Consider the following 57671-nt stretch of genomic DNA (forward strand, 5'->3'; position numbering starts at 1 on the left):
GTTGCCCAGTGCGGTCAGCGGGTCGGTGTGTGCCAGCTCGCGAAAGTGCGCCTCCCGCTCGACCAGGCGGCCCGCGTACTCCCGGACATCGCGAAGAGTGAGGTATTGCCGCGCCACCAGGGCGAAGCCCTCCACGCTGGCGGCCACGACGCCCGGCGCGGTGAAGCGACCGTCCTGGGCGAGGTGGTGTATCGCCGAGGCGGTCATCGCGATCATCGGGGCGATCCCGTACTCGCCGTCCCGACTGATCAGGTCGGCCTCGGCTCGCCCCGGCCGGTCGGCCCAGTGCGCGGCGAGCGCGACGGCCAGCAGACCGGCGGCGAGCACCGCCGCACCGGTCAGCGCCATGGTCGGCCCGGCCTGGCAGAGCCCGGCGCTGAGCCCCATCCCGCCGCAGGTGACCGCGCTGATGCCGAGGCCCAGCGCGGTCAGTCGCCGGCGTAGCGCAGCCCGGAAGATGACAGTCGCGGCGAGGCCGGCTCCGAGCGCGGCACTCACCGTGGCCACCAGGATCGCCGGGCAGGCCATCGGGGTGGCCATGCCGAGCAGACGGGTGGGCTCGGAGAAGAGCACCCAGCCGACGAACCACAGCGCCGCCGCCACGACCAACCCGTCCAGGGCGAGCCGGGCCCTGCCCGCCGCGGTGGCGGCCACACCCGGCAACCAGAGCAGGCCGGCGGCGAAGGCCAGCCCACTCACCGTCGTGCCGATCGCCACAGCTGTCGCCCAGCCCGTGCGCTGCCCCTGCTCGGCGGCCCAGTGGTGGTTGGCGCTGAGCGCGGCGACCACCCCGGCCAGCAGGCTGAGCAGGGCGACCCCGGCGGCCACCGCGAGCAGCACGTGTGCCGGCCGACGTGGGCCCACCCGCCGCCCGGCGGTCACGGTCAGCAGCACGGCGGCGGCAGCGGCGACGAGCCCGCTGAGCGCCGCGACAGCGACCATGCCCGGGGGGATATGCACGTCTCCAAGAGTGCCGGATCGGCGCGCGCCTTGGGGGGCTGGGTGTGCATCTGTTGGGACACGGCGCATACGAGGGAGGGTTGGCGCGGCGATGGTGTCATGCTGATGGGTATGCCTGAGCTGCGATCGAGGACTTCCACACACGGTCGGACGATGGCCGGCGCCCGGGCCCTCTGGCGGGCCACCGGGATGACCGACGACGATTTCGGCAAGCCGATCGTCGCCATCGCCAACAGTTTCACCCAGTTCGTGCCTGGTCACGTCCATCTCAAGGACATGGGTGGCCTGGTCGCCGACGCGGTCGCCGAGGCCGGCGGGGTGGGGCGGGAGTTCAACACCATCGCGGTCGACGACGGCATCGCGATGGGCCACGGCGGCATGCTCTACTCGCTGCCCAGCCGCGAGCTGATCGCCGACGCGGTGGAATACATGGTCAACGCGCACTGCGCCGACGCCCTGGTCTGCATCTCCAACTGTGACAAGATCACACCCGGCATGCTGCTGGCCGCGCTGCGGCTCAACATCCCGACCGTCTTCGTCTCCGGTGGCCCCATGGAGGCCGGCAAGACGATGGCGATCGAGGGCGTCGTGCACAGCAAGATCGACCTGATCGACGCGATGATCGCCTCCTCGAACGAGTCGGTCACCGACGAGCAGCTCGGTGAGATCGAGCGCTCCGCCTGCCCGACCTGCGGCTCGTGCTCCGGCATGTTCACCGCCAACTCGATGAACTGCCTCACCGAGGCGATCGGGCTGGCGCTGCCCGGCAACGGTTCGACGCTTGCCACCCACGCCGCGCGCCGGTCACTCTTCGTCGAGGCCGGCCGCACCGTCGTGGAGATCTCCAAGCGGTGGTACGACGGCGACGACGACTCGGTGCTGCCCCGCACAGTCGCCTCCAAGGCCGCCTTCGAGAACGCCGTCGCCCTGGACGTGGCGATGGGCGGCTCCACCAACACGGTGCTGCACCTGCTCGCCGCGGCCCGCGAGGCGGAGATGGACTTCGGCGTCACCGACATCGACGCCATCTCCCGGCGGGTGCCCTGCCTGGCCAAGGTCGCGCCAAACTCCCCCAATTACCACATGGAGGACGTGCACCGGGCCGGCGGCATTCCGGCGATCCTCGGCGAGCTGGACCGGGCCGGGCAGCTCAACCGGGACGTGCACGCCGTGCACTCCCCCTCGCTGGCCCAGTGGCTGTCCGACTGGGACGTCCGCGGCGGCTCGCCGACCCCGACGGCCGTCGAGCTGTTCCACGCCGCACCGGGCGGCGTGCGTACCGTCGAGCCGTTCTCCACCACCAACCGCTGGTCGTCGCTGGACACCGACGCGGCCGGCGGCTGCATCCGGGACCTGGAGCACGCCTACTCCGCCGACGGCGGGCTGGCCATCCTGCACGGCAACCTGGCACCGGACGGCAGCGTGGTGAAGACCGCCGGCGTGCCGGACGACTGCCTGACCTTCCGCGGCCCGGCGAAGGTCTACGAGTCGCAGGACGACGCGGTGACCGCGATCCTCGCCAAGCAGGTCGTGGCGGGGGACGTGGTGGTGATCCGCTACGAGGGGCCCAAGGGCGGTCCCGGCATGCAGGAGATGCTCTACCCCACCTCGTTCCTCAAGGGACGTGGGCTGGGCCGGTCCTGCGCGCTGCTCACCGACGGCCGCTTCTCCGGCGGCACCTCCGGCCTCTCCATCGGGCACGTCTCCCCCGAGGCGGCCTCCGGTGGGCTGATCGCCCTGGTCCGCGACGGCGACGAGGTCGTCATCGACATCCCGGGCCGGTCGATCGAGCTGAACGTGTCCGCCGAGGAACTGGAGGCGCGACGGGTGGCCGAGGAGAAGCGCGACAAGCCGTACACCCCGACCGACCGGCAGCGCCCGGTGTCGGCGGCGCTGCGCGCGTACGCCTCGATGGCCACCTCGGCCAGCGACGGCGCCTACCGCCGCGTCCCGGAGTAGACCGCAGGCCGCAGCCCGCACCCGCGATGTCAGATGGCTGATTGACCCCCAACCCCGGCAGACGGACCCTTATCGGAACGTTCCTGGCGGCCTTGGGGAGGACTTGTGACCATATTTGGCCGCAGCAACGCCGTCGGGCTGGTTCGCGAGGTCATGGCGTGTCCGCAGGACGGCCCTGCACCGCCGGTGCTGATGTTCGAGGGGAGACGAGGCAGCGGCAAGACCGCGCTGCTCACCGGGTTGGCCGGCCTACTCGACGGACGAGTGCCGTACGCCCACGTCGACCTGGCCGCTTCCGGTCGGACCGGCACCCCCGAGGTTCTGTACGCGCTCGCCTTTCACCTCGGCCGACCCTGCGCCCTGTACGGCACGCTGCGATTCCCTCGGCTGGCTGTCGGCAAGCTGGTCATGGAGGATTCCGCTCTGGACCTACAGGACCGGGACCGGGCTCGTAGGCAGATCAATGACCTGCTCCGCGCTCACCGGGGCATCGACAGCCTGGTCGCCACCCTGCGCGACGGCGCCGGCAATCTCCCGGCCGGGTTACCCGCCAGCGTCCAGGCCCCGCTGAGCCTGGTGCCCCGGATCCTGGCCTCGGTCATCAGTCGACTTGCCTCCTGGGGGTGGAGCAGCCCGCTGGTGCTGGGGCAGGCTCAGAAGTGGTACGGCAGGCAGGGCACCCACCGACGTCCGCCGGTCGAGACCCTCATCGAGCTGAACCAGTGGCACCGCCACCCCAAAATAGGCAACAACGCCAGGCAACGCGACGAGTTGCTCTGGGCCGCCTTCCGCGCCGACCTGACCGCCGGTCTCGGCCGCCGCCGGCACCGGGCGTGGATGCCACGCTGTGCGGTGCTGCTCGACAACGCCGACACCAGGCTCGGCCGGCACTTCCTCACCGAGTTGGTCCGGCTGCGCTCCAGCGGGGAGCACGACCTGCTGGCCGTGGTGGCCACCGCCCGGGACCCTTTCGTCGACCATCTCGCACCAACCGAGCAGCAGATCCTGCAACACGACAAGCCGCTCGTGCTGATCCGGCCGGGACTGAACGGCCGGCAGTGGCCGCGGTGGGTCCGATATCGACTGCCGCGACTGACCGATGACGACGTCACCCTGCAGGCCAGCACAGCGCACCCGAGCCTGGATCGCCGGCTGCCCATGCTCATTCAACAGTTCGCCCAGGGCAACCCGATGGTGGTCAGCCTGTTGCTGAACGCGGCAGCCGAGGTGACGTCCTGGCCGGCGGCCGGGAACGAGTTGGACGTGGTGCTGGCCCGGACGGAGCCACCGCCGCCCGAGGACACCGACCAGCAGCAATACACCATCGAGGAACGACTGACGCGTAATCTGCTCGGGCTCGACGACAGCTATCCGTTTCCCACCGACGATGTCGAGACCCTCACCACCTGCGCTGCCGCGCAGACCGGCAAGCAGGCTGTCACCCTCGCCATCACCAAGGGCCTGATGACCCCGGACGAGTACTCCGGAGAACTCAGCGTCCGAATCGCCGACCTCTGGCCAGAAAACGCCGACGCCGCCCCGCCGACGCCCCTGCGTCGGCTGCTGTTGCGTCGGCTCGCCGCTCGGCCACCGGAGGAGACCGACTGGGTACAGACGCACAGGTTACTCAGGACCCAGTGCGTGCAGCAGGATGACCGGACCGGCGAGCTTTACCACACACTGGCCCTCGGGGAGTTGGGCGTTGTGGCGACGCACTTCGCCAAGCGTGTCAACACCGAGCCAGCGGCGGACTGGCTGGCCACGATGCTGGCGGTAGTTCAGGCGCCAACGACCGTGACGCATCCCGTACCGCCAGCGGACGAGGCGAAGCAACTCGCGCGGGCGACCGGGGCCGAGCCGGACAGCCTGCTCGGTCGGGTGGCCCGGCTGATCGCTGGGCTGTGGCTGCTCGGCGATCCGTTCACCGGCCGCCACCGAACGGTTCTGCACGACAACCTCAAACGTGACTTCAGGGCGGTGGCCCTGCATTTCCACGATGACCGATCCCTGCTGGTCGCCGAGGCGACCCGGCACAAGGCATTGGCGGACCTATGGCGGTGAACAGCAGAGCCGGCCTCAGCCCGGTGGCCGAGATACCTCCCGACTACTTCGCTCCTCGCGTGCCCCGGCTCCGTAAGGTGCTGCGGTCGGTCGCAGTGGTGGTGACGGTCATCGCGGTGCTCACCGCAGGGGCGCTGGTGACACGGTTCGTCATCAACCGCTGCGGCGACCTGCGCTCCGGTCTCACCAAGATGGACGGCGAATGCATCGGTGTGCTCACCGACGCTTCCGCCTACACCTTCAAGGGCCTCGAGTCGATTCAGGTCACCATCGACCAGGAGAACGACCGGGTTCACAAAGCCTGGCTGGCCGACCCGGACGGCAACACTCAGTACGTCCGAGTTGCCCTTTTGTCCCCCCTGACCACGGCGACCAACAGTTTCATGAGCATCGATCAGATCCGGCACTCCGTCCAGGGCGCCTACCTGGCTCAGCACCGAGCCAACCACTCTGCGGCCTTCAAGGACGCCTCGTCTCCGCCGATCCAACTGGTGCTCGCCAGCCCGGGCAGCCGGCAGACGCACTGGGAACCGGTGGTCCGGCAACTGGAGAGGATGGCCGGCGACGACCATCCGCTGGTGGCCATCGTCGGCATGGGCACCAGCGTCGCTGCCACCCGGGACGCCGCCCTGCATCTCGCCAGATCGAGCAGTGGCCTGCCCATGGTGTCCGCGGTCGCCAGCACCGATGATTTCCGCGACATCGAGGGATTCGTCCGCACCACTCCAAGCAACACCGATTATGTCGCGGCGCTAGCTGGCTATCTCGGCGGGCATCCCAACCTCAACAACGGCATGCTGGTCTCCGACGCCTCGGCACCCGACCTCTACGTTCAGGACCTGCGTGATGCATACAACGCCCAACTCAAGAGCTACCTGAAGGCCGACGAGAAGAAGTTCTTCGGCCTTGCGGACAACAAGAACAAGACACAACTCTTCGCCAACATCTCGCAGAGCGTCTGCATCAGTCGATCGAACCTCATCCTCTATGCCGGTCGCGCCCTCGACCTCGACGACTTCATCAAGTCGCTGAAGGAGCGCGCGTGCAAAGATCTTGGAATCTCAATCATGGTCGGTGCCACCAGCCTGATCTTCCTGGAGAACCTCGGATCGGACCTTCTCACGAACAATAAGATCAAAATCGTGAACGCCGCGGCCGTACATCCCAAATGGTTCACCAGCAAGGTCGATGACCAAGGATTCCGTCCTGACGCGACGGCTTCCGGCGGCCAGACCTACGACGGCCTAAAGAAGTTCCTCGAAGACTTCGACGAAGAAGGGCTCGGCGGGCGACAGGAGCTCGCAGACGGGTACCTGGTCACTCACCACGACGCGATGGCCACGGCGGTCATGGCGATCCGGGTCGTGAACGGGCAACTGGAGAAGGGCAAGCTGCCGCAGGCGAGGGACGTACGCGGACAACTGCTCAACCTGAACACTGGCAGCGAAGTGCCCGGCGCCGGCGGCAACCTGCGTTTTACCCAGGACCGGAAGGCCGACCCCGTCGGTAAGTGGGTGCCGATCATCGAGATCCCGTCCGCCGAGACATCGCCCACCCCCCTGTTTGTCACGGGGTGACTTCTGGTCAGACCGAGCGAGGCCAAGACAGGGGCAGGACCGAGGGCCGCCGGCTCAGGACGGCGCCCACGGGCCGCTGATGAACTGACCGTTCTCGTTGAACGGGCTGACGTTGGGCACACACCCGCCCAGGTCGATCGTCTGGGTCATCATGACCGGGCCGGGCTTGCCGGGACCGCCGCACTTCATGTGCGCGAAGCCGAGGAAGTGGCCGAACTCGTGATTGATGACGCCGGCATGGTACTCCTCGATGGTGACCGGGTATCCCGGCGAACCCTGGAGCCAACGCCGCAGATTGATCATGATGGTCTTGCCGTACTTGCAGGAATAGACGCCCTCGGTGTCGACGCCGCTCGCACCGCACAGCCGGTCCACCGTCCCCGGTGTGGCGAGGCGGACATCCACGTCGACGCGGGACGTGCTGACCCGCTGGAAGGACCACGACGCCCGGCTCAGATTCACCGCGTCGTTGGTGACCGGGTGCTGTGCGGAGCTGGCCCACCCGTTCGGTGCCGCCAACACCTGCTCGATGCTCTCGGCGAACCGGTCCGGCTTCCAGGAGGGGATGTCACCCCAGGCGATCCCCTTCTCCACCGAGACGCTGTAGCGCACCCGCTTCTTGCCCTTGCCGATCACCCGACCGGTGCCGGAGGCGGTGGAGAAGGTGCCGGCAGCCCTGGTGGGAACCTCCGCATCGGTCGGGATCCTCGGAGTCGGGCTGGAGCTCGGCGTATCGCTGGGGCGCGGCTCACTCCAACCCGAGCGCGGGGTGTCGGCGCCCCCGGAAGCCGGCGCCGACGCCAGACCACAGGCGGCGGTCGCCATCACCACCGCCAACGAGATCGGCACGAGCAGCCGTCCGTTGATCCGCACGTTGCAACCTCCAGAAATCGATCACGGTCAGCTGAGCAACCGGAAGGCTACGTCACTGGAGGTAAGGAAAAGGTCAGGGTGATCGGCATCGATACCCGGCCACACCTCGGCAGAGCGGACACCATCACGCGGCCCGAGCCTACGCTTTGTGGTCAGGAGTTGACCCAATGATCGGACGCGATCGTGGGGCGCCAGCCGATGTCGTTGCCGCAGAGCAGCACCGGTCGAATGGCCAACGCAGCAGGTTTCAGCGGCCCAGACGCCCGGCGGTCGACCAGCAACCAAGCCCTATCGCAGGCCGCGCAGGTCGCGGGTCCGGGCGAGGAGGCGGACGCCGTCGTCGTCGTGGCGGTGCACCGCGCAGCCGGAACGCGTGAAGCGCACGGTGACCGCCTGGCCGGCGTGCCGGGAGGCGAGCTGCAGGAGGTCCGGCTCGGGGTCGGCGACGAGATCGGGCGGCCCCGACCACGGCACCGGGATCGGTGTCGCCGGGTCGGTCGGAGCGGCACCGGCGACCGCGTCGGTCAGGCACTCCCGGCACCAGGTGAGGGCGGCAGCCAGACTGGGCCGGTAGGGCAGGTCGTCGGGGAGGACGGCTGCGTCGCGCGGCTTCACCTCGACCGACCAACGCAGGCCGTCGGCCAGCAACGGGTCACCGGTGTTGTGCCGCAGGTCGCAGACGGCCACCACGAGCGCCAGGTCGAGGCCGAGGGCGAGCCGCAGCAGCTCGGCCAGTGGCGGCGCGTCCGGGGGTGCCGCCACCACGATCAGGCGACCGGCAGCCGTGCCCCGTCCGGCGCTGCGCGCGTACTCCCCCACCGGGTCGGCGCCGGCCCAGGGCAGGGTGACGTACCCGTCGCGCAGGTTCCGGTCGAGGTCGTGCCCGCCGTCGGCGTCGCGGAGGTCCTCGGGTCGCGCGCCGAGGACGGCAGCCCAGGAGCCGAGCCGGTACCGGTCGGGGAGCTGGACGACGGGCCGACCGTTGGGCTGGGTGGCAACCAGCGGGGCAACCTCTGGTGTGCCGGCCTGCCAGGTCAGGTGCACCACCCGGTGCCGCAGGTCGGTGACGGTGACCAGCACGACCTGATGCAGGCGCTGGTTGTCGCCGCAGGTGAAGCAGCGCAGGGCCGACGGGCGTAGGCCGGCACCACCGCAGTGCGGGCAGTCGTTGTCGGCGGGGCGACCGCCGAGCCGGCAGTCGCAGGCACGCAGCCGGTTGCCGGACCGGCAGTCCGGGCAGGGCCGCCACTCGACGGGTCCGCCCAGCCAGGACGGACCGGGCGGTTCGTAGCCGCGGCGCAACGGCACCCGAACCCGACGGAGCACCTGACCGGTGGGCTGCTCCGCGAGAGTCTCGACCGGATCGCCGGGGCGCAGGGTGGTGTGCCACCAGCGGCCGTCCCGCCAGAGGGCCTGCGCGCCGGGCAGCTCGTCGCCGCCGGCCGGGTCGACGCAGTCGGCGAGGACGCGGCGTTCAAGCTGGTCGACGTCCACGGTCGGGGCGACGGGTGGGCGCGGCGAATCGGGGCACAGCAGCCGGGCGGGGACGGCCAGACCGCGCTCGGCGAGGCCGGTGAGCGCGTCGCCGACGTCGGTGTGGGTCAGCGCTTCCGGCAGGTCCCGCCACCGGCTGGGCGAACCGGACGGCACCGGGGAGCCGGGCATCTCGTACCGGACGGCCCAACCGAACCCGATGCCCTGCCGGAGGGCCTCGACGACCAGGTCGAGCAGCAACAGGTCGGCCAGCGCGCAGAGCCGAGCCAGCCGTGCGACCGGATCGACGGTGGGCGCGGCGGCGGATCGGCCGAGCACCAGTCGCCAGGCGGCGTAATCAGCCCGCAGGATGGCGTGGGCCTCCAGTTCGTGCCGACGTGCTGCGGGTAGGTCGGGTCGCCACTGCCGGTCCAGCCACAGCGACGGCGCGTCGGCGTCGGTCACGACGGCGTCGACGTTGGCGGCGAGTTCGCGTACCCGGGGAGCAAGATCGACCACCCAGTGGCCCGCCGGGTCGCGGTGGGGGTCGAGGCCGCCGGGCACGACCTGGTGGGACGCGACCGCGCCGGTGTCCAGGTTGACCACGGTGACCACGAGCTGCGCCCGCCGCCGGCCGCGGCGGTCGCAGCGATAGCAGGGGTACGCGACGGTGCCCGCGCCCCGACACTGCTCGCAACCCCGGTACGCCTCCCGAGGCGGACCGGGGACGTCGGCGTCGGCGAGGAACCGGTCGCCGTAGGTGGTGCACCGGCACGGGTCCAGCGTGAAGGTCATCCCGTCACAGTCGGGGCAGGTGACGACGGGCACGCCGGTCACCGGGACCGCCGGGTCGTGCAGTCACCGTCGTGCTCGATGCGACGCACACACCGCCGACCGCCGTCGAGTGGCAGGTCACAGAAGACCCGACGATGTACGCCCTGAGCGTCCTCGGCGGACACCGTGGTCTCGCCCGAGTCCACGTCGGACAGGAAACTCAGGGAGCGGGCCAGGGTGCCGGCGAACTGCTGGGCAGCCGGCAGATCGGCGGCGGTGAACGGCAGGTGCGCCACCCAACGGGGGCTCACCGGCGGACCACTCGGTAGGAGGCCGGCCGGGATGGCTCGGCTCGAAAGTATCGAACAATCGCGCGCACGACAGTGCCCTCCTTGCTGACTACGGGTGGAGTGCCACCCAGAGCAGACCGGGCGCCGAAGGCCGGCGGTAGACAACAGGGGTTAACTACCTGCTGTTAAGCGATTTCTCTTGGTGATCGGGGGTTGTTCCGTCAGGCTGAACGCGTCCCGTCGACCGGCAGGAGAATCGTGGCGAATCACCTGCGGCGCGCTCGCGTAGCGAGGGGATGGTCCCAGGCCAGGCTGGTTCACGAGATCGAGCAGTACAGCCGCCAACGCCTGGTGACCGTCGCGTCCACCAACAGTCTTGGGGTCTACGTCTCTGATTGGGAGAACGGACGGCGGAAGATTTCCAGCAGCTACGCGGCCATCCTGCGGAGGCTCCTGGGAACGACCGACGACGAACTCTTCTCCGACGTGACGATCGTCAACGACGACCGGGGCGGCTACGCGCAACTGGTCGAGCACCTCGACGCCTCGGATGCCGTCGACCAATCCACGCTGCGCGCCCTGCGGCGCCAGACAGAGCTGCTTCGCACCATGGACCGGCAGCTCGGGGCGGCGCAACTCGTCGATCAGATGCAGAGCCACCTGGTCCGTCTCCAGGAAAACCTATCGTTCGCCGTGCTGCCTTCGGCCAGGCAACCGCTCGCCCGCGCGTTGGCCGAGGCGGCATCGCTCGCGGCTTGGCAGGCTCTTGATGTCGGAGCGGCAGACCGCGCGTGGCGCCACTACGAAATGGCGAAGAGCGCCGCGCGGGAGGCAGACGACCCGCTCCATCTCGCCCACGCCACAGGCGAACAGGCTTATGTCCTCGCTGATGCCGGCCGACCAGAGCTGGGTGCGCAACTCGTGCAGGAAGCACAGCGCGCCGGGGGCAAACGGTTGTCTCCTCGCCTGTCGGCCTGGTTGGCCGCGGCCGAAGCCGAGCTGTGGGCGCTCAGCCAACGCTCTGACGAATGCCAGCGCTCACTGGACCGCGCAAGCGGCCTCCTCTCGCGCCTCACGGGAGTTCGTGATCCGGACCTGCCGGGGATCTTCCTCGATGAAACTCACCTCCGCCGCTGGCGGGGACATTCGCTGGCACTGCTCGGTGACCATCGGTCAATCGACGAGTTGTCGACGGCGTTGACCGCGATGGACGATACCTTCGTACGAGCTGCGGCGGGCATCCGTTGCGATCTCGCTCAGGCACATCTTGTTCGAGGTGAGACCCGGGAAGCCCGCTTTCATCTGAGGGAAGCCAGCTCGCTGGTGAACCTCACTGGGTCCGTGCGGTACCGGCTCCGGGTAGACCGGATCAAAGGCCTGTCGGACGCGGGGAAATGTTAGCCAAGGCATGCAGGATGGCGACCAAGGTGCCGGAACCCGCCAGCTCTCCGCGCGCTATCAGGTTTGGCATGTCCCGCAGGGGCAGCCATTCCACCCGCCCGGCTTCCTCTGCGTCCGTGGGCGGACCGATGTAGGTCGCGCCGCCACCGACGAAGATCTCGTGGGGAGAGTCGATCATGCCGATCATGGGCTGAAACGTGACAATGTGGGTGAGGAAGGAGGGCCGCCAGCCCGTCTCCTCTTCCACCTCGCGCCCTGCCGCCGCTACTGCCTCCTCCCCCGGCTCCACGATACCGCCGGGCAGCTCCCACCTTGTCTCACCAGGGATAAACCGGTAGCGACGCAACATCAGAACGCGGTCGTGTTCATCGTGTACCGCGACGATCGCCACACGACCTAGCCGAACGACATGGTGAGCAAATGGATTGAGGCCCGGTGGCTCCACGTCGACCACATCGAGTCGGAGCCAAGGGTTCTCGTACATCGTCCGCTCGCCCAGGATCCGCCAAGGCTCGGGCTCGCCTGTCGTATTCTCCTGCACCTCGTGAAGCTACCGTCGCCCACAGCGCCGTGGGCAATCCCGCATCCCTCCGCGAGATCGATCTTGACCGTCCTTAGGTGGGACTGCGTACCGCCATCATCTCCGATAGTGTCCGTCCGACCACGCAAACGTGAACTCGTTGGCGCGATCGACAGACGGAGGGCGGCATGGCCAGCATCGAGGAAGTCAAGGCCGCGCTGATGCAGGCCGCCGAGCAGGGCAACGCCACGATCAGCCAGATCCGGGCCGCTGCCGAGAACACCGAACAGATGCTGACCCGGCTACGCGCCATCTCCGCGGGCACCGGGCACCCGACGATCGCCGAAGCCATCGCCCGGGGCGAGCAGAGCAAGCAGCGCCTGGCCGAAGCCATGGCCTTGGTGCAAGGCAGCTCTGAGGCAGCACGCCGCTACATCAGCGTCCTCGGCTGAGTCCCGACCACCACGATGAGCGTTGGTGAGGTCAAGGCGTCCCTTCGCGCCGCCATCGAAGCCGCCCGCCAGGGACGGCGGGTGTTCGACCAGGCCGCCTCCGACGCGGAGGCAGCGACCCACACGGCGAACGCTCTCCTGCACGGCGGCCAGCACGCCGACGTGACAGCAGCCCGTCAGGCCCTTGCCGCCGCCAGAGCAGAGGTCGAACCGACCCGCCGCCGCTTCGACAGCACCGCCGAACACGCAGCCGACTACCTGACCCGGCTCGGATGACCGGCAGCATCGCCGAGTTGGTCGCGCAACTCCTCGCCGTACGAGGAAAGCTCGACACGGCCGCCGTCACGGCACTGCGCGCCCGCACGGACGCCGAGCAGTCCCTGGCGCACCTGGCCGACGTACAGCGGGGTGGCGGTGACCAGCGGTTACGCGCGGCCATCACGGACGCCGAGGTGGCCCGCGACAAAGCCGGCCGCTACGCCCGCCTCCTGGCCGACGCCGCCCGACACATCGCCGGGTACGTCAACACCATCGCCCCCGGTGCCGCGACCTCCGGACCGGCTGAGGACGACGCATCGCCGTCCGGGGAGCGGCTGGTGGAGGAAGCGGAAGGTCGCAGCCGGAAAGCCGAGGCATTCCTCCGCCGGCACGTCAAGAAGGCGGACGATTCCGAGGACACCCTCAAGCAGACCGAGCAGTCGGTCACCACTGGCCTTCGCGAGCTACAGAAGAGCTTCAAGGGCTCGGGATCGAGTGGAAGCACGGCCTCCACCTCCGCCAGCCCTGGCACGCTGGCTGACCGCCCTCAGTTGGAGCACCCGGTCACATCAGTCATCATGGCTGCTGGCGCGGTCGTCGTGGGCCTTCGAGGTGTCTGGAACATGGCAAAGAAGCGCCGCGAGAGGAAGCGATCTGATGAGCAGCCCTGAAATGGTCGACTACATCCGGACGATGGTCAGAGGCGACCACGAGGCCAACGACCGGGTCGAAACCCGCCTCGACCAGCTTGGCTGGGACGGCTTCCCGACCCTCCTGGGTGCGGTCTTCTACTTTGCTGTCAACCGACGCTTCGATGAGCGGACGTCCCCCGGTGAGGTCATGCGGTTCGTGGCCGACATACGAGCGGCGGCTCCAGCCGGTGCACCAGAAATTGACGCCAATGCTGCCGAGACTCTGATCCGGGCCGCCGTGGATCCCGATGTCGAGACGGCCATCGATCCGCAGATGGCCGGCCGAATCCAGGGCCTCGTGATCCTAGCCATCTTGGGCGATGGCGCGGTTGCCGACGACGACTTGGACGCACTCCTCTCGGAGGCGGTAGCGCTGGCCAACCGAGTGTGAGACGCCGCTGAATGAGCGCAACCGAGGGGACGACAGAATTAGAGCGCTGATCCGGCTACCTGCCGGTTCCGCCGCCGGGGGCGAACCCGCGCTTTGATCACCCGCTCCACCTGCAAACGCGCCCGCAGTCAGCTAACGGACACAATCGCAGACAGAGACCAAACTGCTGACGCCGACATCTCCGACTGGCGAGGGGACCCGACCGGGCGGATCGGCCGGCATCCCTTTGGGCAACTCTTTCCGTGCGTACGCTCCAACGGTCACGCCGCTTTCCGACCCAGTTCGCGAGTAACTTCTCGTACCACCGCCTGCACGAGGAGTGACTTGCATGTCTGAGGAGACCTGGCTTGCTGCCCGGCTGATCCCCACATCCGGCATCAATGGATCGGACGAACAAGAACGTCGGGCCACCTCCGCCCTACTGGCGGTAATGAGCGCGGTGCGGGAGTTCGGGCGGGCCCTGACCCAGTCCCTCGGCGCACCGGCCGGATCGGTGCAGACCTTCATCGAGGTTCCGTTCAAGCTCGGCGACCAGCAGCTCTTTCCGGACGGCCTGATCCGCGTCACGCGAGGACAGCGGCAGTGGACCGCTCTGGTGGAGGTGAAGACCGGCAGCAACGCGTTGAAGACCGAGCAGTTGGAGGCGTACCTGGACATCGCCCGGGAGCAGGGCTTCGACGCCCTCATCACGATCTCCAACGAGATCGCCCCCGTCCCGGGTCAGCATCCGACCGCGATCGACCGCCGGAAGCTGCGCAAGGTGGCCCTGTACCACCTGCCCTGGACGGAGATCCTGACCCAGGCGGTGATTCAGAAGGAATACCGCGGCATCGCCGATCCGGACCAGGCATGGATCCTGGGTGAGCTGATCAGGTATCTGGAGCATCCTCGCTCAGGTGCGCTGGAGTTCAGCGACATGGGGCCGGCGTGGGTGCAGGTGCGCGAGGGAGTGTCAGCAGGAACGCTACGGGCAGCTGACAGCGGCGCGGCGGAGGTGGCCGGCCGCTTCGACGCCCTGATCCGCTACGCATGTCTGCGTCTCGGCAGGCAGTTGGGTACCGATGTCACCCCCGCGCTGAGCCGCCGCGATCTCACCGACCCGGCCGCACGTACCCAGGCGCTGGTCACCCAGCTCTCCAGCACTGGGACTCTGACCGGCAGCATCAGGATTCCCGGCGCAGTCGCCCCTCTCCACGTCACAGCCGATCTGCGGGCCGGGCAGATCCTCTGCCACATCGATGTCGACGCCCCTCGCGCCGGCAGGCCGACCACCAGGGTCAACTGGCTGATTCGCCAGCTGAGAGACGCGCCGGACACCATCCGGATCGAAGCGTTCGCCATGCACGCACGAGGCGGTGGACAAACCGATCTGCTGCGCCAGGTCCGCGCCGAGCCCACCACGTTGATCAGCGATCCCGCACGTGAACTGCGGGCATTCCGGGTCGCGCAGAGCACGGCGGCGGGAACCAAGCGCGGCAGCGGACGGGGCGCGTTCATCGATTCCGTATTGCACGCGATCGACGACTTCTACGAGCAGATCATCCAGAACCTGAAGCCGTGGATGCCCGCGCCGCCGCGCCTGCGTACGCCCGAAGACGTCGCGCCCGTGCAGCCCGTCGCGGCCAGCCTCGTCTCCACTGCCATCTCGTCCCAGGACAGCCCGGAGTTCGATACGTCGACGGGGAGGGACAGCAGCTCCGCAGTTGGCAGCCAGTTGGAGGAGTGATCCGAACCGGTGCGGCCGGGCCCGCGACCGGTTGGCCGGCACCGCTCAGTCGGCGGGTACGACCGTCGGGTGGCCCACCGCGGGGAGCGCGACCGCGCGGGCGTACCGGATGGCGGTGGGGGTATCCGGGAAGACCAGTTCCTCGCGGCGCAGGTCGTCGGCCACGCCGAGGGTGGTGAGCACCTGGTCGTGGGCGGGGGTGATGCCGGAGAGCAGAACGGTGATCCCGCGTCCGCGTAGCCGTCGGATCGCGTCGCCGAGGACGTGCGCGCCGGTGGCGTCCATCGTGGTCACGCGGGACATCCGCAGGATGACCACGCGAACGTCGGCGACCTCGGAGAGTTCGAGCAGGAAGGTGTGCGCCGCGGCGAAGAAGAGCGGCCCGTCCAGCCGGTACGCGACGATGTGTTCGGTGAGCAGCGCGTACTCCTCGGCGCTGTGTTCACCGGGGTCGAGGGGCACCTGTTCCAGTCGGGCGCTGCGGGCCACCGCGCGCAGGGCGAGCACCACGGCGACGCCGACGCCGACCGCCACGGCGGTGACTAGGTCCCAGATCACCGTGACGGCGAAGGTGAGTACCAGCACGACCGCGTCGCCCCGCGTGGAGCGGGCCAGCGCCCACAACGCACCGGCCTCCACCATGCGGACCGTGGTGGCCAGCAGTACGCCGGCCAGGGCGGCGAGCGGGATCCGGCCGACCAACGGGGCTGCGGCCAGCACGATGGCGGCGAGGGCGACGGCGTGGGTGAGGGCCGCCAGCTTCGAGGCCGCTCCGGCGCGGACGTTCACCGCGGTGCGGGCGATGGCGGCGGTCGCCGGAATGCCGCCGAAGAGCGGGACGGCGAGGTTGGCGAGCCCCTGACCGAAGAGTTCCCGATCCGGGTCGTGCCGCTCACCGACGGTCATGCCGTCGGCGACGGTGGCGGACAGCAGACTCTCCAGGGCTGCGAGCGCGGCGACCGCGAGCGCGCTGGGCAGCAGCACTCCGAGCGCGCCGAGGTCGAGGAAGCTGAGCGACGGGACGGGTAGGCCCTGCGGCAACGCGCCGATCCGGACCAGCTCGACCGGGAGCAGCTCGGCGAGGACAGTGGCGGCACCCACGCCGAACAGCGAGAACGGCAGGCCGGGCCGCCACCGGGCGCCCAACAGCATCAGCGTCGCGACGGCGACGGCCACCGCCAGCGCGGCCGGCTTCGGGTGTACGACGAAGCGGGCGACCGCGTCGGCGGCGACGCCCCAGACCTTCTCCCCGTGCGCGTCGGTGACGCCGAGCGCGGCGGGTACCTGTTGCAGGGCGATGACCACGGCGATGCCGGCGGTGAAACCCTCCAGTACCGGGGTGGGCAGGTAGCGGACGTACCGGCCCAGGCGGGCCACGGCGAGCGCGATCAGCACCAGGCCAGCCATCGCGCCGACCATGAGCACTCCGGTGGCTCCGAACTGCTGCACCACCGGCACCAGCACCACGGTCATCGCCCCGGTCGGCCCGGAGACCTGGAGGTTGGAGCCCCCGAATACGGCGGCGATCGCGCCGGCGATCACCGCGGTGATCAGCCCGGCCTGGGCGCCCAACCCGGAGGTGACGCCGAACGCCAGGGCCAGTGGCAGCGCCACCACCGCCACGGTGAGCCCGGCCAGCAGGTCGCGGCGCGGTGAGCGGTGGACGGCCACCCAGTCGGCCCGACCGGGCAGCAGCCCGAGGATCCGCTCACGGGCCGCCCGTATGGCGGCGCTCACCGGTCGCCGCTCGTGGCGCGCAACTCGTCGAGGAGGGCGCCCCGGTCGGTCAGGACAGCGCCGAGGATCCGTCGACCGGCGGCCAGCAGGTCGGCCACATCGGGGGTGCTGAGCGCGTACATGACGAGGGGACCGTCGCGGTGTGAGGTGACCATTCCGGCGCGGCGCAGCACGGCGAGCTGCTGGGAAAGGTTCGACGCTTCGACCTCGATCGCGGCGAGCAGGTCGCGGACCGGCTTCGGACCGTCCTGGAGCAGTTCGAGGACCCGGATGCGCACCGGATGCCCGAGGGTGCGGAAAAGCTCCGCCTTCGCCTGGTACAGCGGCACCGACATGAACGCCCTCCCGGTCGACACGAAGACTTTATCACTTGAAGAAGTCTTCAACCGGGTCGGCCGGGTGGAGCGCCGTGTGCGTGATGATCGTGCTCGAACGTGGAAGTAGTGGCCTCCTCGCCGAAAGGAGGCCACTACTTCATGGATCGAGCACGACCATGGGAGTTCAGCCCAGGTCGTTGACGCAGCGCAGCACCGGGCGGGCGACCAGGGCCGCAGCATCCAGCGGCCCGGTCGCGCTCACCGTGAAGGTCGTCGATTCGCCTGGCAGCAGGGTGAGCAGGGCCTTGTCGACGGACGCGGACGCGTCCAGTCGGTCCGGGAAGAGGATCAGGTCGCGCAGCACCGTGCGGGCCGTGACCCGGACCCGCTGACCACCGTCAAAAGGTTCGACAGTCGCGTCCCAGGCCGCCGCCGGCCAGTCGACGTCCCGGTCCTCGGCGAAGAACCACAGCGCCCGATCGGCGCCCGCCTCGGCCACGAGCAGCTCGCGCCGGGCCTCGTCCGGCCGGGCCAGGTCCGCCGGCAGAGCCAGCGTCACTACGGAGTACGCGGGCACCTCCAGCTCCATCGTCGTCTTCGCGCGGGGCTCACCGGCGAGGGTCAGTCGGGTGACCGTGGCCGGCGCGGTCCACGGCTCGCCGGTCTCGTTGACCGCGACCACGGCCAGGCCACCGTCGCGCGGCTGCACGGTGAGGAGCCGATCGGCGTACGCGTGGCGCAGCGCGTACCACAGGGGTTTGCGACGGCCGTCGCCGTCGACGGCGGACCAGGAGGTGACCGGCCAGCAGTCGTTGAGCTGCCAGACGATGGTGCCCGCGCAGATGCCCCGGTGGGAGCGGAAGTGTTCCACCCCGAGTTGGATGGCTCGGGCCTGGTTGAGCTGCGTCAGGTAGTGCCAGTCGTCGAAGTCGGCCGGTGCGGGCAGGTGGGCGTCCAGGCCCCGCTGCAACTTCACGTCACCGTTGGCGGCCTTCTGGTGGTGCGTCATGCCGGGTGAGTCGTGCGCGAGGGGTTCGTCGCTGAGCGCCCGGCGCAGGGTCGCGTACGCGGGTGGGGCCTGGTAGCCGAATTCGGCGACGAAGCGCGGCACGTACTCGCGGTACCTGGTGTAGTCGTCGGTGTTCCACACGTCCCAGATGTGGGTGGTGCCGTGCGCCGGGTCGTTGGGGTGGATCGTCTCGGTGCCCGACCAGGGGCTGCCCGGCCAGTACGGTCGGGTCGGGTCCAGTTCGGCGACGATCCGGGGCAGCACGTCGAGGTAGTAGCCGCGCCCCCAGGTGCGCCCGGCGAGGGCCGCCTGCCAGTCCCAGTCGTGCCAGCCCCAGATGTTCTCGTTGTTGCCGGTCCACAGCACCAGCGACGGGTACGGGGACAGGCGGGTCACCTGCTCGGCGGCCTCGGCGGCCACCTCGCTGGCGAACGGCTCCTCCTCCGGGTACGCGGCGCAGGCGAAGAGGAAGTCCTGCTGGACGAGCAGGCCGCGCTCGTCGGCGAGGTCGTAGAAGTCCGCCGACTCGTACCGGCCGCCGCCCCAGACGCGCAGCAGGTTGACGTTGGCCTCGGCGGCCTGGTCGAACCGCTCGGCCAGCCGCTCCCGGGTGATCCGGGTGGGGAACGTGTCGTCCGGGATCCAGTTGACCCCGCGGACGAAGACCGGGACGTCGTTGACCGACAGGGCGAACGGGGTGCCGTGCTCGTCGGGCGTGGTGTCCAGTCGCACCGAGCGGAAGCCGATCCGGTGCGACCAGGTGTCAAGTGTTTCGCCGGACGCGGCGTGCAGGGTCACCTCGATCGGGTGGCGCACCTGTGCGCCGTACCCCCGGGGCCACCAGAGCGCGGGCTCGCGGACGGTGAGGGTCAGCACGGCCGTGTGTTGCCCGGCCGGGACGACCACGTCGGCGCGGGCGCCGGCGACTGTCGCCCGGACGGTCAGCGGGACGTCCGCGACCCGCTCGACCTCGACGTGCAGTTCGACGCGGCCGTCCCGGCCGTCCATCGTGACAAGTGGACGGACAATGGCCAGTCGGGCGGTGGACCAGGCGTGCAGGCTGATCTCCTGCCAGATGCCGGCGGTGACCAGGGTCGGCCCCCAGTCCCAGCCGAAGTTGCAGGCCATCTTGCGGATGAACTGGAACGGCTCCGGGTAGGCGTTGGGCCGGTCGCCGAGCCGCTCCCGCTGCGACTCGGCGTAGCGGTACGCGGAGTCGAACGTGACGACCAGGTCGTTGTCGTCGTCGCGCAACAGCGACCCGACGTCGAACCGGTAGCCGCGGTGCATGTTCTCGGTGCGGCCGAGGGCGACACCGTTGACGGTGAGCGTGGCGACGGTGTCCAGGCCGGCGCAGACCAGGTCGACCCGGTCGTGGTCGCCGGCCGGGCGTCGGAAGCTCGTCCGGTAGTGCCAGTCGGTGCGCCCGATCCAGGCCAGGGCCAGTTCGTTGTCGTCGCGGTAGGGATCGTCGATCAGCCCGGCGTCGAGCAGGTCGGTGTGCACGCAACCGGGCACGGTCGCCGGCACGGCCCGCCCGGCGATGTCGGCGGGCACCTGCGCTCCGGGTGCCGCCCGCAGGGTCCAACCGTCGTAGAGTGCCTCTCGGCTCACGGTTTCACCGCACCTTCTGCATCGGAAGACGTGTACTGAACCGGATAAGCTGAGCCACCGTATGGTGCACGATCCGGACTGTCAACGGCCAGCGACCGAAGGAGCACGCCGGTGAAGCGGCCGACCATCGCCGATGTCGCCCGGCACGCCGGGGTGTCCAAGGGCGCCGTGTCGTACGCGCTGAACGGGCAGCCCGGGGTCTCCGACGCCACCCGGCAGCGCATCCTGGCCGTCGCCACGGAGATCGGGTTCAGCCGGAGCAGCGCCGCCCGCGCCCTCTCCGCCGCCACGGCCGGTGCGATCGGTCTGGCGCTGTGCCGACCGGCCCGGATCCTCGGCGTGGAGCCGTTCTTCATGGCGCTGATCAGTGGCGTCGAGGCCGAACTGTCCGCCCGCTCGTACGCGCTGACCCTCCAGGTGGTGGCCGACCACGACGCCGAGATCGCGGTCTACCGGCGCTGGTGGGGCGAGCGGCGGGTGGACGGGGTGCTCGTCTGCGACCTGCGCACCGACGACCGTCGTATTCCCGCACTCGAACAGCTCCAACTGCCCGCGGTGGTGATCGGCGGTCCCGGTGGCACCGGTGGGCTGGCCAGCCTCTGGTCCGACGACGCGGCGGCGTTGACCGAGACGGTGGAATACCTGGTCGCGCTCGGGCACCGGCGCGTCGCCCGGGTCGCCGGCCTGCCCGACCTGCGGCACACGGAGATCCGCACCGAGGCGTTCACGGCGGTCTGCCAGCGGCTCGGCCTGGTCGACGCGGTGACCGTCTGGTCCGACTACAGCGGCGAGGAGGGCGGGCGGGCCACCCGCCGGTTGCTCAGCTCGGCCCAGCGGCCCACCGCGGTCATCTACGACAACGACGTGATGGCCATCGCCGGGCTCTCCGTCGCACAGGAGATGGGGCTCAGCGTTCCCGCCGATCTGTCCATCGTGGCCTGGGACGACTCGCCGCTGTGCCGGCTGGTGCACCCACCGCTGACCGCGCTGGGTCGGGACATTCCGGCGTACGGCGCGCACGCCGCCCGGCAACTGCTCGCCGTCGTCGCCGGCCAGCCGGCCGGCCGGGTGCAGGACGAGACAGCCCGCCTCACACCACGCGGGAGCACCGCTCGGCCACGCGCGAGATGAACCGGTTCAGCGGGACGCGGTGGGAAACTCCTCGAAGTACGCCTCCACCCGCTCGGCCGTCGCTGGCCGGGCCAACGCGAAACCCTGCCCGTACCGGCAACCGCCCCGGCGCGCACCCTCGACCTGGGTCGACGACTCCAGCTCCTCGGCGACGATCTCCACACCCAGCCGCTCGCCGACGGTGACCACCACGTCGATCAGCGGTGGCTGCCCATCGGGCCGCGCGCCCACCAACTCCGGGCCCACCTTGAGCAGGTCGATCGGCAGGCGGCGAAGCTGCGCCAGCGAGGCGTGCTCGGCCCGGAAGTCGTCCAACGCGGTGCGGACGCCCAGCGACCGCAGCCCGGCCAGCCGGGCCACCACGGTCGGCAGGTCACCGGCCACCCGCGGCTCGCTCACCTCCACCACCAGCCGCTCCGGCGGCACCCCGTACGCGGCCAACACGGCCGCGGTCCGCTGCACGAAGTCGGGCGTCGTCAGCTCCCGGGTCGTGACGTTGACAGCCATCCACAGCTCCCGGACACCCACCGACCAGTCGGACAACTGCCGGCAGGCCCGGTCCAACACCCACCACTCCAACTCACCGACCAGGTCCAGATCCTCGGCGACCGGCAGCAACTCGGCCGGAAGCACCGTGCCGAGCACCGGGCTCCGCCAGCGCAGCAGCGCCTCCGCACCCACCGGTTGCCCGTCAGCCAGGTCGACCACCGGCTGGTAGACGAGATCCAACTCGCCACGGGCCACCGCACCGGGCAGCTCGCGCTCCAGGTCGAGCCGGCGCACCAGCTGCTCCTCCAGGAACGCGTCATACCACTCGACTCGGTCCCGGCCCAGCTGCACGGCCCGTCGGCGGGCCAGCTCGGCCTGGCGGAGCACGTCCGCCGGGCGGTCACCGCTCACCTCGGCCAGCCCGATGCTGGTCTGCACCCGCACCACCGAACCGGCCACCTCGAAGGGCGGGGCGAGCGCGGCCAGCAGCCGGGTGCCCAGCGCGTACGCCAGCATCGGGCCGGCGGGGGTGACCACGGCGAAGCCGGCAGCCGTGCAGCCGGTGACCAGGTCGTCGGGAGCGATGACCGCGCGGACCCGGTGCACCGCCTCGGCCAGCACGTCCTCCCGAGCTGTCGGACCGGCCCCGTCGGTGCTGTGCAGGTCGACCAACAGCAGGGCCCCGGACGGCGCCGGCACGTCGCCGATCGCGGCGAGGGCGTCCAGCAGGGCCGCCCGGTCGCCCGATGGGCCGCCTCCCACCGGAAGAGGCCGCCGGGTCAGCGCCGACCAGCCGGCGCCGTCCTCCGGCGACCAGGTCGAGCCGGGAGCGCTCGCGGTGACCCGGCCGTCGCCCGCGGCATCGGCGCGGTCGGGCCGGTGCTGCGCGGTCGGGAGGTCACCCAACCACTGTGGCTGGGCCGCGTGGCGGTGCCGCACGGGGCTGCCGGCGGGCCGGCGATGTGCGGCGCGTCGTGGCGAGGTGGGTGCGTCGCCCGCACGCAGCAACTCGCGCAGCACCAGCGGTGGCACCGCCGCCAGGGCCAGCAACACGCTCGTCCGGTCCGGCGCGTGGCCCGAGCCCAGGTGCAGGCCCGTCGCCAGCAGCAGCACCGCGGCGGGAAGCACCGACCGGGGCCAGGCCGAGGCGATCGGCTCCGGTGGCTCGCCGCCGCCGGTGTCCGCCGCGTCGGCCGCACCGACCGCGACGAGCAGCATTCCGAACACCAGCGGGGGTACGGCAAGCAGGGCCACCCGCCCGGTCGGCGCGGACGGCAGCGTGGCCAGCAGCACCAACCCGCCCAGGGTGAGCAGGACTCCACCCCGGCAGACCGCCGTCGCCGCGCGTCGGCGCGGCCCGGCGAACGCGTTGAGCGCGGCCATGCCCAGCCCACCGAGCGCCAACGCGGCCACCAGCCGGGCTGGAACCGGCAGGCCGTCGTGGGGCAGCAGGAGCCAACCGGCGAGGGCCAACCCGACGGCCGGGCCGGTCGACTCGACAAGCCACCGCAGCCGGAGCCCGGTGGTCGGCCGCGCCCGGCCGGGGAGCTGGCCCAGCCCGGCCACGGCCAGTGCCGCCACGACCAGTGCCCCGACCAGCACGGCAACTGTGTGACCGCCACCGGCGAGGGGAAGTGCGACGGCGGTGAGACCGGCCGTCACCACGGCCGCGTCGAGCAGCACGCCTGCCGCACGTGGTGACGGGTCGACGTGGTGCCGGGTGGCCAGCCGGGAGAGCCGCACCCCGGCGATCGTGGCACCGGCGCCGGCCGCCAACGCGATCACCACCGGAGTCGGGACCAGGTCGAGAGCACCGGCGGCGAGAAGCAGCGCCACCGCCGTGGACGTGGCGGTCTCCGGTGCCGAGCGGCGGAGGACGAGGACGCGGAACGGGTACGCGAGGAGCACGGCGGTCGCCTTCGTGAGGGGGCACGGGGCGGTACGACGGTGCGAGGCAACGGAAATCGCTGGTCCGCTACCCAACAGATGAGAACGATCGGTGGCCGAATTGGTTACGTGTCGGTCACCCAGAGGTGACAACGACCTGTGTCACTCTACGACGTGCCGCACCCCTGACACCGCCCGCCGCCAGTCGGATCGGCCGGGAATGGGATCATCGGAGGGTGAGTAAGCCCGACACGGTCCGCTTCCGGTACAACCAAGCCATCCTGGTCGCCGCGGTCATCGCCTTCGTCGGTGCCCTACCGCTGGCCGACGCCCGGGCCTACCTGCTGCCGGTGCTCCTGGTGCCACTCGCCGTCGGGGTGTGGGCCTGGCGGGCCGGCACCGATGCCGACGCACGTGAGCTGCGCGTACGGGCGTTGGTCGGGCAACGCCGCATCGGCTGGGACCGGGTCCTCGAGTTGACCACCGACCAGCGCGGCCGAGCCGTCGCCCGGCTCGACGACGGCCAGCAGATCACCCTCCCGGCCGTCCGCAGCGTGGACCTGCCCCGGCTGGTCTCGGCCACCGGTCAGACGCTGCCCCACGCCGGCTGAGGCGCCCGCGGCTGGGTGTCAGTAGCCGTCGACGACCGCGTTGATCAGCGGCTGCCCGGCGGCGAACCGGCGTACCTGATCACCGACCAGCGCGTACGCCCGCGGCAGCAGGCCGCGCACCGACCCGGCCACGTGCGGGGTGAGCAGCACGTTCGGCATCGCCCAGAGCGGCGAGTCGACGGGCAGCGGCTCCGGGTCGGTGACGTCCAGCGCGGCCGAGATCCGGCCGGTGCCCAGCTCGGCGACGAGCGCCTCGGTGTGTGCCACCGGCCCACGGGCGGCGTTGACCAGCAGCGCCCCGTCCGGCATCGCGGCCAGGAAGTCCTTGTCGATCAGGCCACGCGTCTGGTCGGTGAGCGGCACCAGCACCACCACCACGTCCGCCTCGGGCAGCAGCCGGGGCAGCTCCTCGACGGCGTGCACCCCCTGCTCGGGGCGGGCCGTCCTGGCGACCAGGGTGAAGCTCACCTCGAAGGGGGCGAGCCGGTCGCGCACCGCGGTGCCGATCGAACCGGCCCCGATGATGAGCACCCGCTTGCCGGACACCTCGTCGGTCGGGGTGTTCTCCGCGTACGCCCAGCGCCGCTCGGCCTGGGCACGGACGAACGCCGGGAACGCCCGCAGCTGGGCGAGGATCGCGGTGACCACCCACTCGGCGGTGGACGGGTCGTGCACGCCCCGCGCGTCGCAGAGGGTGACGCCCGGCGGCGTACGGCCGGCCCAGGCGTCCGCCCCGGCGGAGAGCAACTGCACCACGGCCAGGTCGGGCAGCTCACGCAGCAGTGCCGTCGCGTCGCCGCTGGTCAGGAACGGTGGCACCCAGACCCGGACGTCGGCCACCGACGAGGGCAGTCGGTCGACGTGCTCCAGGACCTCCACCGTCACGTCCGGGGGCAGCTGGCCCATCAGGTTGAGGCCGGCCTGGTTCGGGATCCATACCTTCACGTCAGCCGACGATAGTCCCCGTCGCGGCAGCGGAGGCGGGCGCGGGCGCGAACCGGCGTCCCGGGGGATGGCGCGCGGGGCCGGGGCGGGCGAGACTCAGCACACCGATGTTCGACCCGGGCCTGGACGAGGTATAACGAAGGGTCGGTGGGCCGGTCGGCCTCCGTCCCAGCAGACAGGTGCTCGATGACCGACGGCTCCTCCGCCACCCCCCGGCGTTCGATCGTCGTACCGGCGGCGCTCGGCGACCCGGCGCGGCTGCGCGCGCTCGCCGACACCGGGCTCGACGCCACCCCGGACGAGGCGTTCGACAGGTTCGCCCGGCTGGTCAGCGACCTGCTGGACGTGCCGGTCGCGCTGGTTTCCCTGGTCTCCGCCGACCGGCAGTTCTTTCCGGGGGCGTTCGGGTTGCCGGAGCCCTGGTCGGAGCGCCGGCAGACCCCGTTGAGCCACTCCTTCTGCCAGCACGTGGTGGACGTGGAGGTGCCGATGGTGTTGCCGGACGCCCGGCTCTACCCCCGCGTTCGGGACAATCTGGCCATCGACGATCTCGGCGTGGTCGCGTACGCCGGGATGCCGCTGACCGACCTCTCCGGCCGGGTGCTCGGCTCGCTCTGCGCCATCGACAGCAAGCCCCGCGCGTGGACCGCCGCGCAGCTGCGGACACTTGCCGACCTGGCCGCCGCCTGCTCGTCGGAGCTGCGACTGCGCATCGCGCTGGACGGCGCACAGGAGGCGCGGCGGCGGGTCGTGCAGGCGAACGAGCGGCTGGAGCTGCTGGCCGGGGTGAGCGAGACCCTGGCCGGCACGCTGGACGTGGGCACCGCGCTGCGCCGGCTCGCCGCCGCCATGGTGCCGCTGCTCGCCGACTGGTGCCTGCTCACCCTGATCGGCCCGACCGGGCTGCCCCGCGAGGTGGTCTCGGTGCACCGCGATCCGGCCCGGGCGGCCGACATCGACCGCTTCGGTGAGTTGCTGCGCACCGGGCTGGGCCCAGACTCGATCATCCGGACGGTGCTGCGCACCGGCCAGCCCCGGCTCGGCGGCGTCGCGTCCCTGGCCGACGTGGCGAGGGGCACCACCGACCCGGAGATGGCGTCGATCGCGGCCCGCCTGGGCATCGCGTCCTACCTGAGCGTGCCCGTGCGGGGCGTCGGCGGCACCGTGCTGGGCGCGATCACCCTGGTCAACGACCCCAACCGGCAGCAGTTCGACGACCGCGACCTGCTCACCGCTGTCGAGATCGGCCGCCGGGCCGGCCAGGCCGTCGGCAACAGCTCGATGTACGGCGAGCAGCGACACGTCGCCGAGGTTCTGCAACACAGCATGCTGCCGCGGCTGCCGGTGGTGACGGAGTTGGAGCTGGCGGCCCGCTACCAGCCGGCGGCCGACCGGGTGGAGGTGGGCGGTGACTGGTACGACGCCTTCATCCAGCCCGAGGGCGACCTGATCGCGGCGATCGGGGACGTGGCCGGGCACGACATCGAGGCGGCGGCCACCATGGGCCAGTTGCGCAACCTGGTGCGCGGCAACGCCTTCGGCCGGCCGGACACGGTCGGGGCGCTGATGAGCAACCTGGACGGCGCGATCCGCGGCCTCCGGCTGCCGATCGCCGCCACCGCGACGCTGGTCCGGATCTGTCCGCAGCAGGCCGGCGCCCACGAGGTGACCTGGTCCAACGCCGGGCACCCACCGGCCCTGGTGGTCCGGGCCGGTGGGACGGTCGAGGCCCTGGAGGCGACACCGGAGCCACTGCTCGGCCTGGCCCGGCCGTCCCCGCGGACCAGCCAGTCGACGAGCCTGGCCACCGGCGACACCCTGCTGCTGTACACCGACGGGCTGATCGAGCGGCGGGACCGATCCATCGACGAGGGGTTGGCCGAGCTGGTGGTCCGGCTGACCGACACCGACACGCTGCCCCTCGACAAGCTGTGCGACCTGCTGCTCGCCTCGATCCGCCACCGTGAGGACGACACCGCGCTGCTCGCCGTACGGGCACGGTGAGCGGTGCACCGGCCCGGGTCGCCGGCACCCGTCGGATCCGACGGGCCCGACCGGGCCGTCCGGCCGGCTACCCTGGGCCGGGTGAGAGCCCGTCCCTCGTACCCTCGCGTCCGTAGCCTCCGGGTGGCCCTCGCCGCGTCCTGCGCGGCACTGCTGTTCACGGCGGGTTGCAGCTTCGGCGAACCGGAGCCCGACCCGGCCGGCGAGCCGCCCAACCTGCCCACCCCGTCCGCGTCGGCGAGCCCCGGCGGCGCCGGCCAGCAGGCGGTGGCGACGGTCCTCGCGAAGGGTCTGCGGGTGCCGTGGGCCATCGCCTTCCTGCCGAACGGCGCGGCGCTCGTCACCGAACGGGACAACGGCCGGATCCTCCAGGTCGGCCCCGAGTCCGGGCCGGACGGGCTGCGGGTCCGCCCGGTGCAGACGATCGCCGACGTGGCGGCGGCCGGCGAGGGGGGCCTGCTCGGCATCGCCGTCTCCCCCGACTACGCGCGCGACCGGACGGTCTTCGTCTACTACACGGCCGAGCAGGACAACCGGGTGGCCCGGCTGCAGCTCGGCGGGCAGCCCACCCCGATCCTCACCGGCATCCCCAAGGCCAACGTGCACAACGGCGGCGGGTTGGGCTTCGGCCCGGACGGGCAGCTCTACGTCAGCACGGGTGACGCCGGTCAGCGTCCCCTCTCCCAGAACGTGAAGAGCCTCGGCGGCAAGATCCTCCGGATCACCCGGGACGGCAAGCCCGCCCCGGGCAACCCGTACCCCGGTTCGCCGGTCTGGTCCCAGGGCCACCGCAACGTCCAGGGCTTCGCCTGGGACGCCGCCAAGCGGATGTACGCCGTCGAGTTCGGCCAGAACACCTGGGACGAGATCAACCAGATCACCAAGGGCGGCAACTACGGCTGGCCGGAGGTCGAGGGGCGGGCCGGGGACCGGCGGTTCACCGACCCGATCACGCAGTGGGCGACCTCGGACGCGTCCTGCTCGGGCCTGGCCGCCACGGACCGGCTGCTGGTCACCGGTTGCCTGCGTGGCAAGCGCCTCTGGGTGATGGAGTTGACCGACACCGGCACGCTGCTCGGTCAGCCCAGCGAGCTGCTCACCAACCGGTACGGCCGACTGCGCGCGGTGGCCGCGGCACCGGACGGCTCACTGTGGGTGAGCACCTCCAACCATGACGGACGCGGCGACCCCGCCGGCGACGACGACCGCCTCCTGCGGGTGGTCTTCGCGGGTGGCGACGGCGGCCGCAGCTGACATTCGTCACCATCCGTTCAGGTTTACCAAGATCTTCCAACGGGCAGGTCAGAATTTCAGCATGGACGGGCAGCGCGACGAGCAGCACGACGACGCCGGTGACCGGGACGTCCCGGTGACCGACGGTGATCCGCCACGCCCGAAGCGCTCGCTTGTCGGCCCCGCCGGTCCGCTGCGCCGCATCGGGCTGGTGGTCGCCGTCGTCGCCGTGGCTTTCGCCGGGGCGGTGCTCGGGGTGCTGGCCGGCGGTCAGGTGGACACCGACATCGGGCCGTTCCGGGCCAACCTCAGCATCTCTCCCGCCCGCGGCGGCGGCACCACCGTCGACATCCCGCCGCTCGGCGCGCTGCTGCTCGACAGCCACGACGGGCCGACCCACCTCACCGTGCGGCTGGGCGCACTCGACCAGGGGCGCACCGAGGCGCTGATCGACGACCCGGCCAGCATCAGCCGGGCCAGTCAGAGCGCCGTGGAGGACGTCCGCTCGGGTGTGATGCGGCTCGGCCTGCGGGCCCTCGGCGCGTCGGTGCTGGTCACCCTGGTCCTGGCCGGGCTGGTCTTCCGCAACGTCCGGCGGACCGCCTGGGCGGGCGGGCTCGCGCTGCTGGTCACCGCCGGGAGCCTCGGCACGGCGGCGGCCACCGTACGTCCCCAGGCGATCGAGGAGCCACGCTACGAGGGTCTGCTGGTCAACGCACCAGCCATCGTCGGCGACGCCCGCCGGATCGCCAACGACTACACGAAGTACGCCGAGCAGTTGCAACGCCTGGTCGGCAACGTCAGCCAGCTCTACACCACCGTCTCGGCGCTTCCGCTGCTGGAGCCGACCCCGGGCACCACGCGGGTGCTGCACGTCTCCGACATGCACCTCAACCCGACCGGCTGGCAACTGATCCGGACGGTGGTGGAGCAGTTCGGCATCGACGCGGTGATCGACACCGGCGACATCACCGACTGGGGCAGCGAGCCGGAGGCGTCCTTCGTCGGCTCGATCGGCCTGCTCAAGAAGCCGTACGTCTTCATCCGGGGCAACCACGACTCCGGCAAGACCGCCGCCGCCGTCGCCCGCCAACCCAACGCGATCGTCCTGAACAACTCGACGACGACAGTCGCCGGGCTGACCATCGCGGGCATCGGCGACCCCCGCTTCACCCCGGACAAGAACACCTCACCCGCCGGCAGCGGCCTCACCCAGCAGGTCGCCGACCAGGTGATCGGCGTCGGCGACCAACTCGCCACAACGGTGCGTCAGTCACCCCGGCCGGTCAACATCGCGCTGGTGCACGACCCGGCGTCGGCCGGGCCGCTCGCCGGCACCTGCCCGCTGGTGCTGGCCGGGCACACCCACTCCCAGCAGGTCTCCAAGCTGCCGCAGGCCCCCGGGCAGCAGCCCACCACGTTGATGGTGGAGGGGTCCACCGGCGGCGCCGGGCTGCGCGGTCTGGAGGGTGAGAAGCCGACCCCGCTGTCGATGAGCGTGCTCTACTTCGACCAGCAGAAGATGCTCCAGGCGTACGACACCATCACCGTGGGCGGCACCGGCCAGGCCCAGGTCAACCTGGAACGGCACCTGGTGGAGAACCCGACCGCCGGCGCCCCCGCCTCGGTCACCCCGACCCCGACCGCCGGTGCCCCCGCCACACCCACGCCGACGCCGACCGGCTGAGCCGACACCGACACCGACCAGCGGGACGGGTCAGCGCAGGGCGACGGCGGCCAGGGCGGCGTTGACGATGCTGCCGGGCAGCAGGTCGTGCAACTCGTACAGCTCGGCGACGGTACCGGACTGGCCGAACTCGTCCACGCCGAGCGGCACCGCCGGCGCGCCGACCGCCGACCCGAGCCAGGCCATCGCGTGCGACGCGGCGTCGTGCACGGTCACCACCGGCACCCGGTCGGCGAACGCAGACCGCAGCGCGCCCGGCACACTGGGCACGGTGGCCGTCCGTACGCCCTGGCGCAGGGTGCGCTGCCAGGCCCGGTAGAGGCGGTCGAGGCTCGTCACGTCGACCACGTGCGCGGCGATGCCCTCGTCGGCCAACTCCGCGGCGGCGGCCAGCACCTCGGGCAGCACCGCGCCGGAGGCGGCGAGTTGCACCACCGGGGCGTCGGCCAGGTGCGGGTACGCCTGGTGCGCGTCGACCAGCCGGTACGCCCCGGCGACCACCTGCCGACGCAGCACCGCGTCGCCGAGCCGCGCCCGGGCCGCCTCGAACGGCCCCTGGTCCAGCGGGCGGGTGCTCAGTCGGAAGTAGTACGCGCCGTCCTCGGCGGGCGCGGCGGTCGCCGCCGGGGTCGACCCACCGGCGATCTGCCCCAGCGCGTCGCAGAGCAGCCAGTCCAGGCTGGCGCCGTACGCCGGCTCGACGAACGTCACCCCGGGCAACTCCAGGCCGACCGACGCGGTGATGGTGGACTGGTGGGCGCCACCCTCCGGGGCCAGGGTGATGCCGGACGGGGTGCCGGCCACCACGAACCGGGAACCGGAGTACGTGCCGTAGAGGAACGCGTCGAGGCCGCGCAGCACGAACGGGTCGTAGACCGTGCCCACCGGCAGCAGCGGCTGCCCGGACAGGTCCCAGGAGAGGCCGAGCTGGCCCAGCAGCAGGAACAGGTTCATCTCCGAGATGCCCAGCTCGATGTGCTGCCCGGCGGGGCTCTGGATCCAGCGCAGCATCCGGTCCTCGGTCCAGGAGCGCTGCTCGGTGGGTGCGAACACCCCGGTCTTGTTGATGAACCCGGCCAGGTTGGTGGAGGTGGCCACGTCCGGGGCGGTGGTGACCAGGTAGCGACCCACCTCCCGGTCCCGCGCCAGATCCACCAGCACCCGACCGAAGACCTCCTGCGTGGAGATCGGCTTGGTCGCGCGTACTCCCGTGCTCTCCGGGACGGTGACCCCCAGCGCGCGCTGGCGGGGCGCGCGGGACAGCGCCTCCCGGCGGGCGCCGGCCCGGATGCCGGCGGGCGACGCCGGGTCCAGGCGGTCCCACTCGGTCTCCGGGGTCAACCCCTGCGCGGCGCGCAGCGTGTCGACCTGCTCCGGGCTGAGCAACGCGGAATGGTTGCGCGGGTTGCCGGCGAGGGGCAGACCCCAACCCTTCACGGTGTACGCGAAGACGACGCTGGGCCGGTCGGTGACCGCGTCGCACTGGGCATACGCGTCGAGCATGGCGGACAGGTCGTGCCCGCCCAGGTCGGTGACGAGCGGGCCCAACTCCTCGTCGTCGACGTGGGCGATCAGCTCGTCGATGCCGGCCGGCGCGCCGTCGAGGAACTGCTTGCGCAGCAGCGGGCCGGTCAAACCGAACAGCGACTGGTACTGCTCGTTGGGCATCGCGTCGATCCAGTCGCGCAGCGCCTCGCCACCCGGCCGGGCGTACGCCTCGGCGAGCCGACGGCCGTACTTGACCTCCACGACGTGCCAACCGGCCGCCTCGAACTGCCCCCGCCACTGGTTGATCCGGATGCCGGGGACCACCCGGTCCAGCGACTGCCGGTTGAAGTCGACAAGCCACATGACGTTGCCCAGCCCGGTGGTCGCCGGGTCGGCCACCGCCTCCCAGATGTTGCCCTCGTCCAGCTCGGCGTCCCCGATCAGCGCCACGAACCGGGAGTGCGGGCGGGCCCCGAAGTGCGCGTCGACGTACCGCCGGGTGGCGGCGGCGAAGAGCGGCGCCGCCGCGCCCAGCCCGACCGAACCGGTGGAGAAGTCCACCTCGTCCGGGTCCTTGGTGCGCGACGGGTACGACTGGAGGCCGCCACGGGCGCGCAGCCGGGGCAGGTAGGAGCGGTCCAGGTTGCCGAGCAGGTACTGGATGGCGTGGAACACCGGGGACGCGTGCGGCTTCACGGCGACCCGGTCCTCGGCGTCCAGGTGCGCGAACCACAGCGCGGTCATCGCCGTGACCAGGGAGGCGCTGGACGCCTGGTGGCCACCGACCTTCACACCGTCGCCGGTGGCCCGGTCGTGGTTGGCGGCGTCCACGATCCGCGTGGCGAGCCAGAGCACCCGCCGCTGGATCTCGTCGAGGACATCGAGGTCGTGCTGGGTCACGGTGGCTCCATTCGGGCGTCGCCGTTGACGCCCTCGCGAGGGGTGCGGGGTGGTTGCGTGGTCGGCTGGGGAAGGCGGCAGGCCGCCGCGTCACCGCGGCGGCCTGTCTCGGGTGTGCCGGTCAGCCCTGGACGCCGAGGCGCTGCAGGATCAGCTCACGCAGGGTCTTCGCGTCGGCCTGGCCCCGGGTGGTCTTCATGACCGCGCCGACGAGCGCGCCGACCGCGGCGACCTTGCCGCTGCGGATCTTGTCGGCGATGCCGGGGTTCGCGGCGATCGCCTCGTCCACGGCGGCGGTCAGCGCGCCGGTGTCCGACACGACCTCCAGGCCCCGGCTGGTCATGATCTCGGTGGGCGAGCCCTCACCGTCGACCACGCCCTCCAGCACCGTACGGGCCATCTTGTCGTTGAGCTTGCCGGCGTCGACAAGCCCCTGCAGCTCGGCGACCTGTGCGGGGGTGGCACCGATCTCGGCCAGCTCCACGCCGCTCTCGTTGGCCCGGCGGGACAGCTCACCCAGCCACCACTTGCGGGCCGCGGCCGGGGTGGTGCCCGCCGCCACGGTGGCCTCGATCAGCTCGACCGCGCCGGCGTTCAGCACCGACTGCATGTCCAGGTCCGACAGGCCCCACTGCTCCTGGAGCCGACGCCGGTGCACCCGGGGCAGCTCCGGCAGCGCGGCCTTCAGCTCGGCGACCCAGGCCGGGTCCGGGGCGATCGGCACCAGGTCCGGTTCGGGGAAGTACCGGTAGTCGGTGGCCGTCTCCTTCGAGCGACCCGGGGTGGTGTCACCGGTGTCCTCGTGGAAGTGGCGCGTCTCCTGGGTGATCCGGCCCCCGGCGTCGAGCACCGACGCCTGGCGCAGCATCTCCGAGCGGACCGCCCGCTCCACCGACCGCAGCGAGTTGACGTTCTTGGTCTCGGTGCGGGTGCCCCACTCCGCGCCCGGCAGGTTGAGCGAGGTGTTCACGTCGCAGCGCAGCGAACCCTCCTCCATCCGCACGTCGGAGACGCCGAGGGTGCGGATCACGTCGCGCAGCTCGGCGACGTACGCCTTGGCCACGTCGGGGGCGAGCGCACCGGTGCCCGTGATCGGCTTGGTGACGATCTCGACGAGCGGGATGCCGGCCCGGTTGTAGTCGACGAGCGACTCGGTCGCGCCGTGGATGCGGCCGGTGGCACCACCGACGTGCAGCGTCTTGCCGGTGTCCTCCTCAAGGTGCACCCGCTCGATCTCGATCCGCACCGTCTCGCCGCCCACCTCGACGTCCAGGTAACCGTCGACGCAGATCGGCTCGTCGTACTGGCTGATCTGGAAGTTCTTCGGCATGTCCGGGTAGAAGTAGTTCTTCCGGGCGAACCGGCACCACTCGGCGATCGAGCAGTTCAGCGCCAGGCCGATCCGGATGATCGCCTCGATGGCCGCCTTGTTGGCCACCGGCAGCGAACCGGGCAGACCCAGGCACACCGGGCAGACCCGGGTGTTTGGCTCGCCACCGAAGTCGGTCGGGCAACCGCAGAACATCTTGGTGTTCGTGCCCAGCTCGACGTGGGTCTCCAGGCCGATCACCGGTTCGAAGCGCGCAACGACCTCGTCGTACGCGGGCAGTGTCGTCGTCATCTGGGCTCCTGCCTCACAGCGCCGGTGGGGTGAACGTGCCGATCGCGGACTCCAACGCGGCGGCGACCCGGTACATCCGGTCGTCGGCCAGCGTCGGGGCCATCACCTGCAGGCCGACGGGCAGCCCGTCGGACAGGCCACAGGGCACCGAGATGCCCGGCCCGCCGTACAGGTTGGTCGGAATGGTGAACAGGTCGGCCAGGTACATCTGGTACGGGTCGGCGGTGCGGGCACCGATCGGGAAGGCCGTGAACGGGGTGGTCGGCGAGATCAGCGCGTCGACCCGCTCGAACGCGGCGGTGAAGTCCCGGGTGATGAGCGTGCGGACCTTCTGCGCCTGCCCGTAGTACGCGTCGTAGTAACCCGACGACAGCGCGTACGTGCCGATCATGATGCGGCGCTTGACCTCCGGGCCGAAGCCGGCCTCCCGGGTCAACGACATGACCTCCTCCAGCGACCGGTTGCCGTCGTCGCCGACCCGCAGGCCGAACCGGACGCCGTCGAACCGGGCCAGGTTGGAGGAGCACTCGCTCGGGGCGATCAGGTAGTACGCCGGCAGCGCGTACGCGAACGTCGGGCAGGAGACCTCGACGACCTCGGCGCCCATCTTGGTCAGGGCGTCCACCGACTCGCGGAACGCGGCCATCACGCCCGGCTCGGCGCCCTCGCCGACGAACTCGCTGACGATGCCGAGCCGTACGCCGGTCAGGTCACCTGTCGCGCCGAGCCTCGCCGCCGCCACCACGTCCGGCACCGGCTGCGGGATGGAGGTGGAGTCCCGTGGGTCGTGCCCACCGATCACCTGGTGCAGCAGAGCGGCGTCGAGCACGTTGCGGGCGCACGGGCCGGGAGTGTCCAGCGACGAGGAGAAGGCGACAAGCCCGTAGCGGGAGGTGCCACCGTAGGTGGGCTTCGCGCCCACGGTGCCGGTGACCGCGCCGGGCTGGCGGATCGAGCCGCCGGTGTCCGAGCCGATCGCCAGCGGCGCCTCGTACGCGGCCAGCGCCGCGGCGCTGCCACCACCCGACCCACCCGGGATCCGGCTGAGGTCCCACGGGTTGTGCGTCGGGCCGTACGCCGAGTATTCGGTGGAGGAGCCCATCGCGAACTCGTCCATGTTGGTCTTGCCGAGCATCACCGTGCCGGCCTCGCGCAGCCGCTGCACGATCGTCGCGTCGTACGGCGGGCGCCAGCCCTCCAGGATCTTCGACCCCACGGTGGTCGGCACGCCCCGAGTGGCGAGCACGTCCTTCACCGCGACCGGCACACCCGCGAGCGGGCCCAACTCCTCGCCGGCGGCGCGGCGCTCGTCCACCGCGCGGGCCGCGGCGAGCGCGCCGTCGCTGTCGACGTGCAGGAAGGCGTGCACCCGGTCGTCGACCGCGGCGATCCGGTCCAGGTGTGCCTGGGTCACCTCGACGGCGGAGGTCTCGCCGCCGGCTACCAGCGCGGCGATCTCCGTCGCGGTCATTCTGATCAAATCGCTCATGCCGTCACTCCGCTTCGCTCCGCGACGCCATGAGGCACCACGGCGCTGCACTGCTGATTCGCTCGCTGGCGCTCGCTCATGAGGCCACGTCCTCGCTCAGGATCCGCGGAACGCGGAACCGCTGGTCCTCGGCATCCGGCGCGCCGGACAGCGCCTCCTGCGGGGTCAGGCACGGCGTGACCACGTCCTCGCGGAAGATGTTGGTCAACGGCACCGAGTGCGAGGTCGGCGGAATGTCCGCGGCGGCGACCTCGCCGACCTGGGCGACCGCCTGGAGGATCACGTCGAGCTGGCCGGCGAACGTGTCCAGCTCCTCCTCGGTGACGGCGAGCCGCGACAGGCGCGCCAGGTGCGCGACCTCCTCGCGGGAGATGGCGGCCATCCGTGCCCCCTTCTGATGTCCTGCTGGTCGGGCGGTGTGCCGGCCACGCGACGACTGGAGCGTGACGCGCGGTGACCGGAGCGAGTCTATTGTTCCGCTCCGGTGCCGCGTCCCCGGACTCCCCCTCCGCCGACCCCCGTGCCGCGTCAGCGGGCGGGGCGGCGCGTGACGTCGGCCTGCGGGTGCCCGCCGCTCGGGCGCACCGGCCGGTACCGGGCCAGCCAGGTGACCAGCTCCGCGGCGGGCATGGGCCGAGCGTAGAACCAGCCCTGCGCCGCGTCGCAACCGGCGGCGTGCAACATCCGCCAGGTCCGCTCGTCCTCGACGCCCTCGGCCACCACCCGCAGCCCCAGAGCGCCGGCCAACTCGATCATCGACCGGACGATCGCCGCGTCGTCGGCGTCGTCGGCCATGCCGAGTACGAACGACCGGTCCACCTTCACCTCCGACAACGGCAGCCTGCGCAGGTGCTGCAATGACGAGTAGCCGGTGCCGAAGTCGTCGAGCGCGATACCCACCCCGATCCGGTGCAGTTGGGAGATGGTCGCCAGCACCCGGCGCGGGTCGGCCATCAACGCACCTTCGGTGATCTCCACCTGTAGCCGCTCGGCGGGCACCCCGTAGCGGGCCAGCCGGTCGGCGATCTGGTCGGCGATCTCGCCGGTGTGCAGGTCGCGCACGCTCACGTTCAGCGCCGCGCGCAGGCTGATGCCGGCCGCCGACCACCTGGCGAGCTGCTCCACCACGTCGTCGACCACCCGACGGGTGAGCAGCCGCATCACGGCGCTCTGCTCGGCGACCCGGATGAGTTCCTCCGGGTCGACCATGCCCCGCCGCGGGTGTCGCCACCGCAGCAGGGCTTCGACACCGACCACCTCGCCGGTCGCGATGGCGATCTGCGGCTGGTAGTACATGGTGATTTCCCCGGCGTCGTCGGCCGGCCCACCGTCCGCGTGCGCCCACCCCGTCGGTTCGAGCGGTCGCCCTGGTGCGCCCGGCCCGATGTCCTGCCGCGGCCCGAGGCCACCGTTGCCGATCGCGGCGACCGCGCTTCCGTTCGGCGACCGCCTGTCGTTTCCGAACCCGGCGCGTCGCTCCCCGGCCAGGCCCGGCCGGTCGCCGCCGACCGTGGCGCGGGTGTTGCGACCCCGGATCGGGTCGGCACCGGTGGCGATCCGCTTGATCAGCTCGTCGGCGTGCGCCAACTCCGCGTCGCCGCGCCGACGCCGCCCCCACCGTCGACCGGGCGGCGGTGCCGTCACGACCGCCGGCGCCGGGTCCGCGTGTGGCGCGGCCCCGGTGGGCAGCGCCGCCCCGTCACCGCCGCGCACCTCGGCCGTGGCACTGAGGGGTACGCCGACCGCCCGCTCCGCGCCAACCTCATCCGGTACGGCGTGCCGGCCGTTCCCATCGCCCCGTTCGCCCTGGTCGGCCCGTTCGCCCTGCTCGGCCCGTTCACCCTGCTCGCCCTGGTCTGCCCACTCGGCCTGCCCGGCCCTCTCGCGCTCGTCGGCCCGCTCACTCCGGTCGGCCCGCTCGCCCTGCATGGCAGGGTCGGCGTCGGAGGGTTCGACGACCGGTGGGCCAGACTCCAGCACCCGGCGCAGATCGGCGAGGAGGCCCAGACGCTCGGCGGAGTTGTGGTCCGACTCGGGGGCGTAGACGGCCACCGTGTCGTTGCGGTGCTTGGCGTCGTACATGGCCACGTCGGCGTGGCGCATCAAGGTGGCGAAGTCCTCGCCATGCTCGGGGAAGAGGGCGATCCCGATCGACCCGCCCACGTCCAACGGAAGCCCGTCGAGCGGCACCGGCTCGGCCAACGCCTGGACCACCTGGTCGGCCAACTCCCGGGCCTGAGCGACGTCGGTCAACCCGGTCATCACGATGGCGAACTCGTCACCGCCGAGCCGGGCGATCATCTGAGGGCGGGGCCGCACGTCGGTGAGCCGCGCGCTCACCTCGACCAGCAGCCGGTCGCCCACCGCGTGGCCGAGGGCGTCGTTGACGTTCTTGAAGCGGTCCAGGTCGATCAGCAGCAGCGCCAACTGCCCGTCGGGTCCGCCACGGGCCGTCCGCTCGGCATGCAGGTGCACCTGCTCCGCCACCTCGGCCAACAGGGCCTTGCGGTTGGGCAGGCCGGTCAGCGGGTCGGCGGCGGCGAGGTGCTGCTGTTCGACGGTCAGCCGGGCCATCCGGTAGACGGCGAAGAGCGGCACCAGCACCAGCGGGATCAGCGCCGCGCTGACCCGCGCGGCCGCGACCAGCACCGGGGCGAGCAGCAGCAGTGAGCCGGTGGAGAGCAACTCGAAGCCGAGCCCCTGCCGCAGGGTGGGCCACCACCGGTCCCCGAAGCGCAGCCGCACCGCCCAGCTGACCAACACGTAGTTGACGACGAACCAGGCCAGCGTCGCGCCGCCGACGGCGGCCACGTCGGTCCAGTGCAACCGTCCGCCGGAGAAGATGGTGCCCGGACCGAGCAGGATCACCCCGTACGCGGCGGCGAGCGCGCACGCGTACTGACCGACGTTGAACGCCGTCCGCCACGCGGCGTGCCGCATCCGCCAGCCCGAGACGACGACACCCACCGCCTGCACCGCCACCGCCGGGCCGAGGCCCCAACCCAGCAGGATCGCGAAGGTGAAGCAGGTGGAGGGGAACACCGCCGAGGTCTGCCGGCGCCCCGGCGGGACGAACGGGCGGGCGTCGCAGAGCACGGCGAGCGCGGCCATCGTCCAGAACGCGACCGGCAGCCCGGAGACCTCACCGGGCAGCGTCGCGAGTGGAACGGCGGCGGTCAGCGTGGCCACCACCAGGATGCCGACGACGAAGGCAGCGAACGGTGCCACTCGCCCCGGGGGCAGCGAGTTGCGTGGATCGGCGACCTCCACCACACCTCCCGACCGACCGTCGACGTGCCAGTGCACGTCGTGACCCAATGAAACGCCCTCAGCCCCCGGTTTCCCGGTATGACAGTCACGAATCGGTCGTAGTCGTAATTAAGTTGGTATACGCGACCTCTCGCCGCACCGTGCCACGTGCGGAGTCAGTCGCCCGGTTGAGCGACCTCCCGTGCGGCATCCGGCCCCGCGTCGAGCAGGAGCTGGAACCCGGCCTCGTCGAGCACCGGCACCTTGAGGCTGACCGCCTTGTCGGCCTTGGACCCGGGGTTGTCCCCCACGACCACGAAGCTCGTCTTCTTGGAAACCGACCCGCTGACCTTGCCGCCCCGGGTCTCCACGGCCTCGACGGCCTGATCCCGCGAGAAACCGGCGAGTGTGCCGGTCACCACCACGGTCAACCCCTGCAACGGGCGCGGCCCCTCGTCGACCACGTCCTCCGCCATCCGTACGCCGGCCTCGGCCCACTTGCGGACGACCTCGCGGTGCCAGTCCACCGCGAACCACTCCCGAAGGCTCGCCGCGATGGTCGGCCCGACCCCGTCGACCGAGGACAGCTCCTCCTCCGTGGCCGCCTCGATGGCGTCCATCGAGCGGAAGTGCCGGGCGAGCGCCCGAGCCGCGGTGGGGCCGACGTGCCGGATGGAGAGCGCCACCAGCACCCGCCACAGCTCGCGCTGCCGGGCGACCACGAGATTGTCCAACAACTTGGCCGCGTTGCTGCCGAGGGTGCCGTCCTTGTTGACGAAGAACGGGGACCGGGCCAGCTGCTCGGCGTCGAGCTGGAAGAGGTCGCCCTCGTCGGTGATGATCTGCGCGTCCAGTAGTGCTCCCGCGCCCTTGTAGCCGAGCACCTCGATGTCGAACGCACCCCGGCCGGCCAGATGGAACACCCGCTCCCGCAGCTGCGCCGGGCAGCTGTGGGTGTTGGGGCAGCGGATGTCGACGTCGCTCTCCTTGGCGGGAGCGAGTGGCGTGCCGCAGGACGGGCAGGTGGTGGGCATCACGAACGCGCGCGCGTCGGCGGGACGCAGGTCGACAACCGGGCCGAGCACCTCGGGGATCACGTCCCCCGCCTTGCGCACCACCACCGTGTCGCCGATCAACACGCCCTTGCGTTCCACCTCGCTGGCGTTGTGCAGGGTGGCCTGGGCGACCGTCGAGCCCGCCACGTGCACCGGCTCCAGCACCGCGAACGGGGTGACCCGCCCGGTGCGCCCCACACCGACCTCGATGTCGAGCAGCTTGGTGGTGACCTCCTCCGGCGGGTATTTGAAGGCGATCGCCCAGCGCGGGGCACGGCTCGTCGAACCGAGCCGGCCCTGGATGGAGACCGGGTCGACCTTGACCACCACCCCGTCGATCTCGTGCTCGACGTCGTGCCGGTGCTCGGCGTAGTGCGCGATGTATGCCGCCACGCCGGCCAGATCCGGGACGACCCGCCACCGATCACTTGTCGGCAACCCCCACGACTTCAGCGCCGCGTACGACTCGGACTGGGCCGTGGGCTGGAACCCCCGGCGGGCGCCGATGCCGTGCACGACCAGGCGCAGCGGCCGGGAGGCGGTGACCCGCGGGTCCTTCTGCCGCAGGCTGCCGGCGGCGGCGTTGCGCGGGTTGGCGAACGGTGCCCGGCCCTGCTCGACCAGGCTGGCGTTGAGATCGGCGAAGGCGGCGATCGGGAAGTAGATCTCGCCCCGGACCTCCAGCAGCTCCGGGACGTCTGGGAACTCGGCGGAGGGGGCGAGCTCGCTGGGCACGTCCCGGATGCTGCGTACGTTGGCGGTGACGTCCTCACCGGTGCGACCGTCGCCCCGGGTGGCGGCCCGGACCAGCCTGCCCTTCTCGTAGGTCAGGTTGATGGCCAACCCGTCGACCTTCAGCTCACACAGGTAGGGCACCGGGCCGCCCGCGTCCCGTTCGACCCGCTCGGCCCAGGCCGCCAGCTCCTCGTCGGCGAAGGCGTTGTCGAGCGACAGCATCCGCTCGGCGTGGGTGACCGGGGTGAAGTCGGTGGAGAACGTGCCGCCCACCCGCTGGGTCGGCGAATCGGGCGTGCGCAGCCCCGGGAACTCCGCCTCCAGCGCCTCCAACTCGCGCAGCTGCCGATCGAACTCGGCGTCGGCGATGATCGGCGCGTCCAACACGTAGTAGCGGTATTGATGCTCGGTCAGCTCCCGGCTGAGCGTGGCGTGCCGCTCCCGGGCCTGCGGCGTCGGCTCAGCCCCGGCCGCCGCCTCCTGCTCCGGGCTGACCTGCTGACCGATCTGCTCCTCGGACACACCGCCACCTTCGGACACGCCTGCGACCTCCCTGATCACGCTACTCCGGCACGGTATCGGGCCGGTGGGACAATCCGTTGCCCGCCCGCGCAAGCAGCGACGTTCCTCTCCGCCGCGATCCGTGATCACGTGATGCTCAGTAGTTCTCGACGGGCCGATCCCACTACTCAGCATCAAATGATCAAGGGGTGTCCTCCGGGTGCCGCGGTGCATCGGGCACCCGCGGTGTGGTTGGCGGGCGGCACGGGCGACGGCGTGCGAGGATCGCCGGACAGCGCGGCCCGCGAGCCGCCAGGAGGCGGCGATACGTCCGCCGGTGGTCACCAGGCGGGAGTACCCGCCGGTAGGCAGGCGGCGGGGCACATCCGCCGGTACGCACGAGCGGGGCACATCCGCCGGTGGTCACGAGGCGGGAGTATCCGCCGGGAGGCGGGCGGCGGGGATGCGTCCGTCAATGGGCAGGAGGTTGGGCGATGCGCGAGGCACTGCTCTGGGCGGTGGCGATCCTGCTGGCCGTGGGTGCGGGCTGGGCCTGGAACAGCTGGCGGCACCGGGTTTCCACCCGCCCCTCGGGCACCCGACCGGATCGCCGTGCCACGGCCGGCACCGGTGGTCGTCGGCCCACCCCACCTCGACCGCGCGGCGCCGACCGACCGGGCGCCAAGCCCCGCTCACGGGACACCGACCGGCGAGAGGCCCCGGCACCGGGCGAGATCTGGTGGGCCGACGTGCCGTACGCCGACGGCAGTGGCTCGAAGGTACGGCCCTGCCTGGTGCTGCGGGCGGACTCCCGAGGAGCGGACGTCCTGAAGATCACCAGCCAGGACAAGAGTGACCGGGACGACCACGTGCGGATCCCCACCCGGGACTGGGACCCCGGCGCGGAGCACGACAGCTACCTCAGCCTGACCGAGCCGATCCGACTCAACTCGGCCGCCTTCGCCGACCACGCCGGCCGCTGCGACGCCGACCTGTGGCGCAAGGTCCGCAGCCTGCGTCACCTACCCACCCCCTGACCAGCCCGCTGCCCGGTCATCCAGACCGCCCTGGCCCGCGGACCACCCCGTCACCTGACCAAAGACGGCGTGATCGACTCGGCTTCCTGCAAAACGCGGCATCCGACACCACGGGACACCGCGACTTTCAGAAAACCGAGTGGATCACCCCCGCATGGCAGCGCCGGGCAGGGCCGAGGCCGGGCAGGGCCGAGGCCGGGCAGGGCCGAGGCCGGGCAGGGCCGAGGCCGGGCAGGGCCGAGGCCGGGCAGGGCCGAGGCCGGGCAGGGCAGGCAGGGGGTCAGTCCCAGGCGGCGCCCAGCGTGGCGAGTTGGTCCGCGTACTCGATGCGGTCCATCCACCCGGTCCGCCAGGCGGCCATGCCGGCGGCCGCGCCCACGAACGCGCCGGCCAGGGCGGCGATGGAGTCGGAGTCGCCGGCGGTGGTCGCGCCCCGGGCCAGTGCCGCCACCGGGTCGTCGGCGTGCCGAATGGCGCAGAGCAGTGCGGTGGCCAGCGCCTCCTCGGCAACCCAGCCCTCCCCGGTGGCCCGGCACGGGTCGCCGCCGTCGTCCGGCTGGCTCAGGGCGGTCGTCAGTCGGCCCAGCGCCGTCAGGCACTCGTCCCAGCCTCGGGCGATGTACGTCTCCGGTGAGGGCGTACCGGGACGCTGCCAGAGGTCGCCCAGCCACTGCTCCCGGTAGACCAGGCGCTGGGCGAGCGCCCGCTCGGTGAGCAGCGCGGGAAGCTCGGGCAGTGTGGCGCCCGCGCGCAGCGCGAAGACCGCGTACGCGGTCAGCTCGCTGGCGGCCAGCCCGGTCGGGTGGCCGTGGGTCATCCCGGCCTGTAGTTGGGCCAACCCGGCCAGCGTGTCCAGGTCGATGTCGAGCAGCCCGACCGGTGTGACCCGCATGTTGGCCCCACACCCCTTCGACCCGGCCACTGTCGCCTCCTGCCAGCGCGTGCCCTGGGTCAGCTCCGCGCAGGCCCGCAGGCAGGTCATGCCCGGGGCACGGTTGTTGTCCGGGCTGACCGCCCAGGCCAGGAAGCGCTGCCGCAGCAGCGGCTCCACCGCCTCCGGGGTGAGCGAGGGCGCATCGTGCAGCGCCCAGCCCACCGCGAGTGCCATCTGGGTGTCGTCGGTGACGAGTGCCGGCTCGCCGGTCAGCTCACGTGGGCCGGTCGGGCCGTACCGGTGCTCGATCTCGGCGACAGTCAGGAACTCGGTCGGCTTGCCGAGCGCGTCACCGTAGGCGAGGCCGAAGAGTGAACCGGAGGCGCGCAGCGCGGAGGTGGGGATCACGGCGGCCATGATGCCCGGCCGCCGCAACCCCCGTCGGGCTCAGTCCCAGCAGAGGCAGAACGGGTGGCCGACCGGGTCGGCGTAGACCCGGAAACCGTCGCCCCCGCCCGGCAGCCGCCGAGCCCCGAGCGCGAGGGCCGCCTTCTCCGCGCTCTCGATGTCGTCCACCGTCACATCCAGGTGGAACTGCTGTGGACGCTCCGGGTCCGGCCAGGCCGGTGGCCGCAGGTCGGGCGCCTGTTGGAAGGCCACACGCGGCTGGTGGCCGGGCGGACCGCCCAGCACCACCCAGTCGGACTCCGTCTCACCCTCGGCGATGGGCACGCCGAGCAGCTCGGCGTAGAACTCCGCCAACGCCCGGGGATCCGGGCAATCGATCACCACTGAACGCAGCTGTCCAATCATGACCGTCATCCTGCCCACCCGGTACGACAGGAAACCTCAATCCTCGGCGAGCCGCCGGCCGGCGTCCCGACAGGCCGCGAGCACCGCCCGCGCGTACTGCGGGGTGGCACCGGCGAGACCGCAGGCCGGGGTGAGCACCACCTGCTCGGCCAGCTGCCGACGAGGAAAGCCGAGGCGGTCCCAGACCTGACGTACCCGATCGGCGATCTGCGCGGAGGTCGGCGCGCCACCGGCCGACGGAGGCCGGGTCGGCGCGGCCCCGGCCAGCAACCCGAGGCCGGCGTCGATCGCCTCGCCCAGCGGGTCCAGTTTGGTGACCAGGTCGAGGTCGAGGGCGACCGCGACGGCTCCGGTGGAGCGGATCAGCTCCAGCGGTACGTCGGGGGCGCAGCAGTGCACGAGCGTCGGCACGCCCACCGCGTCGACGACCTCGCGCAGCAGTGCGGCGGCGTCCACCGACTCGACCGCCCGGTACGCGCCCAGGCCACTCTCGGTCGGCACCCGCCCGGCCAGCACGGTCGGCAGTGACGGCTCGTCCAGTTGGAGTAGCACCGACGCCCGGGGCAACCGCCGGGCCACCGCCGCGACGTGCGCGCGCAGCCCTTCGGCGAGGGACCCGGTCAGGTCACGGACCGCGCCGGGGTCACGCAGCAGGCGACCACCGATCGGCAGTTCCAGGGAGGCGGCCAGCGTCAACGGACCGGCGGCCTGCACCTTGATCGGGCCGTCGTACTCCTCGGCCTGCTCGGCGAGCTGGTCCAGGTCGCGTTCCATGAGGTCAGCGGCCCGGCGCAGGTCGCGGCCCGGGCGTGGGGCGACCCGCCACCGGCCGGCGTACACCTCGACGGGCAGCTCGACCAGCAGCCCGGCGGACCGGCCGATCATGTCGGCGCCGGGGCCACGGGCCGGCAACTCGGGCAGGTGGGGCAGCTCGGGAAGCTCACCGAGGACCACCCGCTGTGCCTCGCCGATGTCGGTGCCGGGCAGCGAACCAATTCCGGTTGCCGCACCGGCCGGCCAGGGCCACGCCTGATCTGTCACGGCCGAAGGCTATCCCGCGAACCCCCGTGCCGCGCCGTCAGGCGGTGATGGTCGCCGAGCCGAGGACCACGTCGCCGGCCGGGTCCGGCCGGTACGCGACCACGGCCTGACCGGCGGCGACACCGCGGACCGGCCGGCGCAGCTCGGCGTGCAGCAGGTCACCGTCGAGGGCGACGGTCGCCGGGACCACGTCGCCGTGCGCACGCAACTGCACCTCGCACTCGACCGGCGCGTCCGGGCGTGCGCCGCCGGTCCAGACCGGACGAACGGCGCGCACCTCGGACACCTCCAGGGCCTCGGCGGTGCCGACGGTCACCGTGTTGGTCTTCGGCGTGATCGAGAGCACGTAGCGCGGCCGTCCGTCCGGGGCCGGCCGGTCCAGGTGCAGGCCGCGACGCTGCCCCACCGTGTACGCGTACGCGCCGCGGTGACTGCCGACCACCGCGCCGGTGCTCGCGTCGACCACGTCGCCGGGCGCCTCGCCGAGCCGGCCGGCCAGGAAGCCGCGGGTGTCGCCGTCAGCGATGAAGCAGATGTCGTGCGAGTCCGGCTTGTCGGCCACCGCCAGGCCACGCTCGGCGGCCTCCGCACGGACCTGCGCCTTCGTCGCGTCGCCCAGCGGGAAGATCGACCGGTCCAGTTGCTCGCGGGTGAGCACGGCCAGCACGTACGACTGGTCCTTGGCGATGTCGACGCTGCGCCGCAGCAGCCCGTCCGGGCCGAGCCGGGCGTGGTGCCCGGTGACCACCGCGTCGAAGCCCAGGGCCACCGCCCGGTCCAGCACCGCCGTGAACTTGATCTTCTCGTTGCAGCGCAGGCAGGGATTAGGCGTACGGCCGGCGGCGTATTCGGCGACGAAGTCGTCCACCACGTCCTCGTGGAAGCGGTCGGCCATGTCCCAGACGTAGAACGGGATGCCGATCACGTCGGCGGCCCGTCGTGCGTCCCGGGAGTCTTCCAGGGTGCAGCAGCCGCGCGCCCCGGTCCGGTAGGTCTGTGGATTGCGCGCCAGCGCCAGGTGTACGCCTGTCACGTCATGCCCGGCCGCCACCGCCCGCGCCGCCGCCACGGCCGAGTCAACCCCGCCCGACATAGCCGCCAGAACCCTCATCAGCCCACTCCCTTCCCACCCCAGTCCCCCACGACAACCCTATCCACCACCCCAGCCCCATCCCACCCCGCGCACCGACCCCGCCACCCCCGACGTCGATCATGGAGTTGTGGTGCCTGGAATGAGATAAACCACGGCCTTTGTCACCCACCACAACTCCTTGATCGACAAGGACGGGGGTGGGGCGGGGCGGGCGGGGCGGGGCGGGGGGTGGGGGGGGATCAGTTAGCGGGGGGTGCGGAGGGCTGCGGCTCGGCGGGCTCGGTCTACCGCTGCCGGGAGGGCCGTGATGAGGGCGTCGACGTCGGCCTGGGTGCTCGTATGGCCGAGGGAGAAGCGCAGCGAGGAGCGGGCGCGGTCGTCGTCGGCGCCCATCGCCAGCAGCACGTGTGAGGGTTGGGCCACACCCGCGGAGCAGGCCGACCCGGTTGAGCAGGCGATGCCCTGGGCGTCGAGCAGCAGCAGCAGGGCGTCGCCCTCGCAGCCCGGGAAGGAGAAGTGCGCGTTGCCCGGCAGCCGGTCGGTCGGGTCACCGTTGTAGATCACCTCGGGCACCGCCCGACGAACCCGTTCGATCAGGTCGTCGCGGAGCGCGGCCACCCGGGCCGCGTACTCCTGTTGGCCCTTCACCGCGCTCTCGACGGCGACCGCGAAGGCGACGATGCCGGCGGTGTCCAGGGTGCCGGAGCGAACGTCGCGTTCCTGGCCGCCGCCGTGCAGCAGCGGAGTGGCCGCGACGTCCCGGGCGAGCAGCAGCGCGCCCACCCCGGTCGGGCCGCCCAACTTGTGCCCGGTGACGGTCAGCGCGGCGACACCGCTGGCGCCGAAGTCGACGGGCACCTGACCGACCGCCTGGACGGCGTCGGTGTGGAACGGCACACCGTGCTCGGCCGCGACGGCGGCCAACTCGGCGATCGGCTGGACGGTGCCCACCTCGTTGTTCGCCCACATCGCGGTGACCACCGCCACCCGGTCGGCGTGCGCGGCCAACTCGGCGCGCAGGTCCTCCGGGTCGAGCCGACCGGCGGCGTCCACCGGCAACCAGCCGACCTCGGCTCCCTCGTGCTCGACGAGCCAGTCCACCGCGTCCAGCACCGCGTGGTGCTCGACGGCGCTGGAGACCACCCGACGGCGTTGCGGGGCGGCTCCCCGGCGGGCCCAGAAGATGCCCTTGACCGCGAGGTTGTCGCTCTCCGTGCCACCACCGGTGAAGATCACCTCGGACGGCCGCGCGCCCAGCGCCGCGGCCACCTTCTCGCGGGACTCCTCGACCCGGCGGCGGGCACGGCGACCCGCCGCGTGCAGGGAGGACGCGTTGCCGACCTCGCGGGCGGCAGCGACGTACGCCTCCAGTGCCTCGTCGAGCATCGGAGTCGTCGCCGCGTGATCCAGGTAAGCCATCACCGCTCAGCCTACGGCTGACACCGCGGAGCCCCGATGCCGGAGGGGACCCGCCCGGTCAGGCGGGTACCGCGGTGACGACGACGTTGTCCCGGTACCTGCGCGCCCTGGCGTCGAACGGCCCGCCACAGGTGATCAGGGTCAGTCGCGGCTTGCCGTCCCGGGCGAAGTACCGGTCCAACGGAATCCTGGTCTTCGCGTACTCCTCCCGGGCGACGACCCGGTAGCGCCGTGCCGTGCCGTGCCGTCGCTGCCGGTCGCGGTCAGCGTGTCGCCCTGGCCCAGTTCACGGAGTCGGAAGAACGCCCCCCTGCCCTGCCTGGCACTGTCCACGTGACCGGCGATGACCACCGAGCCGGCGGGGGCTGCATCCGGACCGGGGTCGCGAGGCGAAGAGCTGCTGAGATGACATCGACCGGGAGAGTGGGGCGGAGACTGTGGCAGCTACAGTCGGGCATGCCCCGTCGAAGGCGAGCCGCCCGATGACGGCCCTGCACGAGGAACCGGACCCTCCGGTGGACGACCTCGCGCTCCGCTTCCGCGCGGGCGACGACGTGGCGCTCCGCGAGGCGTACGACCGGTACGGTCGGGCCGTGTTCCACCTGGCCACCTCCATACTGGCCAACCGCGCCGACGCCGAGGACGTCACCCAGACCACGTTCGTCGCCGCCTGGCTGGGTCGCGACACCTTCGACCCGGCCAAGGGGTCACTGATCGGCTGGCTGCTCGGCATCGGCCGGCGCAAGGTGATCGACCGGATGCGCGCCTCGGCCCGGGAGACCCGGGTGGTGGAGACAGTCCGTCAGTTGCCCGAGCCGGTGCCGGCCGACCCGGACCCGGACCGCGTGGTGGACCGGCTGGTGATCGCCGACGAGTTGGCCCGTCTCCCCGACGACCAGCGACGCATGTTGGAGCTGGCCTTCTACGACGACCTGACCCACCAGCAGATAGCCACGGTGACGGGGGTGCCGTTGGGCACCGTCAAGAGCCACATCCGGCGCGGCATGGCGAGCTTGAAACGCAGATGGGAGGTGGACGGTGCAGCACCTGGACCACGACCGGCTGGTCTTTCTGGCGCTCGGTGAGAGCGAGGCGGACAACGGGGAGAGCACCCACCTCGGCACCTGCGCGCACTGCCGGGTGGAGATGACGACCCTGCGGCAGATCGCCGGGCTCGGCGTGGAGACGCAGGGCCTCGCCGACCTGCCCGACCCGCCGGAGCACCTCTGGCAGGGCATCCTGGCCCAGGTCAGCGCGGCGGAGACCCGGCCGTCGGTGACCGAGACCCGCCGCCCGCCGCTGCCGGAACAGGCCACCGGCACGGAGGCCGAGCCGACCACCGACACGTCGGCGGAGCCGACTGTCACCCGGCTGGACCCGGCTCGCCGGGCTCGCCGGGGCCGTGGCTGGTCCCGTTGGGCGGCCACCGCGGTGACCGCTGCCGCCGCCGCGGCGGTCGGTGTGGTGGGCACGGTCTCGGTGCTCCGGCCGGACGACCCGGCGCCCGCACCGAAGCCGGTGGTGGTGGCGAGCGCCCCGCTGGCGGCGTACGGGTCGACGCCCCCGGCGGCCATGGGTGACGCTCGGGTTTTCCAGGGCGGCCAACTACATCTGCATGTGGCGAATCTCCCGAGCGTCCCTGGGTACTACGAGGTCTGGCTCATCAATCCGACGACGATGGAGATGTTCTCGGTCGGCACCCTGGGTGGCGGCCAGGATGCCCTGCTACCCCTGCCCCCGAATGTCGACCTCAAGAGCTACTCGGTGGTCGACATCTCCGCGGAACGGTTCGACAACAACACCCGCCACTCCGGCGACAGCCTGGTGAGGGGCACCCTGACGGGCTGATCGGCGGGCCGGCTCAGCTCCCCGGCCCGCCGATCAGCTCCCCACGAAAAAGACAGTGGCCGCCCCGGATCGGGGTGGCCACTGTCGTGTCACCGGGTCACTTGCGCTTGCGGATCTCCTCGGCGGCCTGCGGGACGATCTTGAACAGGTCGCCCACCACGCCGAAGTCGGCCAGCTCGAAGATCGGCGCCTCGCCGTCCTTGTTGACCGCGACGATGGTCTTCGAGGTCTGCATGCCGGCCCGGTGCTGGATGGCACCGGAGATGCCGAGCGCGACGTAGAGCTGCGGGGAGACCGTCTTGCCGGTCTGGCCCACCTGGAACTGGTGTGGGTAGAAGCCGGAGTCGACGGCCGCGCGGGACGCGCCGACGGCGCCGCCGAGCAGGTCGGCCAGCTCCTCGACCAGCTTGAAGTTGTCGGCGTTGCCCACACCGCGACCGCCGGAGACGACCACGCCGGCCTCGGTCAGCTCGGGGCGGGAGCCCTTCTGCTCGGCGACCCGCTCGACGACCCTGGCCAGCTTGTCGGTGTCGGTGACCGACACGGTGAGCTGCTCGATCGCCGGGGTGGCCGCCGCCGGGGTCGGGGTGACCGAGTTGGGCCGGACGGTGACCAGCGGCAGGCCCCTGGTGACCCTGGACTTGACGATGGCGGAGCCGGCGAAGGCGATCTGGGTCGCGGTGCCGTCGGCGTCCAGGCCGACCACGTCGGTCAGGATGCCGTTGTCCAGCTTGACGGCGAGGCGGGCGGCGATCTCCTTACCCTCCTGGGCCGAGGCCAGCAGCACGGCTGCCGGCTGCACGCGCGTGACCAGTTCGGCCAGCACGGTGGCCTTGGGGGCTACCAGGTAGCCGTCGATCTCGTCACCCTCGGCGGCGTAGATCTTCTCCGCGCCGTACTCGCCCAGCTTGCCGCTCAGCGCCTCGGCGGCGCCGGCGCCGCCGAGCACCACCGCGCTCGGGGTGCCCAGCTCGCGGGCGAGGGTGAGCATCTCCAGGGTGACCTTCTTGACGCCGAATTCCTTGGTGGCTTCGACGACGACGAGAACCTCAGACATGTCCAGACCCGCTCTCACACGAACTTTTCGGTGGCGAGGAACTCGACCAGCTTGACGCCGCCCTCGCCCTCATCGGTGATCTTGGCGCCGCCGGAGCGTGGCGGGCGCTTGGAGTGTTCGACGACAGCGCTGGTGGCCCCGTCGAAGCCCACCTCGGCGGGCGCGACGCCCAGGTCGGCCAGGGAGAACGTCTGCACCGGCTTCTTCTTGGCGGCCATGATGCCCTTGAAGGAGGGGTAGCGCGGCTCGTTGATCGTGTCCCAGACGGAGACCACGGCGGGGGTGGCGGCGGTGACCACCTCGTAGCCCTCCTCGGTCTGCCGCTCCACGGTCAGCGTGCTGCCGTCGACGGTCAGCTTGCGGGCACCGGTGAGCGCGGCGACGCCGAGCCGCTCGGCGATCATGTGCGGCATGACCTGGACCCGACCGTCGGTGGACTCGGCGCCGCAGATCACCAGGTCGGCGTTCAGTTGACCCAGCGCGGCGGCGAGCACCTTCGAGGTGGCGACGGCGCAGGAACCGTGCAGGGCGTCGTCCAGCACGTGCACGGCCTTGTCCGGGCCCATGGAGAGCGCCTTGCGGATCGACTCGGTCGCCCGATCCGGACCCATGGTCAGGATGGTGACCTCGCCGCCGTGCGCCTCCTTGATCTTCAGCGCCTCCTCGATGGCGTACTCGTCCATCTCGTTGATCACGTTGTTCGCCGAACCGCGGTCGACGGTGTTGTCGTCATTGCGCAGGTTGCGGTCCGCGCCCGAATCAGGCACCTGCTTGACGAGTACGACGATGTTCATCGCGCTTCGACGACCCTCCTGTGTGGTGATGCGATTCGCTCGCCCGGTCTGGGGCGCAGCGTCGCGCGTCGGTCGACGCCAGGTCAACCGCGGGCTGCTGTGCAGTTGCCCACGAGGCAATGTTACCTGTCGGTAGCTTGCGCTCTCCGGGGCACTCAGAGTGACACAGCTCACCGATGGGCAGGCGGTCAGGCCGGGTCGGCCAACGCGTTCCGGATCTGGTCGATGGCCGCCGCCTCGGCGGGCGCCACCCCGGCGTGCGCCCGGGCCACCCGGTCCGCCGCACCCAACACCACCGAGCGGTACGCCTCCACGTCCTGCGGTGACTTCTCGCGCAGGATTCGCACCGCGTGCCGCAGTGCCGGCAGCACCACCGACTCGATCTCCAACTGCGAGTCCCGGGGCAGCCGGGGCAGCGGGCCGGTGGTGAGCGCCTCCTTGACCGTCCCGCTGGCGTTGGCCAGCGCGCTGGACGCGGCGACGCTCTCCCGGATCACCCCCAGTACCCCCGGGTCGGCGTTGGACACCAGGAAGACGGCACCGAAGGCACCGGTCTTGAGAATCGACCGCTCCTCGTCCGTCAGCCGCTGCTCCATGATCACGGAGTGTAGACGTACGGGGTGGTGGTGGTCACCGGGACGAGGCCGAGCCGCTGCAGGATCGGCCGGCTGTCCTCGGAACAGTCCACCTGCACGAGCGTGCGGCCCCGCTGGTCGGCCAACCGCGCCCGGTAGTTCACGAGCGCCCGGTAGATGCCCCGGTGACGCCACTGCGGCAGGGTCGAGCCGCCCCACAGGGTGGCGAAGCCGGTGTTCGCCGGGAAGCGCACCCAACCGGCGCTCACCACCGTGTCGTCCGCCTCGGCCACCACGACGGTGATCGAGTTCCTGTCGGCGTCGATCTCCTTGGCCAGGCCCGTGACGAGGTGCGAACGGTCCTCCTGCCAGACCTCCTCCTCCATGGCGGCGATCCGCTCCAGGTCGGCGCGGGAGGTCACCTCACGCAGGCGTACCCCCTCGGGGGTGACCGGCAGCGCGGCGGCCAGCGGCGCGACCGGGCCGACCACGACGGTTTCCCGGTCCTCCGGCACGAAGCCGGCGGCGCGCAGGCGGTCCGCCAGGTCCGCCGGTTCGTCGTGTTCGTTGAGCTTCCACTCGACCGACTGGCCACGTTCGCGGAACAGCCGCACCTGCCGGGTGATCAGCTCGTCCAGCGCGTCCCCGGTGAGTCCGCCGAGGTCGCGGTAGGTGAGGAATCCGCCGGCGTCGAGCCCGATGATGCGCACCAACGGCCCGTCCCACTCCACCGTCACCCCGGCCGGAACCGGGTCGGGGATCTCCGGGCGGAGTTGGTTGTCGTAGGCGGCACGCAGCGTCGTTACGTCGAGATCAGTCACCGAGTCAGGCTAAGCGGGATGGGAAGCGGATAATCTGCCACCGTGTGGGCGGCGATCAGGCGATGGTTCGACCCGGCGGAGCTGGGCACGGTCGGTGAGCAGCCGGACTACCGGTTCTCACTGGCCAACGAACGGACCTTCCTCGCCTGGCTGCGCACCGGGTTGGCGCTGGTCGGCGGCGGGTTGGCCGCCGCGCAGTTCCTGCCACCCCTGCCGATGAGCCACCTGCGGGAGGCGATCGCCGTCGCGCTGCTCCTGCTCGGCGCTGCCGTCGCGGTCCGCGCGGTGGACCACTGGGCGCGTACCGAGCGGGCCATCCGGCTCGGTCAGGAGCTGCCCGCGTCCCGGTTTCCCGCCATCCTGGCCCTGGCCGTGGGTGCCGGCGCGGTGCTGCTGGTGGTCGCCGTCCTGCTGCGGGCGGTCGGCGGCAGGTGAGCGCCGCACGCGACTCCGGGCTGCAACCGGAACGCACCCGCCTGGCCTGGCGACGCACCCTGCTCGCGGTGACGGTGGTGACCGCGCTCGCCGTGCGGTTGGCATCGGCGGACGGCCCGACCGGGGCGCTGCTCGCCGGCGTCGTCGTGCTGCTGTGGGGTGCCCTGCTGGTGCTCTGCTCGCCCCGCGGCACCGGCGCCGGCCCGGCCCGCACCGGTGGTCGGACACTGCCCCTGGTCGCGCTGGGCACCGTGGGGATCGCGTTACTGGGAGTGCTGCTGGTGATGCGCGGACTGTGGTGACGGGACTCGGTGCGCCATGATGGGTGGATGGCCCGGCTGTACGTTCTCCTCTTCCTGGTGCAGATTGTCCTCGCCGTCTGCGCGTTGATCAGTTGCCTCTCCGCCGAGGAGGGTCAGATTCGCGCCCTGCCCCGGATCGCCTGGGTGCTGATCATCCTGTTCTTCCCGCTGGTCGGCTCGATCGCCTGGTTCGTCGCCGGCCGGGAGCCCAGCACCGGCGCCCGCAAGGGCTGGTCGGGTGGCACGGGCTCGGTCGAGCGCAAGCGCCCCCGACCGGTCGCCCCCGACGACGACCCGGAGTTTCTCCGGTCCGTGCAGGACCGCGCCAAGCAGCAGGACGACGAGCTCTTCCGTCGTTGGGAGGAGGACCTGCGCCGGCGCGAGGACGACCTGCGCCGGCGCGACGGTGAGCCGCCCCGCGAGGGTGACCGGCCGGAGGTGTAAGCGTCGGCGCGACCGCGCCGGCGTCGGTGCCTGAGCGTCGGCGCGACCGCGCCGACGTCGGTGCCTGAGCGTCGGCGCGGCCGCGCCGGCGTCGGTGCCCGAGCGTCGACTCACACCCGACGCTTGAGCGCGTGCACCGCCCACGGCGCGAAGATCACCGCGATGCCGGCGCCCCAGAGCAGCGTCTGGAGCACCGGCCCGGCCACCGGCCCGCTGACCAGGAGCCCGCGCAGCGCGTCGGCCACCACGGTCACCGGGTTCACCTCCACCCAGCTCTGCAACCAGCCGGGCATCCGGTCGGTCGGGACAAAGATGTTGCTGGTGAAGGTCAACGGGAAGATCACCATGAACCCGAAGATCTGCACCTTGTCCGGTTCGCTCACCAGCACGCCGACCAGCACCGAGATCCACGACGCGGCCAACGTGAACGCCAGCAGCAGCGCGAACGCTCCGACCACCCCGAGCAGGCCGTTGCCGACCCGGAAACCCAGGATCGACCCGACGCCCAGCAGCAGCGCGATCGACCATGCCTGCTTGACGGTGTCGGCGAGGATCCGGCCGGCCAACGGCGCCCACCGGGCGATGGGCAGCGCCCGGAGACGGTCGAACACGCCCTTGGTGAGGTCGTTGTTCAGCCCGAAGCCGGTCGTCATCGTGGCGAACAGCGCGTTCTGCACCATGATGCCGGGCAGCATGAAGGTGAGGTATTCGCCTGACGATCCGGCGATGGCGGTGCCGAAGACGTACGTGAACAGCAGCACGAACATCACCGGCTGGATGCTGAGGTCGAGCAGCTCCATCGGGTTGTGCTTGATCTGCACCAGGCTGCGCCACGCCAGCGTGAGGGTGTGGCGCAGCCCCGCGGCCGGGCTGAGCCGGCGGGCCGGTGTCAGCGGGGCGGGGAGGGTGACGGCGGTCATGCCGGAGTCCTTTCCAGGTCGGTGTCGGCCGGGGCGTCCTCGGCCCGGTGGCCGGTGAGGGAGAGGAAGACCTCGTCCAGGCTGGCGCCGCGCAGTGCCAGCTCGGCGACCGCGATCTCGGCGGCGTCGAGGCGGCGGACCACAGCGGGCAGGACACCGGAGTCGTTCACGGCGACGGTGACGGCGTTCTGGGCCACCTCGGGGGTCACACCGGACACCTCGCCGACGATGGCGGTCACGGTGCCCAGGTCGGTGCTGTCGGCCGGCCGCACGGTGAGGGTCTGACCACCGGTCTTGGCCTTCAGCTCCTCCGGTGTGCCCTGGGCGATCACCCGGCCGTGGTCGACCACGGCGATCTCACCGGCGAGCTGGTCGGCCTCCTCCAGATACTGGGTGGTGAGCAGCACCGTCACGCCGTCGGAGACCAGGGTGCGGACGATGTCCCACAGGTCGTTGCGGCTACGCGGGTCGAGCCCCGTGGTCGGCTCGTCGAGGAAGAGCACCTGCGGCCGGCCGACCAGGCTGGCGGCGAGGTCCAGCCGGCGACGCATGCCTCCGGAGAAGGTCTTGGCGGCCCGGTCGGCGGCGTCACTGAGCGCGAAGTCGGCGAGGAGTTGGCGGGCACGCTGCCTGGCGTCGGCCCGGCTCAGCCCGAGCAGCCGACCGATCAGCAGCAGATTCTCGGCACCGGTGAGTGTTTCGTCGACCGAGGCGTACTGGCCGGTGAGGCCGATCAGCTGCCGCACCTGGTGCGCGTCGCGCACCACGTCGAAGCCGCCCACCGTGGCGTGCCCCTCGTCGGCGGCCAGCAGGGTGGCGAGCACCCGCACGGCGGTGGTCTTGCCGGCCCCGTTCGGCCCGAGCAGACCGAAGACGGTGCCGGTCGGCACCTCCAGATCAACTCCGGCGAGGGCGGTGGTGGCGCCGAAACGCCGCACCAGCCCCTCGGCCCGGATCGCGTAGTCCATCCCAACTCCTGTCGTCGTCAGTGGTGACACCACTGTGGGCGACAGGTCTGACATCCCGCCGTTCCCGCGCTGACGTTACGACGACACGGGCTGACTTTCCGCTGATTTAGCTGCGGACAGACGCGACCGCCGCCGCCCGCGCGGGGCGACGGCGGTCGCGGGTGCGTCTCAGGCCAGGTTCGACGACCGCGGGTACGCGTCGGTCGGGTCGGTGAGCACGTTGACCAGGTACGGCACTCCGGCGTCGAACGCCCGTTGCAGGGCCGGCCCCAGGTCGGCGGCCTTCGCGACCGTCTCCCCCGCCCCGCCGAGCGCGCTGACCACCGTGTCGTAGCGCAGCTCGGGTTGCAGGTCGGCGGCCACGTCGTAGCCGTACATGGCCCGCATCGGGTGCTTCTCCAGCCCCCAGATGCCGTTGTTGCCGACGACGATCACCACCGGCAGCTTCTGGCGGGCCAGCGACTCGACGTCCATCAGCGAGAAGCCCGCGGCACCGTCGCCCATCAGCACGCAGATCTGCCGATCCGGGTGGCTGACCCGGGCACCCATCGCGTAACCCATGCCGGTGCCCAGGCAGCCGTACGGACCCGGGTCCAACCAGGTGCCGGGCTGGGCCGGCTCCAGGTAGCGCCCGGCGTACGACACGAAGTCGCCGCCGTCGCCGATGGTGATCGCGTCCGGGGCCAGCACCCGACGCAGCTCGCCGTAGATCCGGGCGGGGCGGATCGGGTCGGTCTCGGCAGCCATCTCGGCGGCGTCCCGGGCCTTCGCCGCGTCCTCGGCCACCCGCAGGTCGGCGATCCAGTCGGTGTGGTCGGCCCGGTCACCGGAGTGATCGGCAAGCGCGGAGAGGATCAGGCGCAGGTCGCCGGCGGGGGCGGCGGCCGGCTGCACGTGCGTCGCCCGCTGGCTGGGCGCGTCGACGATGTGCACCACCTTGGCGTCACCGAAGTCGCCGAAGCTGAGCCGGAAGTCCAGTGGGGTGCCGACCACCACGACCACGTCGGCACCGGACAGGGCGGCCCGGCGGGCCTTGGCGAACGCGAGCGGGTGCGTCGGCGGGAGTGAGCCGCGGCCCATGCCGTTGGTGAAGACCGGCACCTGCAGCGCCTCGGCCGCCTCGCGCAGGGCGGCGACCGCGTCGCCCGCGTACACGTCGGAGCCGGCGATGATGACCGGTCGCTGTGCCCCGGCGATGAGCATCGCGGCGTGGCCGACCTCCTCCGGGTCCGGTACGACCGGGTCGACGCCCGCCACCGCGGGCAGGTCGACCTCGGCGACCGAGAAGACCGTCTCCAACGGGAAGTCGAGGAAGGCCGGGCCACGGTGCGGGGTGAGGGCGGCGGTGAGCGCGGAACCCACCGCGCGCGGGATGTCGTCGGTGCTGAACACGGTCTCGGCATGCTTGGTGACCGGGGTGACCAACGGCAGGTGGTCCATCTCCTGCAGGCTGCCCGAGCCCCAGCGGAAGGCGGGCGCCCGCCCGCCGAGCACCAGCACCGGGGAGGCGTTGAAGAAGGCGCTGGTCATGCCGGAGATGCCGTTGGTGACACCGGGCCCGGCGGTGAGCACGGCGAGACCGGGGCGGCGTTGCAGCTTGGCCACCGCCTCCGCGGCGAAGACGGCGGACTGCTCGTGGCGGACGTCGTAGATCGGGAAGTCGGTCTTGTACGCGGCGTCGTAGAGCGGGAAGACGTGCCCGCCGGAGAGTGTGAACATCTCCCGTACGCCGTGCGCGCGCAGTGCCGCGAGCGCCAACTCGCCGCCGTGACCCTCGATCCGCTCCGTCATCGCCGCTCCTTCTCGTCGCTCATGACCGAAGCCACACGCTACTGGCCGGTAGGCACAATGTGAACAATTCTCGGCTCGCCGTCGGGCCCAGCGGTCCGAACCGCCGGCCCCGCCCGGTCAGCGGCCGGTGAAGTCCGGTTTGCGCTTCTCGACGAAGGCCGTCATGCCCTCGCGCCGGTCGTCGGTGGCGAACAGCGCCGCGAAGAGTTGCGTCTCCCAGGCCAGGCCCGAGGTCAGGTCCATGTCCAGGCCGCCGTCGACCGCCAGCTTCGCCGCGCGCAGCGCCTGCGGAGGCCCGGTCAGGTACGGAGTGACGAGCGCGACGGCCGC

At 71.6% G+C, this 57671-nt stretch carries 49 protein-coding genes and 1 pseudogene (2 of these 50 only partly in view); 20 read left to right on the forward strand and 30 right to left on the reverse strand.

The window, feature by feature from the left end:
- Positions 1–942: the start of a putative bifunctional diguanylate cyclase/phosphodiesterase gene (locus ACGFIQ_RS02755; RefSeq protein WP_393238154.1), read on the reverse strand. The gene continues 1410 nt to the left of window position 1, outside the view; the window shows 942 of its 2352 coding nt (coding positions 1–942); it begins with the start codon at positions 940–942; the stop codon falls past the left edge of the window.
- 129 nt (positions 943–1071) lie between these two features.
- On the opposite strand from ACGFIQ_RS02755, the gene ilvD reads away from it, so the two are divergent.
- The 3 genes from ilvD to ACGFIQ_RS02770 all read left to right on the forward strand — a co-directional run bounded on the left by ilvD (position 1072) and on the right by ACGFIQ_RS02770 (position 6557).
- Complete coding sequence (gene ilvD / locus ACGFIQ_RS02760; protein ID WP_393238157.1) at positions 1072–2919, forward strand: dihydroxy-acid dehydratase; 1848 nt, start codon at positions 1072–1074, stop codon at positions 2917–2919.
- Between the two features lie 105 nt (positions 2920–3024).
- Positions 3025–4980, forward strand: coding sequence for a hypothetical protein (locus tag ACGFIQ_RS02765; RefSeq protein ID WP_393238160.1), 1956 nt, complete (start codon positions 3025–3027; stop codon positions 4978–4980).
- Positions 4977–6557, forward strand: a complete 1581-nt coding sequence (locus ACGFIQ_RS02770) for an ABC transporter substrate-binding protein (RefSeq protein ID WP_393238163.1) — start codon at positions 4977–4979, stop codon at positions 6555–6557. The genes ACGFIQ_RS02765 and ACGFIQ_RS02770 overlap by 4 nt, the downstream gene beginning before the upstream one ends.
- A 54-nt stretch (positions 6558–6611) precedes the next feature.
- Here ACGFIQ_RS02770 and ACGFIQ_RS02775 read toward each other — a convergent pair whose 3' ends face one another.
- From ACGFIQ_RS02775 to ACGFIQ_RS02785, 3 genes are all read right to left on the reverse strand, one after another.
- Positions 6612–7430, reverse strand: coding sequence for a DUF3152 domain-containing protein (locus tag ACGFIQ_RS02775; protein ID WP_393238166.1), 819 nt, complete (start codon positions 7428–7430; stop codon positions 6612–6614).
- A gap of 288 nt (positions 7431–7718) precedes the next feature.
- On the reverse strand, positions 7719–9698 hold the full coding sequence (locus tag ACGFIQ_RS02780; protein WP_393238169.1) for a hypothetical protein: 1980 nt from the start codon (positions 9696–9698) through the stop codon (positions 7719–7721).
- 38 nt (positions 9699–9736) lie between these two features.
- Complete coding sequence (locus tag ACGFIQ_RS02785) at positions 9737–9988, reverse strand: hypothetical protein (RefSeq protein WP_393238172.1); 252 nt, start codon at positions 9986–9988, stop codon at positions 9737–9739.
- A gap of 237 nt (positions 9989–10225) precedes the next feature.
- Here ACGFIQ_RS02785 and ACGFIQ_RS02790 point away from each other — a divergent pair, with 237 nt between their 5' ends.
- Positions 10226–11368 carry a helix-turn-helix transcriptional regulator gene (locus ACGFIQ_RS02790; RefSeq protein ID WP_393238175.1) on the forward strand — a complete coding sequence of 381 codons (1143 nt, stop codon included), beginning with the start codon at positions 10226–10228 and terminating at the stop codon, positions 11366–11368.
- Here the strand turns inward: ACGFIQ_RS02790 and ACGFIQ_RS02795 are convergent.
- Positions 11337–11909, reverse strand: coding sequence for an NUDIX hydrolase (locus ACGFIQ_RS02795; RefSeq protein WP_393238178.1), 573 nt, complete (start codon positions 11907–11909; stop codon positions 11337–11339). The two genes, ACGFIQ_RS02790 and ACGFIQ_RS02795, sit on opposite strands and share 32 nt — an antisense overlap.
- 167 nt (positions 11910–12076) lie before the next feature.
- Here ACGFIQ_RS02795 and ACGFIQ_RS02800 point away from each other — a divergent pair, with 167 nt between their 5' ends.
- The 5 genes from ACGFIQ_RS02800 (at position 12077) to ACGFIQ_RS02820 (ending at position 15407) form a co-directional block, all read left to right on the forward strand.
- Entirely contained in the window at positions 12077–12340 is a 264-nt protein-coding gene (locus ACGFIQ_RS02800) for a hypothetical protein (protein ID WP_393238181.1), read from the forward strand.
- Between the two features lie 15 nt (positions 12341–12355).
- Positions 12356–12616, forward strand: a complete 261-nt coding sequence (locus ACGFIQ_RS02805) for a hypothetical protein (protein WP_393238184.1) — start codon at positions 12356–12358, stop codon at positions 12614–12616.
- Positions 12613–13269 carry a hypothetical protein gene (locus ACGFIQ_RS02810; RefSeq protein WP_393238187.1) on the forward strand — a complete coding sequence of 219 codons (657 nt, stop codon included), beginning with the start codon at positions 12613–12615 and terminating at the stop codon, positions 13267–13269. Before ACGFIQ_RS02805 ends, ACGFIQ_RS02810 begins: the two co-directional genes overlap by 4 nt.
- Positions 13256–13681, forward strand: a complete 426-nt coding sequence (locus tag ACGFIQ_RS02815) for a hypothetical protein (protein ID WP_393238190.1) — start codon at positions 13256–13258, stop codon at positions 13679–13681. The genes ACGFIQ_RS02810 and ACGFIQ_RS02815 overlap by 14 nt, the downstream gene beginning before the upstream one ends.
- A 430-nt stretch (positions 13682–14111) precedes the next feature.
- The gene (locus ACGFIQ_RS02820) at positions 14112–15407 is read left to right on the forward strand and encodes a stress response protein (protein WP_393238192.1); all 1296 of its coding nucleotides are present in this window, start codon (positions 14112–14114) and stop codon (positions 15405–15407) included.
- A gap of 45 nt (positions 15408–15452) precedes the next feature.
- On the opposite strand, the gene ACGFIQ_RS02825 is transcribed toward ACGFIQ_RS02820, so the two are convergent.
- The 3 genes from ACGFIQ_RS02825 to ACGFIQ_RS02835 all read right to left on the reverse strand — a co-directional run bounded on the left by ACGFIQ_RS02825 (position 15453) and on the right by ACGFIQ_RS02835 (position 20084).
- Positions 15453–17144 (reverse strand): SulP family inorganic anion transporter, encoded by a 1692-nt coding sequence (locus tag ACGFIQ_RS02825; protein ID WP_393238195.1) that lies wholly within the window; start codon positions 17142–17144, stop codon positions 15453–15455.
- On the reverse strand, positions 17141–17479 hold the full coding sequence (locus ACGFIQ_RS02830) for an ArsR/SmtB family transcription factor (protein ID WP_393238198.1): 339 nt from the start codon (positions 17477–17479) through the stop codon (positions 17141–17143). The genes ACGFIQ_RS02825 and ACGFIQ_RS02830 overlap by 4 nt, the downstream gene beginning before the upstream one ends.
- A gap of 166 nt (positions 17480–17645) precedes the next feature.
- Positions 17646–20084: a glycoside hydrolase family 2 protein gene (locus tag ACGFIQ_RS02835; RefSeq protein WP_393238200.1), complete on the reverse strand. Its 2439-nt coding sequence runs from the start codon at positions 20082–20084 to the stop codon at positions 17646–17648.
- Positions 20085–20195: 111 nt separating this feature from the next.
- Here ACGFIQ_RS02835 and ACGFIQ_RS02840 point away from each other — a divergent pair, with 111 nt between their 5' ends.
- A complete protein-coding gene (locus ACGFIQ_RS02840; RefSeq protein WP_393238203.1) occupies positions 20196–21215 on the forward strand; it encodes a LacI family DNA-binding transcriptional regulator in 1020 nt (339 codons plus the stop codon).
- Positions 21216–21221: 6 nt separating this feature from the next.
- Here ACGFIQ_RS02840 and ACGFIQ_RS02845 read toward each other — a convergent pair whose 3' ends face one another.
- Positions 21222–23612: an EAL domain-containing protein gene (locus ACGFIQ_RS02845; protein WP_393238205.1), complete on the reverse strand. Its 2391-nt coding sequence runs from the start codon at positions 23610–23612 to the stop codon at positions 21222–21224.
- Positions 23613–23827: 215 nt separating this feature from the next.
- Here ACGFIQ_RS02845 and ACGFIQ_RS02850 point away from each other — a divergent pair, with 215 nt between their 5' ends.
- On the forward strand, positions 23828–24202 hold the full coding sequence (locus tag ACGFIQ_RS02850) for a PH domain-containing protein (RefSeq protein ID WP_393238208.1): 375 nt from the start codon (positions 23828–23830) through the stop codon (positions 24200–24202).
- 18 nt (positions 24203–24220) lie between these two features.
- Here the strand turns inward: ACGFIQ_RS02850 and ACGFIQ_RS02855 are convergent, their stop codons facing one another.
- The gene (locus ACGFIQ_RS02855) at positions 24221–25147 is read right to left on the reverse strand and encodes a 2-hydroxyacid dehydrogenase (RefSeq protein WP_393238211.1); all 927 of its coding nucleotides are present in this window, start codon (positions 25145–25147) and stop codon (positions 24221–24223) included.
- 186 nt (positions 25148–25333) lie between these two features.
- On the opposite strand from ACGFIQ_RS02855, the gene ACGFIQ_RS02860 reads away from it, so the two are divergent.
- The 3 genes from ACGFIQ_RS02860 to ACGFIQ_RS02870 all read left to right on the forward strand — a co-directional run bounded on the left by ACGFIQ_RS02860 (position 25334) and on the right by ACGFIQ_RS02870 (position 30071).
- Positions 25334–27151 (forward strand): SpoIIE family protein phosphatase, encoded by a 1818-nt coding sequence (locus ACGFIQ_RS02860; protein ID WP_393238214.1) that lies wholly within the window; start codon positions 25334–25336, stop codon positions 27149–27151.
- An 81-nt stretch (positions 27152–27232) separates the two neighbouring features.
- Positions 27233–28405, forward strand: a complete 1173-nt coding sequence (locus ACGFIQ_RS02865; protein WP_393238217.1) for a PQQ-dependent sugar dehydrogenase — start codon at positions 27233–27235, stop codon at positions 28403–28405.
- 61 nt (positions 28406–28466) lie between these two features.
- Positions 28467–30071 carry a metallophosphoesterase gene (locus ACGFIQ_RS02870; protein ID WP_393238220.1) on the forward strand — a complete coding sequence of 535 codons (1605 nt, stop codon included), beginning with the start codon at positions 28467–28469 and terminating at the stop codon, positions 30069–30071.
- A 30-nt stretch (positions 30072–30101) separates the two neighbouring features.
- On the opposite strand, the gene ACGFIQ_RS02875 is transcribed toward ACGFIQ_RS02870, so the two are convergent.
- The 6 genes from ACGFIQ_RS02875 to ligA all read right to left on the reverse strand — a co-directional run bounded on the left by ACGFIQ_RS02875 (position 30102) and on the right by ligA (position 41130).
- A complete protein-coding gene (locus tag ACGFIQ_RS02875) occupies positions 30102–32459 on the reverse strand; it encodes a pyruvate dehydrogenase (RefSeq protein WP_393238223.1) in 2358 nt (785 codons plus the stop codon).
- A gap of 121 nt (positions 32460–32580) precedes the next feature.
- On the reverse strand, positions 32581–34080 hold the full coding sequence (gatB, locus tag ACGFIQ_RS02880; protein WP_393238225.1) for an Asp-tRNA(Asn)/Glu-tRNA(Gln) amidotransferase subunit GatB: 1500 nt from the start codon (positions 34078–34080) through the stop codon (positions 32581–32583).
- A gap of 13 nt (positions 34081–34093) precedes the next feature.
- Positions 34094–35569, reverse strand: a complete 1476-nt coding sequence (gene gatA, locus ACGFIQ_RS02885) for an Asp-tRNA(Asn)/Glu-tRNA(Gln) amidotransferase subunit GatA (RefSeq protein ID WP_393238228.1) — start codon at positions 35567–35569, stop codon at positions 34094–34096.
- A gap of 76 nt (positions 35570–35645) precedes the next feature.
- Complete coding sequence (gatC, locus tag ACGFIQ_RS02890) at positions 35646–35951, reverse strand: Asp-tRNA(Asn)/Glu-tRNA(Gln) amidotransferase subunit GatC (RefSeq protein WP_053659512.1); 306 nt, start codon at positions 35949–35951, stop codon at positions 35646–35648.
- Between the two features lie 146 nt (positions 35952–36097).
- Positions 36098–38839, reverse strand: a complete 2742-nt coding sequence (locus ACGFIQ_RS02895; RefSeq protein ID WP_393240323.1) for an EAL domain-containing protein — start codon at positions 38837–38839, stop codon at positions 36098–36100.
- A gap of 155 nt (positions 38840–38994) precedes the next feature.
- Positions 38995–41130, reverse strand: a complete 2136-nt coding sequence (ligA, locus tag ACGFIQ_RS02900) for an NAD-dependent DNA ligase LigA (RefSeq protein ID WP_393238231.1) — start codon at positions 41128–41130, stop codon at positions 38995–38997.
- 473 nt (positions 41131–41603) lie between these two features.
- Here ligA and ACGFIQ_RS02905 point away from each other — a divergent pair, with 473 nt between their 5' ends.
- On the forward strand, positions 41604–42146 hold the full coding sequence (locus ACGFIQ_RS02905; protein ID WP_393238234.1) for a type II toxin-antitoxin system PemK/MazF family toxin: 543 nt from the start codon (positions 41604–41606) through the stop codon (positions 42144–42146).
- Between the two features lie 280 nt (positions 42147–42426).
- On the opposite strand, the gene ACGFIQ_RS02910 is transcribed toward ACGFIQ_RS02905, so the two are convergent.
- From ACGFIQ_RS02910 to ACGFIQ_RS02935, 6 genes and pseudogenes are all read right to left on the reverse strand, one after another.
- A complete protein-coding gene (locus tag ACGFIQ_RS02910; protein WP_393238237.1) occupies positions 42427–43437 on the reverse strand; it encodes an ADP-ribosylglycohydrolase family protein in 1011 nt (336 codons plus the stop codon).
- Between the two features lie 30 nt (positions 43438–43467).
- Positions 43468–43833 (reverse strand): VOC family protein, encoded by a 366-nt coding sequence (locus ACGFIQ_RS02915; RefSeq protein WP_393238239.1) that lies wholly within the window; start codon positions 43831–43833, stop codon positions 43468–43470.
- A gap of 36 nt (positions 43834–43869) precedes the next feature.
- Positions 43870–44874, reverse strand: coding sequence for a methionine synthase (locus tag ACGFIQ_RS02920; protein ID WP_393238241.1), 1005 nt, complete (start codon positions 44872–44874; stop codon positions 43870–43872).
- 37 nt (positions 44875–44911) lie between these two features.
- A complete protein-coding gene (gene mnmA, locus ACGFIQ_RS02925; RefSeq protein ID WP_393238244.1) occupies positions 44912–45985 on the reverse strand; it encodes a tRNA 2-thiouridine(34) synthase MnmA in 1074 nt (357 codons plus the stop codon).
- Positions 45986–46210: 225 nt separating this feature from the next.
- Entirely contained in the window at positions 46211–47386 is a 1176-nt protein-coding gene (locus ACGFIQ_RS02930) for a cysteine desulfurase family protein (protein ID WP_393238247.1), read from the reverse strand.
- A gap of 58 nt (positions 47387–47444) precedes the next feature.
- Positions 47445–47755, reverse strand: a pseudogene (locus ACGFIQ_RS02935) (class F sortase); the annotation flags it as partial.
- A gap of 113 nt (positions 47756–47868) precedes the next feature.
- On the opposite strand from ACGFIQ_RS02935, the gene ACGFIQ_RS02940 reads away from it, so the two are divergent.
- Positions 47869–48471, forward strand: coding sequence for an RNA polymerase sigma factor (locus tag ACGFIQ_RS02940; protein ID WP_393238250.1), 603 nt, complete (start codon positions 47869–47871; stop codon positions 48469–48471).
- Positions 48425–49234 (forward strand): anti-sigma factor domain-containing protein, encoded by an 810-nt coding sequence (locus ACGFIQ_RS02945; protein WP_393238253.1) that lies wholly within the window; start codon positions 48425–48427, stop codon positions 49232–49234. Before ACGFIQ_RS02940 ends, ACGFIQ_RS02945 begins: the two co-directional genes overlap by 47 nt.
- Positions 49235–49331: 97 nt before the next feature.
- On the opposite strand, the gene ACGFIQ_RS02950 is transcribed toward ACGFIQ_RS02945, so the two are convergent.
- The 4 genes from ACGFIQ_RS02950 to ACGFIQ_RS02965 form a co-directional block, all read right to left on the reverse strand.
- Positions 49332–50291, reverse strand: a complete 960-nt coding sequence (locus ACGFIQ_RS02950) for an electron transfer flavoprotein subunit alpha/FixB family protein (RefSeq protein WP_393238256.1) — start codon at positions 50289–50291, stop codon at positions 49332–49334.
- 14 nt (positions 50292–50305) lie between these two features.
- Positions 50306–51085 carry an electron transfer flavoprotein subunit beta/FixA family protein gene (locus ACGFIQ_RS02955; RefSeq protein ID WP_357522229.1) on the reverse strand — a complete coding sequence of 260 codons (780 nt, stop codon included), beginning with the start codon at positions 51083–51085 and terminating at the stop codon, positions 50306–50308.
- Positions 51086–51273: 188 nt separating this feature from the next.
- Positions 51274–51687: a hypothetical protein gene (locus tag ACGFIQ_RS02960; protein WP_393238261.1), complete on the reverse strand. Its 414-nt coding sequence runs from the start codon at positions 51685–51687 to the stop codon at positions 51274–51276.
- Positions 51684–52481, reverse strand: coding sequence for a GNAT family N-acetyltransferase (locus ACGFIQ_RS02965; protein WP_393238264.1), 798 nt, complete (start codon positions 52479–52481; stop codon positions 51684–51686). The genes ACGFIQ_RS02960 and ACGFIQ_RS02965 overlap by 4 nt, the downstream gene beginning before the upstream one ends.
- Before the next feature lie 42 nt (positions 52482–52523).
- Between ACGFIQ_RS02965 and ACGFIQ_RS02970 the strand changes: the two genes are divergently transcribed.
- From ACGFIQ_RS02970 to ACGFIQ_RS02980, 3 genes are read left to right on the forward strand one after another with little or no spacing between them, the layout of a single operon-like run.
- Entirely contained in the window at positions 52524–52916 is a 393-nt protein-coding gene (locus ACGFIQ_RS02970; protein WP_393238267.1) for a YidH family protein, read from the forward strand.
- Entirely contained in the window at positions 52913–53218 is a 306-nt protein-coding gene (locus tag ACGFIQ_RS02975; RefSeq protein WP_393238270.1) for a DUF202 domain-containing protein, read from the forward strand. The genes ACGFIQ_RS02970 and ACGFIQ_RS02975 overlap by 4 nt, the downstream gene beginning before the upstream one ends.
- 27 nt (positions 53219–53245) lie before the next feature.
- Entirely contained in the window at positions 53246–53662 is a 417-nt protein-coding gene (locus ACGFIQ_RS02980; protein WP_393238273.1) for a PLD nuclease N-terminal domain-containing protein, read from the forward strand.
- A gap of 110 nt (positions 53663–53772) precedes the next feature.
- Here ACGFIQ_RS02980 and ACGFIQ_RS02985 read toward each other — a convergent pair whose 3' ends face one another.
- The 4 genes from ACGFIQ_RS02985 to ACGFIQ_RS03000 all read right to left on the reverse strand — a co-directional run.
- On the reverse strand, positions 53773–54582 hold the full coding sequence (locus ACGFIQ_RS02985; protein ID WP_393238276.1) for an ABC transporter permease: 810 nt from the start codon (positions 54580–54582) through the stop codon (positions 53773–53775).
- Positions 54579–55550, reverse strand: coding sequence for an ATP-binding cassette domain-containing protein (locus tag ACGFIQ_RS02990; protein ID WP_393238279.1), 972 nt, complete (start codon positions 55548–55550; stop codon positions 54579–54581). Before ACGFIQ_RS02990 ends, ACGFIQ_RS02985 begins: the two co-directional genes overlap by 4 nt.
- 168 nt (positions 55551–55718) lie before the next feature.
- The gene (locus tag ACGFIQ_RS02995) at positions 55719–57341 is read right to left on the reverse strand and encodes an acetolactate synthase (protein WP_393238282.1); all 1623 of its coding nucleotides are present in this window, start codon (positions 57339–57341) and stop codon (positions 55719–55721) included.
- Positions 57342–57458: 117 nt separating this feature from the next.
- On the reverse strand, positions 57459–57671 hold the 3' end of the coding sequence (locus ACGFIQ_RS03000) for an enoyl-CoA hydratase-related protein (RefSeq protein WP_357522232.1). Its footprint extends 561 nt past the window's final position; 213 of the gene's 774 nt are visible here — the last part of the coding sequence; the start codon falls outside the window, past its right edge; it ends in the stop codon at positions 57459–57461.

The sequence above is a fragment of the Micromonospora sp. NPDC048898 genome (genome assembly GCF_043198035.1).
Taxonomy (GTDB): Bacteria; Actinomycetota; Actinomycetes; order Mycobacteriales; family Micromonosporaceae; genus Micromonospora.

Bases quoted from the DNA above. Each gene is read 5' to 3' on its own strand.
- ilvD (WP_393238157.1), top strand. From the start codon at position 1,072: ATGCCTGAGCTGCGATCGAGGACTTCCACACACGGTCGGACGATGGCC.
- ACGFIQ_RS02780 (WP_393238169.1), bottom strand. From the start codon at position 9,698: ATGACCTTCACGCTGGACCCGTGCCGGTGCACCACCTACGGCGACCGG.
- ACGFIQ_RS02800 (WP_393238181.1), top strand. From the start codon at position 12,077: ATGGCCAGCATCGAGGAAGTCAAGGCCGCGCTGATGCAGGCCGCCGAG.
- ACGFIQ_RS02805 (WP_393238184.1), top strand. From the start codon at position 12,356: ATGAGCGTTGGTGAGGTCAAGGCGTCCCTTCGCGCCGCCATCGAAGCC.
- ACGFIQ_RS02810 (WP_393238187.1), top strand. From the start codon at position 12,613: ATGACCGGCAGCATCGCCGAGTTGGTCGCGCAACTCCTCGCCGTACGA.
- ACGFIQ_RS02815 (WP_393238190.1), top strand. From the start codon at position 13,256: ATGAGCAGCCCTGAAATGGTCGACTACATCCGGACGATGGTCAGAGGC.
- ACGFIQ_RS02820 (WP_393238192.1), top strand. From the start codon at position 14,112: ATGAGCGCGGTGCGGGAGTTCGGGCGGGCCCTGACCCAGTCCCTCGGC.
- ACGFIQ_RS02830 (WP_393238198.1), bottom strand. From the start codon at position 17,479: ATGTCGGTGCCGCTGTACCAGGCGAAGGCGGAGCTTTTCCGCACCCTC.
- ACGFIQ_RS02860 (WP_393238214.1), top strand. From the start codon at position 25,334: ATGACCGACGGCTCCTCCGCCACCCCCCGGCGTTCGATCGTCGTACCG.
- ACGFIQ_RS02870 (WP_393238220.1), top strand. From the start codon at position 28,467: ATGGACGGGCAGCGCGACGAGCAGCACGACGACGCCGGTGACCGGGAC.
- gatB (WP_393238225.1), bottom strand. From the start codon at position 34,080: ATGACGACGACACTGCCCGCGTACGACGAGGTCGTTGCGCGCTTCGAA.
- gatA (WP_393238228.1), bottom strand. From the start codon at position 35,569: ATGAGCGATTTGATCAGAATGACCGCGACGGAGATCGCCGCGCTGGTA.
- gatC (WP_053659512.1), bottom strand. From the start codon at position 35,951: ATGGCCGCCATCTCCCGCGAGGAGGTCGCGCACCTGGCGCGCCTGTCG.
- ACGFIQ_RS02905 (WP_393238234.1), top strand. From the start codon at position 41,604: ATGCGCGAGGCACTGCTCTGGGCGGTGGCGATCCTGCTGGCCGTGGGT.
- ACGFIQ_RS02910 (WP_393238237.1), bottom strand. From the start codon at position 43,437: ATGGCCGCCGTGATCCCCACCTCCGCGCTGCGCGCCTCCGGTTCACTC.
- ACGFIQ_RS02915 (WP_393238239.1), bottom strand. From the start codon at position 43,833: ATGATTGGACAGCTGCGTTCAGTGGTGATCGATTGCCCGGATCCCCGG.
- mnmA (WP_393238244.1), bottom strand. From the start codon at position 45,985: ATGAGGGTTCTGGCGGCTATGTCGGGCGGGGTTGACTCGGCCGTGGCG.
- ACGFIQ_RS02930 (WP_393238247.1), bottom strand. From the start codon at position 47,386: ATGGCTTACCTGGATCACGCGGCGACGACTCCGATGCTCGACGAGGCA.
- ACGFIQ_RS02940 (WP_393238250.1), top strand. From the start codon at position 47,869: ATGACGGCCCTGCACGAGGAACCGGACCCTCCGGTGGACGACCTCGCG.
- ACGFIQ_RS02950 (WP_393238256.1), bottom strand. From the start codon at position 50,291: ATGTCTGAGGTTCTCGTCGTCGTCGAAGCCACCAAGGAATTCGGCGTC.
- ACGFIQ_RS02955 (WP_357522229.1), bottom strand. From the start codon at position 51,085: ATGAACATCGTCGTACTCGTCAAGCAGGTGCCTGATTCGGGCGCGGAC.
- ACGFIQ_RS02980 (WP_393238273.1), top strand. From the start codon at position 53,246: ATGGCCCGGCTGTACGTTCTCCTCTTCCTGGTGCAGATTGTCCTCGCC.
- ACGFIQ_RS02985 (WP_393238276.1), bottom strand. From the start codon at position 54,582: ATGACCGCCGTCACCCTCCCCGCCCCGCTGACACCGGCCCGCCGGCTC.
- ACGFIQ_RS02990 (WP_393238279.1), bottom strand. From the start codon at position 55,550: ATGGACTACGCGATCCGGGCCGAGGGGCTGGTGCGGCGTTTCGGCGCC.
- ACGFIQ_RS02995 (WP_393238282.1), bottom strand. From the start codon at position 57,341: ATGACGGAGCGGATCGAGGGTCACGGCGGCGAGTTGGCGCTCGCGGCA.